Below are 56,458 nucleotides of genomic sequence, written 5' to 3'. Positions count from 1 at the left end.
CGGCCTGGCAGGCTGCCAGCTCGAACTTGGTGTTCTGGAAGTGGGCGACCGGCTTGCCGAAGACGGTGCGCTCCTGCACGTACTGCTTGGCGAACCGGACGGCGGCCTTGGCCTGCGCGTAGGCGCCGAAGGCGATGCCCCAGCGCTCGGAGGCCAGGTTGTGGCCGAGGTAGTAGAAGCCCTTGTTCTCCTCGCCGAGCAGGTCCTCGACCGGCACCTTGACGTCGACGAAGGCCAGCTCGGCGGTGTCGGAGGTCTTCAGGCCGAGCTTGTCGAGCTTGCGGCCGACGGAGTAGCCCTCGGACTTGGTGTCCACGGCGAACAGGGAGATGCCGTGGCGGCGGTCCTCGGCGGTCGGCGCGGCCGTGCGGGCGCAGACGATCACCTTGTCGGCGTGCACGCCGCCGGTGATGAAGGTCTTGGCGCCGTTGAGGACGTAGTGCGTGCCGTCCTCGGAGAGCTTGGCGGTGGACTTCATGCCCGCGAGGTCGGAGCCGGTGCCCGGCTCCGTCATCGCGATGGCCCACATCTCCTCGCCGGTGACGAACTTCGGCAGGTAGCGCTTCTTCTGCTCGTCGGTGGCGAGCATCTTGATGTACGGCAGGGCGAGCAGCACGTGCACGCCGGAGCCGCCGAAGTGGACGCCCGCGCGGGCGGTCTCCTCGTAGAGGACGGCTTCGAACTTGTGGCTGTCCAGGCCGGCGCCGCCGAACTCCTCGGGCACGTTGATGCCGAAGATGCCCAGCTCACCGAGCTTGTAGTAGAAGTCGCGCGGCGCCTGGCCGGCGGCGAACCAGTCGTCGTACACGGGTACGACCTCGGCCTCGATGAAGGCGCGAAGGGTCTCCCGGAACGCCTCGTGATCCTCGTTGAACACCGTACGGCGCACGCCGCCACCTCCACGTACCTGACATCGGCATGTCTAAGCGCTTGCTCAGATTCGAAGATACCGGCGAGTACGGCGATGAGTCCAGGGTGAGCTTGACCACGACCCCGGGTCAGTCGCGTCTCCCGTACCGGCGGAACCCGGAGGTCTTCACCATCCAGGGGCCGAAGGGAACCGAGTCCCCGAAGATGTACGGCCCCGTGTAGGCGTAACGGCCCTTGACCGGGTCGGAGTGGACCTCAACGGTGCCGGTGCGGGGGTCGACGATCATGTAATGGGCGATCCCCATGGCCGGGTAGTCGTCGAGCTTCTCGGCGAAGCCTGGATGCGGGTTCGGCGGGAGAACCTCGACCACGGCCAGCACCTGCGCCGCGTCGACGGCGAATCCCTGCTCGTCGAGGAGGGCCTCGGGCATCACGATGGCGTCCGGCCGACGCATACGGCCCATCGCCGGATACTCGATCGCAGGGCCGTTCACACAGACGCAGCCCGGATGAGTGGCGCGGACCTGCTGGTCGAGCTGGTCGCGGATGCGGCGCAGCAGACCGTGTCGGCGCAGCGACGGCCATCTCATGGCCAGCAGTGGACCGGACGGTCCGATCTCGACACTCCAGGACCCTTCGAGCCGCTCGGACCAGGCATCCAGTTCCTCGGCGATCGCGCGCATCTTCGCGTACTCCACACCCGGAGGGTAGTGAGCAGCCGGAGGCTACCGCGTCACCCCTCCCCTGCCGCCGCGAACGCCCCCCGCGCCATCCGGTGCAGCAGGGCCGCCGTCGTGCCCCGGCCGGGGAGCGTGCCGGCGCGGCCGAGGTGCGGGGTGGAGTTGAGCAGGCCGAAGACCGAGTGGACGGCGGAGCGCGCGGCCGGCTCGGTCAGCCCCGGATACACCTCGCGGACCACCTCCACCCACAGCTCCACGTACTGCCGCTGGAGCTGGCGCACCAGCTTGCGGTCGCTGTCGCGCAGCCGGTCCAGCTCGCGGTCGTGCAGGGTGATCAGCGGGCGGTCGTCCAGGGCGAAGTCGATGTGGCCCTCGATGAACGAGTCCAGGACCCGGCTCGCGGGCACCCCGTCGGCCTCCGCCAGCCGCCGCTTGGCCCCGGTGAGCAGCTGCCCGCTGATGCCGACCAGCAGCTCGGCGAGCATCGCGTCCTTGCCCGGGAAGTGCCGGTAGAGCCCGGGGCCGCTGATGCCGACCGCGGCCCCTATCTCGTCGACGCCGACGCCGTGGAAACCGCGCTCGGCGAAGAGCCGTGCGGCCTCCTTCAGGATCTGCTCACGGCGGGTGGGGGCGTCGGTTCTGGTGACCATGCAGACAATTCTAGACAGCGAGGTTAGCGGTCGTTAACCTGAAGGAAATGGTTAACGCTCATTAACAGCGGATCACAGGTTCGATCACCGGGTGAGGGGACCGCAGGATGCAGGAGGCACCGGAGCTGACGAGCGCGGCAGATCCCGCGTCGGAGGCCTGGCGGGCCAATGAACGGGCCCATCTCGCCCTCGTGGAGGAGCTGCGCGCCAAGCTGGCCGCGGCGGCCCTCGGCGGCGGCGAGAAGGCACGGGCCCGGCACACCGCGCGCGGCAAGCTGCTGCCGAGGGACAGGGTGGACACGCTGCTCGATCCGGGCTCGCCCTTCCTGGAGCTGGCCCCGCTCGCGGCCGACGGGATGTACGAGGGGCAGGCCCCGGCCGCCGGCGTGATCGCCGGGATCGGGCGGGTCAGCGGGCGCGAGTGCGTGATCGTCGCGAACGACGCCACGGTCAAGGGCGGCACGTACTACCCGATGACGGTGAAGAAGCACCTGCGGGCGCAGGAGGTGGCGCTGGAGAACCGGCTGCCGTGCCTCTACCTCGTCGACTCCGGGGGCGCCTTCCTGCCGATGCAGGACGAGGTCTTCCCCGACCGGGACCACTTCGGGCGGATCTTCTACAACCAGGCCCGGATGTCCGGCGCGGGCATCCCGCAGATCGCCGCCGTCCTCGGGTCGTGCACGGCCGGCGGGGCGTACGTCCCGGCGATGAGCGACGAGGCCGTGATCGTCCGCGGCCAGGGCACGATCTTCCTCGGCGGCCCGCCGCTGGTGAAGGCGGCCACCGGCGAGGTCGTCACGGCGGAGGAGCTGGGCGGCGGCGAGGTCCACTCCCGGATCTCCGGCGTCACCGACCACCTCGCCGAGGACGACGCGCACGCCCTCAGGACCGTCCGGAACATCGTGGCCACGCTCCCGGCCCGGCAGCCCCTCCCCTGGGAGGTCCAGCCGTCCGTGGAGCCGAAGGTGGATCCGTACGGGCTCTACGGCGCCGTCCCGGTCGACTCCCGCACCCCGTACGACGTCCGCGAGATCATCGCGCGCGTGGTCGACGGCTCCCGCTTCGCCGAGTTCAAGGCGGAGTTCGGGCAGACCCTGGTCACCGGCTTCGCCCGGATCCACGGCCACCCCGTCGGGATCGTCGCCAACAACGGCATCCTGTTCTCCGAGTCCGCCCAGAAGGGTGCCCACTTCATCGAGCTGTGCGACCAGCGCGGCATCCCGCTGGTGTTCCTGCAGAACATCTCGGGCTTCATGGTCGGCAAGGACTACGAGGCGGGCGGCATCGCCAAGCACGGCGCCAAGATGGTGACGGCGGTGGCGTGCACCCGGGTGCCCAAGCTGACCGTCGTCGTCGGCGGGTCGTACGGCGCGGGCAACTACTCGATGTGCGGCCGGGCCTACTCTCCCCGCTTCCTGTGGATGTGGCCCAACGCCAAGATCTCGGTGATGGGCGGCGAGCAGGCCGCCTCCGTCCTCGCCACGGTCAAGCGGGACCAGCTGGAGGCGCGCGGCGAGGACTGGCCGGCCGAGGACGAGGAGTCCTTCAAGGCGCCGATCCGCGCGCAGTACGAGCGCCAGGGCAACGCCTACTACGCCACGGCCCGGCTCTGGGACGACGGCGTGATCGACCCGCTGGAGACCCGTCAGGTGCTGGGCCTCGCCCTGACCGCCTGCGCCAACGCGCCACTTTCCCAAAGGGACTATACGACGCCCCAGTTCGGCGTCTTCCGGATGTGAGGAGGGGAACCGTGTTCGACACAGTGCTGGTGGCCAACCGGGGCGAGATCGCCGTACGCGTCATCCGTACGCTCCGCTCGCTGGGCGTGCGCTCGGTGGCGGTCTTCTCCGACGCCGACGCCGACGCGCGGCACGTCCGGGAGGCCGACACGGCGGTACGGATCGGCCCGGCGCCGGCCGCCGAGAGCTATCTGTCGGTGGAGCGGCTCCTTGAGGCCGCCGCCCGCACCGGCGCCCAGGCCGTCCATCCCGGGTACGGCTTCCTCGCCGAGAACGCGGCCTTCGCGCGCGCCTGCGAGGAGGCGGGGCTGGTCTTCGTCGGCCCGCCGGCGGACGCGATCGCGCTCATGGGCGACAAGATCCGCGCCAAGGAGACCGTGAAGGCGGCCGGGGTGCCGGTGGTGCCCGGCGGTCGCGACCCCGAACTGGCCGGGGCGGCCCGCGAGCTGGGGGCGCCGGTGCTGCTGAAGCCGTCCGCCGGCGGCGGCGGCAAGGGCATGCGGCTGGTGCGGGACATGTCCGTCCTGGAGGAGGAGATCGCCGCCGCCCGCCGGGAGGCCCGCGCCTCCTTCGGCGACGACACCCTGCTGGTGGAGCGGTGGATCGACCGGCCCCGGCACATCGAGATCCAGGTGCTGGCCGACGGCCACGGGAACGTGGTGCACCTCGGCGAGCGCGAGTGCTCGCTCCAGCGGCGCCACCAGAAGATCATCGAGGAGGCGCCGTCCGTCCTGCTGGACGAGCGGACGCGCGCGGCGATGGGCGAGGCGGCCGTCCAGGCGGCCCGCTCGTGCGGGTACCGGGGCGCGGGCACGGTGGAGTTCATCGTGCCGGGCAAAGACCCGTCGGCGTACTACTTCATGGAGATGAACACCCGTCTCCAGGTGGAGCACCCCGTCACCGAACTCATCACCGGGATCGACCTGGTGGAGTGGCAGCTGCGGGTGGCGGCCGGGGAACGGCTGGGCTTCGCGCAGGAGGACGTCCGGCTGACCGGGCACGCGGTCGAGGCGCGGATCTGCGCGGAGGACCCCGCGCGCGGCTTCCTCCCCTCCGGCGGCACGGTCCTGCTGCTGGACGAGCCGCAGGGTGAGGGCATCCGCACCGACTCCGGGCTCAGCGAGGGCACCGAGGTGGGCAGCCTGTACGACCCGATGCTGTCCAAGGTCATCGCGTACGGCCCCGACCGGGAGACGGCGCTGCGCAGGCTCAGGGCCGCCCTCGCCGGGACCGTCACGCTGGGCGTGCAGACCAACGCGGGGTTCCTGCGCCGGCTGCTGGCCCATCCGGCGGTGGTGTCCGGCGAGTTGGACACCGGGCTGGTGGAGCGGGTGGTGGACGAGCTGGTCCCCACGGAGGTACCGGAGGAGGTGTACGAGGCGGCGGCGGCCGTGCGTCTGGAGGCGCTGCGGCCACGTGCGCGGGGCTGGGTGGACCCCTTCTCGGTGCCGAGCGGCTGGCGCCTCGGCGGCACCCCGAAGCCGGCCGCCTTCCCGCTCCGGGTGCAGGAGCCGGTGACCCACACGCCCCGGGGCGCCCACACCGTCACCGAGGACCGGGTGGCCGTCACCCTGGACGGCGTCCGGCACACCTTCCGCCGGGCCGGTGACTGGCTCGGCCGCGACGGCGACGCCTGGCACGTCCGGGACCACGACCCGGTGGCCGCGTCGCTGAACCGCGCCGCCCACTCGGGTGCCGACTCGCTGACCGCGCCCATGCCGGGCACGGTGACCGTGGTGAAGGTGGCCGTCGGGGACGAAGTGGCCGCCGGACAGAGCCTGCTGGTGGTCGAGGCGATGAAGATGGAGCACGTCATCTCCGCCCCGCACGCGGGCACGGTCGCCGAGCTGGACGTCACGCCGGGCAGCACGGTCGCCATGGACCAGGTGCTGGCCGTCATCGCACCGCACGAGGAGGCCGAAGGATGACCGCGCCCGGACTGCCCATGGTCGTACCGACCCCGGACCTCCCCGCCCGGGTGCGGATCCACGAGGTCGGTGCGCGCGACGGGCTGCAGAACGAGAAGATGACCGTGCCGACGGAGGTCAAGGCGGACTTCATCCGCCGGCTGGCCGACGCGGGCCTGACGACGATCGAGGCGACGAGCTTCGTGCACCCCGAGTGGGTGCCCCAGCTCGCCGACGCCGAGCAGTTGTACCCGCTGGTCGGCGACCTCGACGTGGAACTCCCCGTGCTGGTGCCCAACCAGCGCGGCCTGGACCGGGCGCTGGCGCTCGGCGCCCGCCGGATCGCGGTGTTCGCCAGCGCGACCGAGTCCTTCGCGAAGGCCAACCTCAACCGGACGGTGGACGAGTCGCTGGCCGTGTTCGACCCGGTGGTGCGGCAGGCGAAGGACGCCGGCGCGCGGGTGCGCGGCTACGTCTCCATGTGCTTCGGCGACCCCTGGGAGGGCGCCGTCCCCCTCCACCAGGTGGCCCGCGTCTGCAAGGCGCTGAGGGACATGGGCTGCGACGAACTGAGCCTCGGGGACACCATCGGGGTCGCGACCCCGGGCCACGTCCACGAACTCCTCTCCCTGCTCAACGAGGAGGGCGTGCCGACGAACGTCATCGGCGTGCACTTCCACGACACCTACGGCCAGGCACTGGCCAACACCTACGCGGCACTGGAACACGGGGTCACGACGATCGACGCCTCCGCCGGAGGCCTCGGCGGCTGCCCGTACGCCAAGTCCGCGACCGGCAACCTCGCCACCGAAGACCTCGTGTGGATGCTGCAGGGCCTCGGCATCGACACCGGAGTCGACCTCGGCCGTCTCGTCGCCACCAGCGTGTGGATGGCCGCCCATCTGGGCCGACCCAGCCCGTCCCGCACCGTCCGAGCCCTGTCCCACAAGGAGCAGTGATCACGATGGACCACCGTCTCTCCCCCGAGCTGGAGGAACTCCGCCGTACGGTGGAGGAGTTCGCGCACGACGTCGTGGCGCCGAAGATCGGCGACTTCTACGAGCGGCACGAGTTCCCGTACGAGATCGTCCGCGAGATGGGCCGCATGGGCCTGTTCGGGCTGCCGTTCCCCGAGGAGTACGGCGGCATGGGCGGCGACTACCTGGCCCTCGGCATCGCCCTGGAGGAACTGGCCCGCGTCGACTCGTCGGTCGCCATCACCCTGGAGGCCGGTGTCTCGCTGGGCGCCATGCCCCTGCACCTCTTCGGCACCGAGGAGCAGAAGCGCGAGTGGCTTCCGCGCCTGTGTGCGGGCGAGATGCTGGGCGCGTTCGGCCTGACCGAGCCGGACGGCGGCTCGGATGCCGGGGCCACCCGCACCACGGCCCGCCTGGACCCGGACACGGACGAGTGGGTGATCAACGGCACGAAGTGCTTCATCACCAACTCGGGCACGGACATCACGGGTCTGGTGACGGTCACCGCGGTCACCGGCCGCAAGCCGGACGGCAGGCCGGAGATCTCGGCGATCATCGTCCCGTCCGGCACGCCGGGCTTCACGGTGGCGGCGCCCTACTCGAAGGTCGGCTGGAACGCCTCCGACACCCGCGAGCTGTCCTTCCAGGACGTCCGGGTGCCCGCCGCCAACCTCCTGGGCGAACAGGGCCGTGGCTACGCCCAGTTCCTGCGCATCCTGGACGAGGGCCGTATCGCCATCGCGGCGCTCGCGACGGGCCTGGCGCAGGGCTGTGTCGACGAGTCCGTCACGTACGCGAAGGAACGTCACGCCTTCGGCAGGCCCATCGGCGCCAACCAGGCCATCCAGTTCAAGATCGCCGACATGGAGATGAAGGCGCACACGGCCCGCCTGGCCTGGCGCGACGCCGCCAGCCGCCTGGTCTCCGGGGAACCCTTCAAGAAGGAGGCGGCCGTGGCCAAGCTGTACTCCTCCACGGTCGCCGTGGACAACGCCCGCGACGCCACCCAGATCCACGGCGGCTACGGCTTCATGAACGAGTACCCGGTGGCCCGCATGTGGCGCGACTCCAAGATCCTGGAGATCGGCGAGGGCACGAGCGAGGTCCAGCGGATGCTGATCGCCCGGGAGCTGGGCCTGGCGGGCTGAGACCCGCATGGGACCATTTCGGCCATGAGCAGCTGGAACGCGATGACCATGGCCGAGCGGGCACTGCTGCGCCGGGCCATGTCCGGGCACTTCCTGGCCGGGATGGTCCAGTACTACGGCGCCGCGCTGCGCTGGGCCGGGGACGCCGAGGCCCCGCCATCGCGCAGCTACACCGCGGACGAGGAGCGGGCACTGGTCCCGCGGCTGGCCGAGGTGGCCCTGGAGCTGGCCGGGCGAGGGCTCATCGAGGTACGCAGCACCGAGAGCGCGTGGTACCCGCAGCCCGCCGATCCGGTGCTGAGCGGTCCGGAGCTGCGGCGGGTGCTGACCGACCCGGTCCACTGGGCCGGGTCGGGCGGTTCCGGGCGCACGTTCTGGCTGTCGGCACCCGAAGCGGTCCGCGCACGCTGGCAGGCCGCCGCCTACCCGGCCCCGGAGTCGGGCGGGTTCCCGCGCCCGGAGGAGCGGACCCCGGCCGAGGAGGAGCTGCTCCTCTGCACGTTCGAGGCGAGCGGCTGGCTGACCGGCTCGTACGGCATCCTGGCGGGCCCGGAGGCGGAGTGGTCCCACGCCGAACGCGTCGCCTGGGTCGAGCCGCAGATCGCACCGCTGCTCCCCTACGTCGAGAAGGGCTGGATCGAGGTGCAGTACTTCCCCGGTACGGAGGGGGACTACACGGTCGTCCCCGCCGGCGAACTCGTGAACACCCTGGCCGACCCCGGCGTCTGGCACGAGGACGACGACTGGGGCGTCGGGGTCACCTGTGTGTTCACGGACACCGGACGGGGCGCCTGGCGCAACTGAGGCGCTCGGAAGGGCAACACCCTCTGGACATGCACTGAGGTTAGGCTAACCTGACTTCCGCATCAGTCCGGTGGGTCGCCCCGCCCTGTTCCGAAAGCAGCCGAGCCATGCCCAACGCCCGCCCGATTCCCTCGCCTTCCCGCCGTGGCCTGCTCGCCGCCGGTGGTGCTCTCGCACTCGGCGCCGCGCTCGCCGCCTGCGGGGACGACAAGGGGAAGGACACGGACTCCGGCAAGGCGGCCAAGAACGGCAAGTCCGGCCCCTGGTCCTTCAAGGACGACCGCGGCACGGCGGTGAAGCTGGACAAGGTCCCCGCGAACATCGTCGCGTTCACCGGTGTCGGTGCCGCGCTGTACGACTACGGCATCCAGGTCAAGGGCGTCTTCGGCCCGACGAAGACCACCGCCGGCAAGGCCGACGTGCAGGCCGGCGACATGGACATCAGCAAGGTGACGATCCTCGGCAACGCCTGGGGCCAGTTCAGCATCGAGAAGTACGCGTCCCTCGCGCCGGACGTGCTCATCTCGACGCTGTTCGACGACGCGGGCACCCTCTGGTACGTCCCGGACGAGTCGAAGAAGAAGATCGCCCAGCTCGCCCCCAGCGTCGGCATCTCCGTCTACGACCGCCAGCTCACCCAGCCGCTGCAGCGCATGTGGGACCTCGCCGAGTCGCTCGGCGCGGACATGACGGCGGCCAAGGTCACCGACGCCAAGAAGCGGTTCGAGGACGCCGCCGCCCGGCTGCGCGCCGCCGCCAAGGCGAAGCCCGACATCAAGGTGATGGCCGGTTCCGCGAGCGACCAGCTGTTCTACGTCTCCGGCACCAACCTCTCCGTCGACCTGGAGTACTTCAAGGCCCTCGGCGTGAACTTCGTGGAGCCGCCGGAGAGCGCGAAGAAGCAGGGCGGCGGCTGGTACGAGTCGCTCAGCTGGGAGAACGTCGACAAGTACAAGGCCGACATCATCATGCTGGACGACCGCTCCTCGGCGATCCAGCCGGCCGACATCACCAAGGCCACCTGGAAGAAGCTCCCCGCGGTCAAGGCCGGCCAGGTCATCGCCCGCTCCCCCGAGCCGATCCTGTCCTACGACAAGTGCGTGCCGCTGCTGACGACCCTGGCCGAGGCCCTGGAGAAGGCCAAGAAGGTCAGCTGACCGAGTTCCCCGACAAGCGCCCTCCGAACAAAGCCCTGAACCCCACTCTCAGGAGCCACACATGACGACGGCCGTAGCCGCCCCGTTCCGTTTCTTCTCTCTTCAGGTCGTACGGACGAGGCGGCTCGGCCCGTCTCTGGTCCGGGTCACCTTCACCGGCCCCGATCTGCACGCCTTCCACTCCCACGGACGGGACCAGTCCCTGTCGCTGTTCCTGCCGCACCCGGGGCAGAGCGAGCCCGTCGTCCCGCTGGATCTGGGCGACGGATGGTGGCAGGCCTGGCGGGAACTCCCGGACGACGTACGGGCCGTGATGCGGTCGTACACGCTCCGGTCCCTGCGCCGCGACCCCGACGAGATCGACATCGACTTCGCCCTGCACGGCGTCGAACCCGGTGCGGCCACTCCCGCCGGGCCCGCCTCCCGCTGGGCCGCGCGTTGCGCCGCCGGCGACCGGGTGCTGCTGCTCGGGCCGGCCATCGCCGACAACCGGGCGATCCGCTTCCGCCCGCCCGAGGACACCGGTCTCGTCGTGCTGTGCGGCGACGAGACGGCCGTACCCGCCGCGACCGCGATCCTCGAATCCCTCCCCGCCGGCACCCGCGTCCGCGCCTGGCTGGAGGTGCCGCACGCCGGTGACATCCAGGACGTGCGCACGGAGGCGGACGCGGAGATCACGTGGCTCGTACGGCACGACAGCTCCCCCATGGCTGTCGACGCCGTACGGGCCGCCCACCTGCCCGGCACCGAGCGGGCGTACGTGTGGATCGCGGGCGAGTCCGGTCAGGTCAAGGCGCTGCGGCGGCACTTCGTGAGTGAGCGCGGGGTGGACCGGCGGCGCGTGACCTTTGTCGGCTACTGGCGGCGGGGGATGACGGAGGAGCAGCTCCGGGCCGCGGAGTAGCGGGCCTCCCGGAGTGACGCCGGTCACCGGAGAGGTGCTCCCTGACCTTGTGTAACTTAGGTTAGGCTAACCTAAGTTAAACCCCGCACGGACCGTCCCCTCGGAGGACCCCCACATGCGCTCGCACCTGCTCAATGGCCTCACCGCGGAGCACTACCGCCGCTCCGTGACCGAAGGAGTCGAGCGGGTGGCGGCCAAACTCGCCACCACCGACCGTCCGTTCACCGGCGTCACCGTGGACGCCCTCGCCCCCGTCATCGACGCGATCGACCTCGACCGTCCGCTGGGCGACACCGGCGCCGTCCTGGACGAACTGGAGGACGTCTACCTGCGGGACGCGGTCTACTTCCACCACCCCCGCTACCTCGCCCACCTCAACTGCCCGGTCGTCATCCCGGCGGTGCTCGGCGAGGCCGTGCTCTCCGCGGTCAACTCCTCGCTGGACACCTGGGACCAGTCGGCCGGCGGCACCCTCATCGAGCGCAAGCTCATCGACTGGACGGCCGCGCGCATCGGCCTCGGCGAGAACGCCGACGGTGTCTTCACCTCGGGCGGCACGCAGTCCAACCTCCAGGCGCTGCTGCTGGCGAGGGAGGAGGCCAAGAGCGACGACCTCGCGAAACTGCGCATCCTCGCCTCCGAGGTGAGCCACTTCAGCGTCAAGAAGTCCGCGAAACTGCTGGGCCTCGGGCAGGACGCCGTGATCGCGGTGCCCGTCGGCCACGACAAGCGCATGCAGACCGTCGCCCTCGCCCACGAGCTGGAGCGCTGCGCCAAGGACGGCCTGGTCCCGATGGCCGTCGTCGCCACCGCCGGCACCACCGACTTCGGCTCCATCGATCCGCTGCCGGAGATCGCCGGGCTGTGCGCCCAGTACGGCGTCTGGATGCACGTCGACGCGGCCTACGGCTGCGGGCTGCTCGCCTCCCTGAAGTACCGGGACCGCATCGACGGCATCGAGCGCGCCGACTCCGTCACCGTCGACTACCACAAGTCCTTCTTCCAGCCGGTCAGTTCCTCCGCCGTGCTGGTCCGGGACGCGTCCACCCTGCGGCACGCCACCTACCACGCGGAGTACCTCAACCCGCGCCGCATGGTGCAGGAACGTATCCCCAATCAGGTGGACAAGTCCCTCCAGACCACCCGCCGCTTCGACGCCCTCAAGCTGTGGATGACCCTGCGCACGATGGGCGCCGACGGCATCGGGCAGCTCTTCGACGAGGTCTGCGACCTCGCGCAGGAGGGGTGGGAGCTGCTCGCCGCCGATCCCCGCTACGACGTCGTCGTCCGGCCCACCCTGTCCACCCTCGTCTTCCGCTACATCCCGGCGGCCGTCACCGACCCCGCCGAGATCGACCGGGCCAACCTCTACGCCCGCAAGGCCCTGTTCGCCTCCGGCGACGCCGTGGTCGCGGGCACGAAGGTGGCCGGCCGCCACTACCTGAAGTTCACCCTGCTCAACCCCGAGACCCGGGCGGCCGACATCGCCGCCGTCCTCGATCTGATCGCCGGCCACGCCGAGCAGTACCTGGGAGAGTCCCTTGACCGCGCGTCCTGAAGCCCACAGCACGACCTACGACTTCGTGGGGATCGGGCTCGGCCCCTTCAACCTCGGCCTCGCCTGCCTCACCGAGCCGATCGCCGGGCTGGACGGTGTCTTCCTGGAGTCCAAGCCCGACTTCGAGTGGCACGCCGGCATGTTCCTGGACGGCGCCCACCTCCAGACCCCGTTCCTGTCGGACCTGGTCACCCTCGCCGACCCGACCTCGCCGTACTCCTTCCTGAACTACCTGAAGGAGAAGGGCAGGCTGTACTCGTTCTACATCCGCGAGAACTTCTACCCGCTGCGCGTCGAGTACGACGACTACTGCCGCTGGGCCGCGAACCAGCTGAGCAGCGTCCGCTTCCGTACGACGGTGACCGAGGTGACGTACGAGGACGAGCACTACCTCGTGCACACCGACGCCGGTGACGTGTACCGCGCCCGGCACCTGGTGCTGGGCACCGGCACCCCGCCGCACATCCCCGAGGCCTGCCGGGGTCTGGGCGGCGACTTCCTCCACAACTCCCGCTACGTGCAGCACAGAAGCGAGTTGGTGAAGAAGGAGTCGATCACCCTCGTCGGCTCCGGACAGTCCGCCGCCGAGATCTACTACGACCTCCTCAGCGAGATCGACGTCCACGGCTACCGGCTGAACTGGGTGACCCGCTCCCCGCGCTTCTTCCCCCTCGAATACACCAAGCTCACGCTGGAGATGACCTCCCCGGAGTACATCGACTACTACCGCGAGCTTCCCGAGGCCACCCGCTACCGCCTCACGGCCGAGCAGAAGGGCCTGTTCAAGGGGATCGACGGCGACCTGATCAACGAGATCTTCGACCTGCTCTACCAGAAGAACCTCGGCGGCCCGGTCCCGACCCGGCTGCTCACCAACTCCTCGCTCACCGGCGCCCGGCACGAGAACGGCACGTACACCCTCTCCTTCCGCCAGGAGGAGCAGGAGAAGGACTTCGAGATCGAGTCGCAGGGCCTGGTCCTGGCGACCGGCTACCGGTACGCCGAGCCGGAGTTCCTGAGCCCCGTCAAGGACCGCCTGCGCTACGACTCGCACGGCAATTTCGACGTCGCCCGCAACTACTCCATCGACACCACCGGCCGAGGCGTCTTCCTCCAGAACGCCGGGGTGCATACCCACAGCATCACCAGCCCCGACCTGGGCATGGGCGCGTACCGCAACAGCTGCATCATCCGAGAGCTGCTCGGCACCGAGTACTACCCGGTCGAGAAGACCATCGCGTTCCAGGAGTTCGCCGTATGACCTTCACCTTCCGTCCCCTCGACCCGCTGAAGGACGCCGAGCTGCTCCACTCCTGGGTCACCCATCCGAAGGCGGCCTTCTGGATGATGCAGGACGCGAAACCGGAGGACGTCGAGCGCGCCTACATGGAGATCGCGGCGGACGAGCACCACCACGCGCTGCTCGGCCTGCGCGACGGACGCCCCGCCTTCCTCATGGAGCACTACGACCCCGCCCACCGGGAGCTGGTCGGGCTGTACGAGCCGCGGCCCGGGGACATCGGCATGCACTTCCTGACCCCGGCCACCGACACTCCCGAGCACGGGTTCACCAGGGCCGTCATCACCGCCGTGATGGCCCGTCTCTTCGAGGATCCGGCCGTGGCACGCGTCGTCGTCGAGCCGGACGTGAGCAACAAGGCCGTGCACGCCCTGAACGAGGCCGTCGGCTTCGTGGCCGAAGGGGAGATCGACAAGCCGGAGAAGCGGGCCCTGCTGAGTTTCTGCACCCGCGAGCAGTTCGAGAAGGCGGTGACCGCATGACCCTCGCCGACGCCGTGGCCCATCTGTCCCCCGAGCGCTGGGCGGCCGCCAACCGGCAGCTGCTGCGCAAGGCGCTGGCCGAGTTCGCCCACGAGCGCCTGATCACGCCCGAGGAGGACGGCGGACAGTACGTCGTCCGCAGCGACGACGGGCTCACCTCCTACCGGTTCAGCGCCGTACGCCGGGCCCTGGACCACTGGCAGATCGACCCCGACTCGATCGCCCGGCACCGCGACGGCCGCGAACTCCCGCTGGCCGCGCTGGACTTCTTCATCGAGCTGAAGGAGTCCCTGGGACTGAGCGACGAGATCCTGCCGGTCTACCTGGAGGAGATCTCCTCCACCCTCTCGGGCACCTGCTACAAGCTCACCAAGCCCCTGATCACCTCGGCCGAGCTGGCCGCGAGCGGCTTCCAGGCGATCGAGACCGGGATGACCGAGGGGCACCCGTGCTTCGTCGCGAACAACGGGCGGCTCGGGTTCGGCGTCCACGAGTACCTGTCGTACGCGCCCGAGACGGCGAGCCCGGTCCGGCTGGTGTGGCTGGCCGCGCACCGCTCCCGGGCCGCGTTCACGGCGGGCGTGGGGATCGAGTACGAGTCCTTCCTGCGGGACGAGCTGGGCGAGAGGACGGTCGAGCGGTTCCGTGCCGCCCTCACCGAGCAGGGCCTGGACCCCGCCGACTATCTGTTCATCCCGGTCCACCCCTGGCAGTGGTGGAACAAGCTCAGCGTCACGTTCGCCGCCGAGGTGGCCCGGGGTCACCTCGTCTGCCTCGGCGAGGGCGACGACGAGTACCTGGCCCAGCAGTCGATCCGGACCTTCTTCAACACCAGCAACCCGCACAAGCACTATGTGAAGACGGCCCTGTCCGTCCTCAACATGGGCTTCATGCGCGGTCTGTCGGCCGCCTACATGGAGGCGACCCCGGCCATCAACGACTGGCTGGCCCAGCTGATCGAGAGCGACCCGGTGCTGAAGTCGACCGGCCTCACGATCATCCGGGAACGGGCCGCCGTCGGCTACCGGCACCTGGAGTACGAGCAGGCCACCGACCGGTACTCGCCGTACCGCAAGATGCTGGCCGCGCTGTGGCGGGAGAGCCCGGTGCCCTCGCTGGGCGACGGCGAGTCCCTCGCGACCATGGCCTCCCTGCTGCACGTGGACCACCGGGGCGCCTCCTTCGCCGGCGCGCTGATCGAGCGGTCGGGCCTGACCCCGACGGAGTGGCTGCGGCGGTACCTGCGGGCCTACTACACCCCGCTGCTGCACAGCTTCTACGCCTACGACCTGGTGTTCATGCCGCACGGCGAGAACGTCATCCTGGTGCTGGAGGACGGCGTGGTGCGGCGGGCGGTCTACAAGGACATCGCCGAGGAGATCGCCGTCATGGACCCGGACGCGGCCCTGCCGCCCGAGGTCCGGCGGATCCGCGTCGAGGTGCCCGAGGACACGAAGCTGCTGTCCGTCTTCACGGACGTCTTCGACTGCTTCTTCCGCTTCCTCGCCGCCCACCTCGCCGCCGAGGGCGTCCTGACGGAGGACGACTTCTGGCGCACGGTCGCGGAGATCACCCGCGAGTACCAGGAGGCGAACCCCGAACTGGCCGACAGGTTCCGCCAGTACGACATGTTCGCCCCCGAGTTCGCGCTGTCCTGCCTCAACCGGCTCCAGCTGCGTGACAACAGGCAGATGGTGGACCTCGCCGATCCGTCCGGCGCACTCCAGCTGGTCGGCACCCTGAGGAACCCGATCGCCGGGTTCTGACGGCGGCACGGACGGGCGGGCACCCCGGAGTACGGTCCTTCGGGGTGCCCGCCGTCCCGCGGTCAGCGTGCCGGCCAGGGCACCTGCGGCGACCGGTAGTAGTGGATGCCGAGGGCGTCCCAGCGCGGGCCCTGCGCGGCCAGCCGCACCTTGTAGGCGTTCCAGCTGTGCGTGGCCGCCGGGGACCAGCCCAGCTCGGCCGCGCCGGCGAGCCGCGGGAACGCCATGTACTCGATGTCGGCGGACTTCTTCACGGTCTCCGACCACAGGGGCGCCTCGACGCCCCGGACCGCCGAGGCCGGAACCCCGGCGAGGTAGGCGCCCGGATTCCAGTCGTAGGACCGTTTCACCTCCACCAGGCCGGCCCACTTGGTGCCGAGTCTGGTGTCGTTCGTGTACTTCATGTCCAGGTAGACCCGGTCGGCCGGGGACAGGATCAGCTCGGTGCCGCTGCGCGCCGCCTCGGCCACCTGGGCCTTCTCCGCCGCGCTGGTGCCGTCCAGGCCCCAGTACTGGGCGAGGGCGCCCTGGGCCGGGTGGGCGCCGGTGAGCTGGTGCCAGCCGATGACCGTCTTGCCGTACCGGGCGACGACCGGCTGCACGCGGTCCATGAACGTCACGTAGTCGGCGTGGCTGGTGGAGTGCGCCTCGTCGCCGCCGATGTGCAGATAGCGGCCCGGGGTGAGGGCGGCCAGCTCCCGCACGACGTCGTCCACGAAGTCGTAGGTGACCTCCTTGGGCACGCACAGCGAGCTGAAGCCCACCTGGGTGCCGGTGTACAGCGGGGGCGCCACGCCGTCGCAGTTGAGCTGCGCGTAGGAGGCGAGGGCGGCGTTGGTGTGGCCCGGCATGTCGATCTCGGGCACGACCTCCAGGTAGCGGGAGGCGGCGTACCGGACGATCTCCCGGTAGTCGGCCTGGGTGTAGTGGCCGCCCCGGCCGCCGCCGACCTGGGTGGAGCCGCCGTAGGAGGCGAGCCGCGGCCAGGAGTCGATCGCGATGCGCCAGCCCTGGTCGTCGCTGAGGTGCAGATGCAGCTCATTGATCTTGTAGAGGGCCAGCTGGTCGATGTAGCGCTTGACCTGGGCGACGGTGAAGTAGTGCCGGGACACGTCCAGCATGGCGCCCCGGTAGGCGTATCGGGGGCGGTCCTGCACGGTGCCGCCGGCGATCTGCCAGGGGCCGCGCTGGACGGTCTTCTTCTCGACGGCCGCCGGGAGCAGCTGGCGCAGCGTCTGCACACCGTGGAAGAGCCCGGCGGGCGTGCGCGCGGTGAGGGTCACGCCGGCGGCGGTGCTGCGCAGCCGGTAGCCCTCGGCGCCGAAGTCACCGTCGGCCAGGGTGAGCCGGATGCCGCCGGTGCCGTGGTCGGTGACCGGCAGCGGGTAGCCGGTGGCGGGGCGCAGCAGGCCGGCGAGGTAGGTGCCGATGTCGCGGACCTCGGCGGAGCCGTCGACGCGGACGGCGGTCGTGCGGGTGATGCGGTAGGGCGTCCCGCCCGGCGAGACCGAGGCGGGTGCCGGGATCACGCGGCTCAGCGGGGCCGGGGCGGCGGCGCGCGCCTCGGGGGCCGCGCCGAGGGCGGAGACACCGGCCGCCGCGAGCAGCAGCAGCGAACCGAGGACGCGGGGTGTTCGGGGAGTGGTGCTGTGGTTCCGTCTCACGAGCGCTCCCTTCGGATGTGATCGACCGTCAGATCTGGTCGGGACCACTGTCCCGCAGATCGGGTGGAACAATCCCCGCATGGCGGAAATCATCCAGAAGGACGGCACCTGGGCCTTCGACGGCGACGCCGTGCGCATCACCCCGAGCCGGGACAAGAACGTGGGTCTGCTCCGCCGCGAGCTGGGCGAACTCGTCGTACCGCTGGGCGCGTTGGCGGGTGTCTCCTTCGAGCAGGGCCGGAAGTCGGGGCGGCTCAGGCTGCGGCTGCGCGACGGCGCCGACCCGCTGCTGCAGGCCACGGGCGGCCGGCTCGCCGAGGCGCAGGACCCGTACCAGCTGGCCGTGGAGTCCGACCGGTACGGCGTCGCCGAGTACGTCGCGGACGAGCTGCGCAACGCCCTGCTGCTGGACGGCGTCTCACCGGACCCGGTCGACGGGTACCTGCTGCCGGGCCCGTCGCTGCCGGTGTCCGCCTCGGCCGGGGACGGCACGGCGAGCTTCGACGGGGAGCGGGTGCGGCTGGAGTGGAACTGGAAGACGGAGGAGGCCAAGGCCTCCGCCGGGCCCCGCACGATCCCCCTGGCGGATGTGACCGGCGTGGAGTGGCAGCCGGCGGCCGGCCTGGAGAACGGGCATCTGCGGTTCCTCGTGCGCGGCGCCCCGGCCGCCGCACGCCCGAAGTACGACCCGAACGCCGTCGAGCTGTGGGGCTTCAAGAAGGACCCGCTGATGGCGCTGGTCGCGGCGGCGGTCCAGGCGCGCCTGCCGCACCCCTCGGCGACGGAGCCGGAGGCACGGAAGGACGTGCCCCGGCCGAGCGAGGAGCCGGCCGGGGACGACCATGACGTACTGCTGCGCCGGCTGCGCGAGCTGGGCGGGCTGCACCGCGACGGGGTGCTGACGGACGAGGAGTTCGTCCTGGCCAAGCAGGCGGTCCTCAAACGGCTGTGAGGACCGCCCGCTCCCGACCCGGAGGCGCCGCTGCTACTTGGCCGTGCGGGACACCGTGAAGTGGTCGATGCGGTCGCCGGTCTCGGCGATGCCCGACACCTTCAGCGTGGCCTGGCGGCCCTTCGAGGCGGGCGTGACGTCCACGCGCAGGAAGGAGTAGTTGAGGTAGCGGACCCGGGACCAGGCGACGGTCTCGTTGACCTTGCCGTCCTTGGTGTTGATGAACGAGGCCACGGAGTCGGTCTCGTGCTCGTGCCCCTCGTAGGAGTCCGGGGCGGAGAAGGCGTACAGGCTGCGGCCCGCCGCGCCCGCGGTGACGTAGACCACACCCTCGGTCTCGGGGTAGGCCGTGCCGCCGATCGGCAGCTTCTTGGTGACCTTGTCGCCCTTGATGACGTCGGTGCGCTCGTACTGGTGGTTGTGGCCGTTGATGACCAGGTCCACCGTGTACTTCTCGAACAGCGGCACCCACTCCTGGCGCACGCCCCCTTCCGAGGCGTGCGCGGTGGAGGTGCAGTAGGCGCAGTGATGGAAGAAGACCACGATGAAGTCGACGTCCTTCGACGCCCGGTACCTCTTCAGCTGGCCTTCCAGCCATTTCGTCTGAGTTCCGCCGGATATGCCCAGGTTCGCCGGAATCTCGAAGGAGACGTCGTTGGCGTCGAGCGAGATGACCGCCGTGTTGCCGTAGACGAAGGAGTAGACGCCCGGCAGGTTCTTCTTGTCGGGGCCGTTGTCCGGGAGGTTCCAGCGGGCTTCCTCGCCGCCGTAGCCGTTGGGCGCGTACCAGGCCTCCATGTCGTGGTTGCCGTAGGCCGGCATCCACGGGACCTGCTTGGCGACCGACTCGGTCTGGTACAGGAACTGGTCCCAGGTGCGCGAGTCGAAGCCGGTGTCCGTGGTCTTGCCCGCGCCGGACGGGTCGCCGTAGGCGATGTCACCGGCGTGCAGGTGGAAGGCCGGGTTCTGGCCCAGGATCAGGGCGTTGTTGGCCAGGCCGTGGTAGCCGACGCCCTCGTCGCCGAAGGCGGTGAAGGTGAACGGCGCCTTGTGGGCCGGGGCGGTGGTGAAGGTGCCCACGGTGCCCAGCAGGTGCGGCTCGGCGGGGTCGAAGCCCTGGTGGCCGACGCCGTAGTAGTAGGTCCTGCCGGGGCGCAGGTGGGTCAGCTCGGCATGCAGGTAGTACTGGGTGTGGTCGCCGCTCGCGCCGACACCGGCCGGGGTGTAGAGGGTGCGGACCTCGGCCTCGATCTTCCGCGAGAGGTCCCAGGGGTGGGCGCCGATGCGGATGAACGGCTTCTTCACCGCGACCGGGACCTGCCAGGAGACGGTGACCTCGGTGCGCGGGTCGTTGCCCCAGGCCAGGTGGCGGCCGAACGGGGCGACGAGGGCGCCGTCGACCGACTCGGCGGCGGAGGCGGTCCGCTGGGTCGGCACGGCGGCCCGGGCGGTGGCGCCGGGCACGAAGGCGCCGCCCGTGACGGCGCCCAGCGTGACGGCACCGCCCCTGATCATGGTGCGCCGCGAGAACCTGGCGCGCAGGTACTCATGCTGCTCGGCCATGCTCATGCGCTCGGCCAGCTTCTCGGGTACTCCCATACGAGGTATGTCCATGGCGTCTGAAACTCGTGCGTTCGGGCAACGCGACGCAAGACGCAGGATGGACAGATCGCGAACAGAGCGCCATAAGAGTTTCAACAGCCCTCTGCCCGAAATCGGGCACGATTCTTGCGAAAAGAGCGCCGGTACCCCAGGATCTACCGGGTGCACGACGAACTTGTTGATCATCTGACGCGGTCCACGGCCCTGAGCCGGGGCGAGGCGCTGCGGGTGATCCAGGACGTGCTCGCCTACTTCGACGAGACGACACGGGACTTCGTCCGTCGCCGCCACCGCGAGCTGCAGGCCCAGGGCCTGATGAACGCGGAGATCTTCGAACGGATCGAGGCGGACCTGAAATACCGGGCGGTGGCGCCGCCGGAGCTGACGCTCAGGCAGCTGCGCCGCATGGTCTACGGCTGAGACGCCAGACTGAGAGATACCTGTATATGTGCGGAATTGTCGGATACATCGGGAAGCGTGACGTGGCGCCCCTCCTCCTGGAGGGTCTGCAGCGCCTGGAGTACCGCGGCTACGACTCCGCGGGCATCGTCGTCACCTCCCCGAAGACGCCCGGCCTGAAGATGGTCAAGGCCAAGGGCCGGGTGCGCGACCTGGAGGCCAAGGTCCCGGCGCGCTTCAAGGGCACCACCGGTATCGCCCACACCCGCTGGGCCACCCACGGCGCCCCCTCCGACCTGAACGCCCACCCGCACATGTCGGCCGACCAGAAGGTCGCGGTCGTCCACAACGGCATCATCGACAACGCCGCCGACCTGCGCCGCAAGCTGGAGGCCGACGGCGTCGAGTTCCTCTCCGAGACCGACACCGAGGTCCTCGTCCACCTCATCGCCCGCTCCCAGGCCGAGAAGCTGGAGGACAAGGTCCGCGAGACCCTGCGGGTGGTCGAGGGCACCTACGGCATCGCCGTGATGCACGCCGACTTCTCCGACCGCATCGTGGTGGCCCGCAACGGCTCCCCCGTCGTCCTCGGCATCGGCGAGAAGGAGATGTTCGTCGCATCGGACATCGCCGCCCTGGTCGCCCACACCCGGCAGATAGTGACGCTGGACGACGGCGAGATGGCCACCCTCAAGGCCGACGACTTCCGGACGTACACCACCGAGGGCACCCGCACCTCGGCCGAGCCGACCACCGTGGAGTGGGAGGCGGCGTCGTACGACATGGGCGGCCATGACACGTACATGCACAAGGAGATCCACGAGCAGGCCGACGCCGTGGACCGCGTGCTGCGCGGACGCATCGACGACCGGTTCTCCACCGTGCACCTCGGCGGCCTCAACCTGGACGCCCGCGAGGCCCGGCAGATCCGCCGCGTGAAGATCCTGGGCTGCGGCACCTCGTACCACGCGGGCATGATCGGCGCCCAGATGATCGAGGAGCTGGCCCGCATCCCCGCCGACGCCGAGCCGGCCTCCGAGTTCCGCTACCGCAACGCGGTGGTCGACCCCGACACCCTGTACATCGCGGTCTCCCAGTCCGGTGAGACGTACGACGTGCTGGCCGCCGTCCAGGAGCTGAAGCGCAAGGGCGCCCGGGTCCTCGGCGTGGTCAACGTGGTGGGCTCGGCGATCGCCCGCGAGGCGGACGGCGGCATCTACGTGCACGCCGGTCCCGAGGTCTGCGTGGTCTCCACCAAGTGCTTCACCAACACCACGGTCGCCTTCGCCCTCCTCGCCCTGCACCTCGGCCGCACCCGTGACCTCTCGGTCCGTGACGGCAAGCGGATCATCGAGGGCCTGCGCAAGCTGCCCGAGCAGATCACCGAGATCCTCAAGCAGGAGGAGGAGATCAAGCAGCTCGCGGACCAGTACGCCGACGCCCGCTCGATGCTCTTCATCGGCCGCGTCCGGGGCTACCCGGTGGCCCGCGAGGCCTCCCTGAAGCTCAAGGAGGTCTCCTACATCCACGCCGAGGCCTACCCCGCCTCCGAGCTGAAGCACGGCCCGCTGGCCCTCATCGAGCCGGCCCTGCCCACGGTCGCGATCGTCCCCGACGACGACCTGCTGGAGAAGAACCGCGCGGCCCTGGAGGAGATCAAGGCCCGCGAGGGCAAGATCCTGGCGGTGGCCCACCGGCACCAGGAGAAGGCGGACCAGACGATCCTCGTCCCGAAGAACGAGGACGAACTGGACCCGATCCTGATGGGCATCCCGCTCCAGCTCCTGGCCTACCACACGGCAAAGGCCCTGGGCCGGGACATAGACAAGCCGAGGAACCTCGCGAAGTCCGTGACGGTGGAATAAGCGCCCCGAAGGGACAGAACGGACCCCCACATGTGCCACCAAACATGTGGGGGTCCTTCCCATGCCGCTGAAGGTCAGCCGGTGGCCGTCACCCCCCGGCCGGCGGCACGCCGAGGAAGCACCGTCGGCCAGTGCGCGACCGCCGCCGTCGCCGCGTACCACGCCACCGCGCCGGAGGCCACGGCCGCCCAGCCGCCGACCTTCGCGAGAGCGGAACTGTCGGCGAAGGCCGCGACGGCCAGCACCAGCATCGCCAGGAACAGCAGCCCGTGCGTGAGCCGGCCGAGGGTGTCCCCGCCGGCGAGGGTCAGGGTGAGCGCCACGAGGGCGAAGAGGAGCAGGAAGAGCCCGGCCGCGTCGGCGGACCCGTGATCCGCCACGGCCCAGGTGAACCAGAGGGCGCCGAGAGCGACGTACCCCGCACCGGAGGCGCTGTCACGGAGGGCCAGCAGGCCTATGAGGAAGAGGGCGACCCCGCCCACGTAGTGGGCCACGGTCACGGCGTCGGCGGCACCCACGCCGTCGATGACACCGGTCGTACCGAGCCCGAATGCCAACAGGGTGATCGCCAGGGCCAGTCGGCCGACCACCGTAGTGCTCACGCTTCCCGCAGAGACGTCGTTGTCCACGGCGGGCTCCCTTCATGCATGTGCTGTTGCGCGGTGACCGGTATATGCCCTTCACAAAGGCACGAACACCTACTACGCGCGAGTAGCTCACATGTGCACAAAGGGAGTTGACGAGGTGTGAGGTGCTTACGGGATGACGATCACGGGCCGCTGCGCCCGCTTGGCGAGCCGGCCCGCGACGGAGCCGAAGATCCGGCCGACGATGCCGTGCGTGGAGCCGACGACGATCGCGTCCGCCTCGTACTCCCGCCCCACCTCTTCGAGTTCATGGCAGATGTCACCGCCCCGCTCGACCAGGATCCACGGCACCTCGGCCAGATAGTCCGCACACGCCAGCTCGAGCCCCAGGACCTCCGTGCGGTGGTCCGGCACGTCGACGAAGACGGGCGGCTCGCAGCCGGCCCACACGGTCGTGGGCAGCCGGTTGGCGACATGGACGATGATCAGGCCGGAGTGGGAGCGGTGGGCCATGCCGATCGCATAGGCGAGGGCGCGCTCGCTGGAGGTGGAGCCGTCGAAGCCGACGACGACTCCGTGCCGGAAGGCGGGGTCGCAGGAAGGGCGTGACTCGTCCGCCGCCAGGGGATCGGCCGCCGTGGGATCGGCGACCGGCCGCTTGCGGTCCGCGGGTTCGAAGAATTCGTGACCGGCCATGACTGTCTCGGCGTTGTGATCCTTGATCGGGTGGGGGGACGACAGTGTGCGGCGGAGCTGTGTCCGGGAAACATCTTCCCAAGCCCATACCCCCAAGGGTACGGCGGCACGCCTCCTGAGCCCAGATCCCGCGCACGCTCCGTGAGCGGTCCCCCGATGTCCGTAGGGGTTCACCGGAGCATGCACGAGCCGCGCCCGTAACGCAATGGTTGCTGCCCCGTACAGGCGGTTTGCACAGGGTTCACAGATGTGCGGCCGGTGACCGACCGGTCGGACGGACGTTGAACCCCGGTGAGCCACCGCCACAGGGAGTACGAGATGCCCGCACCCCGGTCTTCCAGCGAGCCGCGCTCCGCGCCGGACAGCGCGAGCGACGTGATCCGCTGGGCCGCCTTCAGCTGCGTCCTCGTCCCCGTGGTCCTCGTCTGGTACGGCACCTCGCTGGCCGGCGCCACGGGCGCCGCGCTGGGTCTCGCCGCCGTCACGGCCGTCTGCCGGGTGCTGCTGCGCCGCTCCGAGCGCTGCGCCCGGCGTTGCGCCACGCAAAGAGGCGGACGTCACACCCGGCGACGGACACCGGTCGACTGACCTGTTTCCGCGCCTCCGAACGCTGCTTTTCAGCCAACTTCTGGATATCGACCAGGAGGGGTCCGAACCACCCTCCAACCCCCGTTCCACCTGCACGGAAAGGGTCTACGGGCCGCTGCGCACCCTACGCGGTTTGGCCACTGCGACAAGGCGCACTTCCCTGCACGCCTCGCGAGTGCAACGCTTCGTGATCGAATGCTTCACGCCAAGTTGTCATGTCGACAATGTGCCGCGTGGGGAACTGGACACCGCGCCATCGCGGGAGCCAGTAGATTTCGATCTTGACTGTCTTACGGCGGGGGACTCGTGCAGGACCGAGGGGAAACGTGCAGGAGCGACACAACCGAGGAGCCGCGACCACCGAGGGGGGCTTAGCAGTATGAGCCACGACTCCACTGCCGCGCAGGAGGCCGCGACCCGGAAACTCTCCGGGCGACGGCGCAAGGAGATCGTCGCGGTGCTGCTGTTCAGCGGCGGCCCCATCTTCGAGAGTTCCATTCCGCTGTCGGTGTTCGGGATCGACCGCCAGGACGCCGGCGTGCCGCGCTACCGCCTGTTGGTGTGTGCCGGCGAGGAAGGCCCACTGCGGACCACAGGAGGCCTGGAACTCACCGCACCGCATGGGCTGGAGGCGATCTCACGCGCCGGGACGGTCGTCGTACCGGCCTGGCGTTCGATCACCTCGCCGCCGCCGGAGGAAGCACTCGACGCGCTGCGCCGGGCACACGAGGAAGGCGCCCGCATCGTCGGGCTGTGCACAGGTGCCTTCGTGCTCGCGGCGGCCGGACTGCTGGACGGCCGCCCGGCGACCACCCACTGGATGTACGCACCGACGCTGGCCAAGCGCTATCCGTCGGTGCACGTCGATCCACGGGAGCTGTTCGTCGACGACGGTGACGTACTGACGTCGGCGGGCACGGCGGCCGGGATCGATCTCTGTCTCCACATCGTGCGGACGGACCACGGCAACGAGGCGGCCGGCGCGCTCGCCCGGCGCCTGGTGGTCCCGCCACGCCGGTCGGGAGGCCAGGAGCGCTATCTCGATCGGTCTTTACCCGAGGAGATCGGCGCCGACCCGCTCGCCGAGGTCGTCGCCTGGGCGCTGGAACACCTCCACGAGCAGTTCGACGTGGAGACCCTGGCGGCACGCGCCTACATGAGCCGCCGTACGTTCGACCGCCGGTTCCGCTCGCTGACCGGAAGCGCCCCGCTGCAGTGGCTCATCACACAGCGGGTGCTCCAGGCCCAGCGGCTGCTGGAGACGTCGGACTACTCGGTGGACGAGGTGGCGGGCCGGTGCGGGTTCCGCTCGCCGGTCGCGCTGCGCGGGCACTTCCGCCGCCAGCTCGGCTCGTCCCCCGCCGCCTACCGGGCCGCCTACCGGGCCCGCCGTCCACAGGGCGACAAGCCGGGTGAGGCGGAGCCGGCGATGACGTCGCCCGGCCAGCAGGGCGCACCCGCGGGCCTCGGCGGCCCCGGCCCGGTGGGGGGCCCGCCCCCCGCCCTGCTGCACGAGCACCGGGACGGCGGGGTACCGATGCAGGCCCGCCGCCAGGCGGCCGGCGCGGTGGGACTGCTGCCGGGACCGCGCAGCGGCAGCTGAGCGCGAGAGAGGGGGCGAGCACACGCTCGCCCCCTCTTCCTCCGGTCCGGGCGGCGAGGCCGGCACCGGCACAGGGGGACCCAAAAGCACAGGTCCGCTTTAGGGTGGTCGCATGAACGATCGCATGGTGTGGATCGACTGCGAGATGACTGGCCTCTCGCTGTCCGACGACGCTCTCATCGAGGTGGCCGCCCTCGTCACCGACTCCGAGCTGAACGTACTCGGCGAGGGGGTGGACATCGTCATCCGCCCGCCGGCCCAGGCCCTGGAGACGATGCCGGAAGTGGTGCGTCAGATGCACACCGCGTCCGGGCTGCTCGCCGAGCTGGACGGCGGCACGACCCTGAAGGACGCCGAGGAGCAGGTACTGGCGTATGTGAAGGAGTACGTGAAGGAGCCCGGCAAGGCCCCGCTGTGCGGCAACTCCGTCGGCACCGACCGCGGCTTCCTCCTCCGTGACATGCCGACCCTGGAGGACTGGCTCCACTACCGGATCGTCGACGTCTCCTCGATCAAGGAGCTGGCCCGCCGCTGGTACCCGCGGGCGTACTTCAACAGCCCGGAGAAGAACGGCAACCACCGGGCCCTCGCCGACATCCGCGAGTCGATCGCCGAGCTGCGCTACTACCGCGAGGCCGTGTTCGTGCCGCAGCCCGGCCCGGACTCCGAGACCGCGAAGGCGATCGCCGCCAAGCACGTCCTGCCCGCGCAGTAGCCGCCCGCGCGGGCTCCCCCGGAGCCCGCTCCGCGGCCCGCGCGAAAACATGTGCGCGAGCACCCCTTCGGACCCTGTAGACTTCTTCTCGGCCGGTCGGGGAAACGACAAGTTCCACCACCGGTCATGGTGGGTGTAGCTCAGCTGGTAGAGCACCTGGTTGTGGTCCAGGATGCCGCGGGTTCGAGTCCCGTCACTCACCCTGTGTGATCAGCCGGTGACTCCGTCGCAAGACGGGTCACCGGCTGATTCGTTTTCCGGGCCCGCCCCGGTGCGGGCCCGGCCGGTGGCCGGCGTCAGGACGACGCCCGCACCACCAGTTCCGTCCGCAGGACCGCCTGACGGCGGTCCAGCCCACGGGCCGCGGCCGGGCGGCGGTCGGCGATCTCCGTGAGGAGCAGGTCGATCATCGCGCGGCCCATCTCCTCGATGGGCTGGCGCACGCTGCTGAGCGGCGGGTCCATGTGGCGGGCGATGGCCGAGTCGTCGTAGCCGACCAGGGCCACGTCCTCCGGGATGCGGCGGCCCGCCTCGCGCAGCACCTGCCGGGCGCCGGACGCCATCACGTCCGAGCCGGCGAAGACCGCGTCCAGGTCGGGATGGCGGTCGAGCAGGACCTTCATCGCACGCCGGCCGCCCTCCTCGGTGAAGTCCCCGGGCTCGATCAGGAGGTCGTCCACCGGGTGGCCCGCGTCGCGCAGGGCATCGCGGTAGCCGGCGACACGGCGCTGGGCGCCGTAGACGTCCAGGCGGCCGGTGATGTGCGCGATCCGGTGGCGGCCCCGGCCCAGCAGGTGCTCCACCGCCGAGCGGGCACCGCCGTAGTTGTCCGAGTCCACCGAGGTGAGCGACTCGGCCACCGAGCGCGGGCCGCTGATCACCGCCGGGATCTCCAGCTGGGCCAGGAGGTCGGGCAGCGGGTCGTCGGCGTGGACGGAGACCAGGAGGACGCCGTCGACGCGGTGGGCCGCCAGGTACTGGGCAAGGCGCTGCCGCTCCCGGTCGCTGCCCGCGAAGATCAGCAGCAGCTGCATCTCGGTGTCGGAGAGCGCGGCGCCGACACCCCGCAGCATGTCCGAGAAGTACGGCTCCGCGAAGAAGCGGGTCTCCGGCTCGGGGACGACCAGGGCGATGGCGTCGGTGCGGTTGGCGGCCAGGGCGCGGGCCGCCGTGTTGGGGACGTAGCCGAGTTCGGCGACGGCCGCCTCCACGGCGGCGCGGGTGGCGTCGCTGACCCGGGGCGAGCCGTTGATCACCCGGGAGACCGTGCCCCGTCCGACCCCGGCCCGGGCGGCGACCTCTTCGAGCGTGGGCCGGCCCCCGCTGCGGCCCCGCCCTCCGTGGCTTGCCATGGGCTCCGCCTTTCTCGCCGTGTCCTGTTCTGGCTGGAATCTAACAGTCCTGGCCAGCGTGCCGAGCGGTACCGGGGGCGCCCGAAGGGCAGTTAACAGGCAGATAACTGAACGCTGTTGCCGCTGTCCGCTCCCTTGACACCCCGGCGGGAACCGACGACTCTTCAACTCATCACTTGTGGGAGCGCTCCCACAGTACCTGACACCTACACATCCCGCACGTTCCCCGCCCGAGCCGCAGCGAGTACGAACGGGCCCGATTTCCATGCAGTTGGCCGGGGGGTCGGCACGTCAGGCAACAGGAGGACGCAATGCGCACGAGCATCCGCCGGTCCCAGCGGTTGATGGCCCTCACGGCCGTCGCCGCGCTGGCCACGGGCTTGCTGGCCGGCTGCGCCGACGACTCGGACGACTCGTCGGGCAGCACGGGCGGCGACGGCAATGGCGGCAAGGGCGGTATCACGCTGACCATCGGGACCTTCGGCGTCTTCGGCTACAAGCAGGCCGGCCTCTACGACGAGTACATGAAGCTCCACAAGGACATCAACATCAAGGAGAACGTCACCACCCGTACCGACGTGTACTGGCCGAAGGTGCTCACCCGCCTCCAGGCCGGCTCCGGCACCGACGACATCCAGGCCATCGAGGTCGGCAACATCACCGAGGCCGTGCAGACCCAGGGGAACAAGTTCGTCGACCTCGGCAAGGACGTCGACAAGTCCCAGTGGCTGGACTGGAAGAACGCCCAGGCCACCACCAAGGACGGCAAGCTCATAGGGCTCGGCACCGATGTCGGGCCGATGGCGATCTGCTACCGCAAGGATTTGTTCCAGAAGGCCGGCCTGGAGACGGACCGGACCAAGCTCGCCGCCCAGTGGAAGGGCGACTGGGCGAAGTACGTCGACCTGGGCAAGCAGTACATGAAGAAGGCGCCCGGCGGCACCAAGTTCGTGGACTCCGCGTCCTCCGTCTACAACGCGGCCCTCGGCGGCGCCGACACCCGGTACTACGACAAGGACGGCAACGTCGTCTGGGACAAGTCCGACGGCGTGAAGAAGGCCTGGGACGCGGCGATGACGGTCGCCACCAGCGACATGTCGGCCAAGCTGAAGCAGTTCGACAAGCCGTGGGACCAGGGCTTCGCCAACGGCACCTTCGCGACCGTGGCCTGCCCGGCCTGGATGATCGGCTACATCGAGCAGAAGTCCGGTGACGCCGGCAAGGGCAAGTGGGACGTGGCGGCGGCCCCGACCGCGGCCAACTGGGGCGGCTCCTTCCTCGGCGTGCCGACGGCGGGCAAGCACCAGAAGGAGGCCGTCGAGCTGGCGAAGTGGCTGACCGCGCCGGAGCAGCAGGCGAAGGTCTTCGCCAAGCAGGCCAGCTTCCCGTCGACCCCGTCGGCGTACGCGGGCCTGAAGCCGGCCGCGGACACCACGACGTACTTCTCGAACGCGCCGATCACGCAGATCTTCGCCGACTCGGCGAAGACGATCCCGGTCCAGTACTTCGGCGTCAAGGACCAGCCGATCAACACCGCGCTCACCGACATCGGCATCCTCCAGGTCGAGCAGAAGGGCAAGTCGCCCGAGCAGGGCTGGGACGCCGCGAAGAACGAGATCAAGGACGTGCTCGGCCAGTGAGCAGCTCCAAGCAGGCTCTCGCGCACACCGCGTCGAGCGCCGAGGCCGCGCCCGGCACCCCGCCGGGCGCGGCCCGGGGCGCTCGCGGTCGCGGCGGGCCGGCGGGCGCCGACTCCTGGCGCAGCCGGCTGTACCGCTGGGACATGAAGGCGTCGCCGTACGCATTCGTCGCCCCCTTCTTCATCCTCTTCGGGGCCTTCTCCCTGGTGCCGCTGCTCTACACGGCCTGGTACTCGCTGCACGACGTGCAGCTGTCGGCCCTCGACCACCAGGCCTGGGCGGGCCTGGACAACTACGAGAAGCTGTTGTCCTCGGACTTCTTCTGGAACGCCCTGCGGAACACCCTCTCCATCGGCATCATCTCGACCGTGCCGCAGCTGCTGGCCGCGCTCGGGCTCGCGCACCTGCTGAACTACAAGCTGCGCGGCTCGACCGTGTGGCGGGTCGTGATGCTGACCCCGTACGCCACCTCGGTGGCCGCGGCGACCCTGGTGTTCACGCTGCTGTACTCGTGGGACGGCGGCATGGTCAACTGGATCCTGCACTTCTTCGGGGTGGATCCGGTCAACTGGCGTGAGTCCGACTGGGGTTCGCAGTTCGCGGTGTCGTCCATCGTGATCTGGCGGTGGACGGGCTACAACGCGCTGATCTACCTCGCCGCCATGCAGGCGATCCCGAGCGATCTGTACGAGTCGGCGGCGATCGACGGCGCCAACCGCTGGCAGCAGTTCCGGCACGTCACGGTCCCGCAGCTGCGCCCGACGATCCTGTTCACCGTCGTGGTCTCCACCATCGGCGCCACCCAGCTCTTCGGTGAGCCGCTGCTGTTCGGCGGGGTCAGCGGGTCCAAGGGCGGCTCGGAGCACCAGTACCAGACGCTCGGTCTGTACATGTACGACCAGGGCTGGATCATCGGCAACCTCGGCAAGGCGTCCGCGATCGCCTGGTCGATGTTCCTGATCCTGCTGATCATCGCCGCGGTCAATCTGCTGCTCACCCGACGGCTGAGGAAGTCCCAATGACGACGAGTGAACTGACGCTGCCCCGGAAGTCCGGCCGGCGCCGCGGTCGTACGGGCGCGGGCAAGCAGCTGCACGCGGGCCCGGTGACGTACGTCGTGCTGACCGTGTTCGCGCTGGTCTCGCTGGCGCCGCTGGTGTGGACGGCGATCGCGGCCTCCCGCACCGACCGGCGCCTGGCCGAGACCCCGCCGCCGCTGTGGTTCGGCGGCAACCTGTTCAAGAACCTGGAGTCGGCCTGGGACCAGGCGGGGCTCGGCACCGCGATGTTCAACTCGCTGATCGTGGCGGGCACGATCACGGTGAGCACGGTGCTGTTCTCCACGCTGGCCGGCTTCGCCTTCGCCAAGCTGCGGTTCCGGTTCTCGGGCCTGCTGTTGCTGCTGACCATCGGCACGATGATGATCCCGCCGCAGCTGGCCGTCGTACCGCTGTACCTGTGGATGTCCGACCTGGGCTGGTCGAACCAGCTGCAGACGGTGATCCTGCCGAGCCTGGTGACCGCGTTCGGTACGTTCTTCATGCGGCAGTACCTGGTGCAGGCGTTGCCGACCGAGCTGATCGAGGCGGCCCGGGTGGACGGGGCGAGCAGTCTGCGGGTCGTCTGGCACGTCGTCTTCCCGGCCGCCCGCCCGGCGATGGCCGTGCTCGGCCTGCTGACGTTCGTGTTCGCCTGGAACGACTTCCTGTGGCCGATCATCGCCCTGAACCAGCAGAACCCGACCGTGCAGGTGGCTCTGAACTCGCTCGGCACCGGGTACGTCCCGGACCAGGCGGTGATCATGGCGGGCGCGCTGCTCGGCACGCTGCCGCTGCTGGTCGCCTTCCTGCTGTTCGGCAAGCAGATCGTGGGCGGGATCATGCAGGGCGCGATCAAGGGCTGATCCGCCCGCTCCTCTCCGGGGGCCGGGTCACCGCCGTCCCGGCCCCTTCTCCCCCATCCCACTCATCCGTCGGCTCTTCCGACCCTTCATGGGAGCGCTTCCATGCCTGACTCCGTGCCTGGTTCCACTCCGTCCGTGACGTTTCCTCCCGCCTTCCTCTGGGGCGCCGCGACCTCGGCGTACCAGATCGAGGGGGCGGTGCGGGAGGACGGCCGTACCCCCTCCATCTGGGACACCTTCAGCCATACGCCGGGCCGGACGGCCGGCGGCGAGACCGGGGACACCGCGGTCGACCACTACCACCGCTACCGCGACGACGTGGCGCTGATGGCCGAGCTGGGCCTGACCGCGTACCGCTTCTCCGTCTCCTGGTCCCGGGTGCAGCCGACCGGCCGGGGACCGGCGGTCCAGCGGGGCCTGGACTTCTACCGCCGGCTGGTCGACGAGCTGCTGGCGCACGGCATCAAGCCCGCGCTCACCCTCTACCACTGGGATCTGCCCCAGGAACTGGAGGACGCGGGCGGCTGGCCGGAGCGGGACACCGCGCTCCGGTTCGCCGAGTACGCGCAGCTGGTCGGCCAGGCGCTGGGCGACCGGGTGGAGCAGTGGATCACCCTGAACGAGCCCTGGTGCAGCGCCTTCCTGGGCTACGGCTCCGGGGTGCACGCCCCCGGCCGCACCGACCCGGCGGCCGCCCTGCGCGCCGCCCACCATCTCAACCTGGCGCACGGCCTGGGCGCGGCGGCCCTGCGCTCGGTGATGCCGGCCCGCAACCAGATCGCGATCAGCCTCAACTCGTCCGTCGTACGGCCCCTTTCCCAGGACCCGGCGGACCTGGCCGCGGCCCGGCGGATCGACGACCTCGCCAACGGCGTCTTCCACGGCCCGATGCTGCACGGCGCGTACCCGTCGTCGCTGTTCGACGCCACGCGCTCGGTGACCGACTGGTCGTACGTCCTGGACGGCGACGTCCGTACGATCAACGCCCCGCTGGACGCCCTGGGCCTGAACTACTACACGCCGACCCTCGTCTCGGCCGCGTCCGGCGAGCTCAAGGGCCCGCGGGCGGACGGCCACGGCGCCAGCGACCACTCCCCCTGGCCCGGCTCCGACGACGTCCTCTTCCACCAGACCCCCGGCGAGCGCACGGAGATGGGCTGGACCATCGACCCGACGGGCCTGTACGACCTGCTCCTGCGCTACACGCGCGAGGCGCCGGGACTGCCGCTGTACGTGACGGAGAACGGCGCGGCCTACGACGACAAGCCCGACCCCGACGGCCGCGTCCACGACCCCGAGCGCATCGCCTACCTGCACGGCCACCTCTCGGCGGTCCGCCGCGCCCTCACCGACGGCGCCGACGTCCGCGGGTACTACCTGTGGTCCCTGATGGACAACTTCGAGTGGGCCTACGGCTACGGCAAGCGGTTCGGCGCGGTGTACGTGGACTACACGACACTGGAGCGGACGCCGAAGTCGAGCGCGCGGTGGTACGGGGAGGTGGCACGGACGGGGGTGCTGGGGGCGGTGGAGCGGACGGGCTGACCGATACGGCCCCGCGCCCCTCGCGGGCGCGGGGGATCAGCGGCGCACGATGCGCTGCACCTTTCCGGTGGCCAGGTCCTTCGCCGAGACGTGCACCGTGTTGTCCGCATCGATCTCGAAGGTGACCTCGATCTGCGGGACGCCTCGTGGCGCCGGCGGCAGGCCGGTCAGCTCGAACATGCCGACCCTCTCGTTGCGCTCGGTCAGCTCGTGCTCGCCCCGGAAGACCTGGATCTGGAGGGACGTCTGATTGTCCTCGGCCGTGGTGAAGATCTCCGAGTGCTTCGTGGGGATCGGTGTGTTCCGCTCGATCAGCCTGGTCATGACGCCACCCTTGGTCTCGATGCCGAGGGACTGGGGGGTCACACCGGGCAGCACGACGTCTTCGCCCGGGCGATGGATGACATCGGCCTGGAGCGCGGCGCCGAGGGCGACGGCCTCCTCCGGGTTCACGCCCGTGACGGGTTCCCTGCCGCCGGTCAGCTCCTTGACGAGCCGGGCGACAGCGGGCATCCGGGTGGAGCCACCGACGAGGACGACCTGGTCGATGGCGTCGAGGGAGATGCCGGCGTCCTTGATGACGTGGCGCAACGGCGGCCCGCAGCGCTCCAGCAGGTCGGCCGTCAGCCGCTGGAACCGGCTGCGGACGATCAGGTCGTCCAGGTGCAGCGGGCCCTCGGCGGACGCGGTGATGTAGGGCAGGCTGACCGCGGCCTCGCGGGCGAAGGACAGCTCGATCTTCGCCTTCTCCGCGGCCCCGCGCAGACGCTGCAACGCCACGGCGTCCTTGCCGAGATCCACGCCGTGGGTCTCCTTGAACCGCTCGATCAGGTGGCGGACGATGCGCTCGTCCCACTCCTGGCCGCCCAGCAGAGAGTCACCGCTGGTGGCCTTCACCTCGATGACGCCGTCGCCGATCTCCAGCAAGGAGACGTCCAAGGTGCCGCCCCCGAAGTCGAAGACGAGGACGGTCCGGTCGTCCGCGCCGAGGGGATGGGCGAGCGCGGCCGCGGTGGGCTCGTTCATGATGCGCAGGACGTTCAGTCCGGCTGATTCGGCGGCCTCCGTCATCGCCCACCGCTCGGCATCGTTGAAGTGGGCGGGGACGGCGATGACGGCACCGGTCACCCGCTCTCCCAGGTACGCCTCCGCGTCCCGCTTCAGCTTCTGCAGGATGAACGCGGCGATCCGCTGGGGGCCGAACCTCTGGCCGTCGACCTCGAACGTCCAGCTGGTGCCCAGGTGACGCTTCACGGCACGGGCCGACCGGCTCACGTTGGTGACCGCCTGGTGTGCGGCGGCCTCACCGACGAGCACCTCGCCACCCGTGGTGACGGCGACGACGGACGGCGTGGCCCGCGCGCCCTCGGCGTTCTTGATGACGGTGAGGACACCGTCCTTCAGAACGCCGACGACGCAGTTGGTGGTCCCGAAGTCGATGCCCACGGCCCGGCCGCCGGCCGAGGACGCCCGCTCCCGTCCCAAGCGCTGCGCCCAGTAGGCCGCGCTGGCCTCCGCGCTGCGCACATTCGAGGAGTCGGCGCCGTAGTACTGCGCGAGAACCCGGCTGATCTCCGCGTACCGCCGTGCCGCGGCCCCCGGGTCTCCCCTGTGTCCGAGCTGCTCCGCCTCGTCGACGAGCAGCCGGCTCCCGCTGTCGGTCGCCTCCCGAAGACCCCCGCCGGACGTCGGCGGCCGGTAGCCCCGATTGTGCGCCAGCACCAGGTCCTCGACCGTGTCCGTTCCCTGCCGGCGCGGCTCCGGCAGGCCCCGGCCGCGCAGCCCGCGATAGAGGGAGCGGTAGACGTGATCCAGCGTCAACTGCTCCGGCGCCCGTGGATCGCCCTCCCTGAGCAGCCTCAGCAGCTCTCCGGTAAAGGCGGTGTTCCGCTCCCCGGCCGGGGCCAGCGCGGTCACCCCGCTCGCGGTGGCGGTGAGGGTGTACGAGCCGGTGATCTGGGTCTGGTCCATCACCACGTCGTCGGGTGCCATGACGTCGATGGCGCGTCCCGAGAAGCAGCAGTCGAGGATGACGACGCGGTTGCGCGCGGGGCTGTCGCCGACGGCCTCCTTCACGCCGTCGTACGGCATGGCCGTGTAGCGCAGCAGGTCCCGCTGGGTCCGGGAGAGCCCGAGATAGAGGTTGCCGCGGCTGTCGAGCAGGCCGTGGCCGGCGTAGTAGACGAGGAGGAGGTCCTCGGCCTGCGGGGCGATGCGGTTGAGCCGGCGGCCCAGCTCCGAGGCCGTGGCCGGGTTCCTGATGACCTCGCAGGACTCCGGGGTGAGCCAGCCGTGCACCGGGGCGCTCAGGGCGGCGGCCAGATCGGTGAGGTTGTGCAGGACCGAGGGCAGGTCGGGGAGGGAGGCGTCGTCCTCGTAGAACGCCGTGCCGATGAGCACGACCCGGGAGGTCGCGCTGTCAGGCCGTCTCATCGGGGTTCCCGCTCCGCTGCTCCTCCCGTCGCAGGAAGCCCGCCAGTTCCGCCACCAAGGCGTCGGAGGTGGTGGCGCGCTGGACGCTGACCTCGAAGGTCTCGCCGCTCGCCCGGACCACCTTCAGGGTCACGTCACGGGTCCGGTGCTTGACCCATTCGACGGCCGCCCGGGCCAGCACGGTGACCGCCCCTCCGGAGGAGAGGGCGATCACCAGGGCCTCGGGCAGCCCGCCCATGTGACCGCTCTCGATGTCGCCGTGCTCCATCCGGACGCGGCCGCGCAGCTCCCGCTCGTGCCGGAACCACTCGGCCAGCTCGCCCAGGTGTGCCGCCGCCGCACCCGCGTCGGAGCCGTCGATCAGCAGTCTGTACTCCACCCTCGTCCCCCGTGCGAAGAGTCGCGTCGACCGCACTGTACGAGAGGATCATCCGCTGTTGAGGGGAAAGCGTAAAGACGGACGACAAGGGCGGATCAGTTGAAGGCGCCGAACGCCTTCGCGAACGCGTACCTGTCCTGGGCGATCGAGCTGCAGGTGGCGTCGGCGGTGGGCTTGGTGCCGCCGTCGCACTGCTTGTCGCGGGTCGCGGACCACATGGAGAGGCCGCCGAGGCCCTTGGACTTGGCGAAGTTCACCAGCTGGGTGGCGTCGTCGACCTTGAAGACCTCGGAGGAGACGTCGTTGACGCCGATCATCGGGGTGACGGCGACGGTCTTCCAGGCGGCGGGGTCGGACAGCCCCAGCACGCTCTTGACCTGCGCCTGGGTGGCCGTCGCGGCCTGCTCGGCGTAGGTGCCCATGTCGCCGTTGTACGAGGCGCCGTAGTCCATCGCCATGATGTTGACGGTGTTGATCTTCACGCCGTTGGACTTGGCGTCGGCGAGGAGGTTCACGCCGTCCTGGGTGAGGCCCTCGGGCATCACCGGGAGGGTGAAGGAGACGTCCAGGTCCGGGTGCTGGGCCTGGAGCTTGGCGATGGCCTGGGCGCGGCGGGTGTTGGCGGCCGTGTTCGGCAGCGCGCCGCCTTCGACGTCGAAGTCGACCTTGGTCAGCTTGAACGCGTCGACGGCCTTGCCGTAGGCCGCCGCCAGCGCGTCCGCGGAGGAGCAGGTGGTGGCCAGCTCGGAGCCGGAGGCGCCGCCGAAGGAGACCCGGACGTCACCGCCCTTGGCGCGCAGCGAGCCGATCTGCGCGGCCACGCCGTCGCCGGTGAGGTCGGTGACCCCGCCCCACTTGGGGGTGCAGCCGCCGCCGTCGGTGAGGAAGGCGAGGTTGTAGTTCTTCACGCCGGTCGCGTCGGCGGCGCCGAGCAGGTCGAAGGCCGGGTAGAGGCTGGTGTCGACGTAGGGGGCGAAGCCGGCGGAGGCGGTGGTGCCGCCGCCGGTGCCGGTGGTCTGGGACGGGGTGGGAGTGGGGGTGGCCGTCCTGGTCGGGGTGGGGGTGGGGGTGGGGGTCGACTTGGTGGCGGTCGGCGTCGGCGACTGGGGCTCGGTCGGCCGGCCGCTCGGCTCGGGGGTCGCGCCGCCGTCCGCGGAACACTGGGCGTCGTCGATACGACAGCCCGTCGGGTCGCCGCTGCCGCTCACCACGAAGCCGACGGTCACCGACTTGCCGGGGGCGACGCCGTCGGTGTCCCACTTGGCCGGCTTGACGGTGACGTGCTGGCCGCTGACGCTCGACTCGCCGTTCCAGAGGGAGCTGAGCCTGGCGCCCGCCGGGAGGTCGAACTCCAGGGTCCAGGTCTTCTCGGTCCGGCCGCTGTTGTTGGTGACGACGTACTGGGCGGTGTAGCCGGTCGACCAGTCGCTGGTCCTGGTGTACGCGGCGTTCACACCGGCCGCGTTGGCCGTGCCGGTGAGCAGGACCGCGCCGCCGCCGGCCACGGCCGCGGCCACCAGGCCGCCTATCGCCTTGTTCCTGCCACTGATCCTGCGCCGGTGCGTGCTCATGCGCGTGCCTGCCTTCACTGCTCACGGGGGTGGGGTGCGGCAGCACGCTAGCGACCGGGAAGTGGACAAATGGCTTGTTCCGGCCGTCGGTTGAAGACCTTAGGGTTCGCTTAAGGAAGGGATCGGGGACGGTTAAAGGTCGAGACCAATTTGCCGGGCCGGCGTCTCCGTGCGGCCCCCCGCTGTCTGCGCCCCACCGGCCCCCGCGCGTTCAGCTGGATCCAGATCCGCACCTCGGTGCCGCCCAGCACCGAGCCGCCGATGCGGACGTCCCCGCCGGTGGACTCGGCGAGCCGGCGGACGATGTCCAGGCCGAGGCCGGTCGAGCCGGTGTGCCCCGAGCCCCGGCCGCGGGCCATCGCCGCCTCCGGGTCGGGTATGCCGGGGCCCGCGTCGGAGACGAGCACGATCACCGCGTCCTCGGCGTTGTGCACGTCGACCGCGAAGGCGGTGCCCTCGGCGGTGTGCCGGAAGACATTGCCGAGCAGGGCGTCGAGCGCGGCGGCCAGGTCGGCGCGGGCCACGGGTATGCGCACCGGCCGGTCCACACCGGCCACCCGCCACTTGCGGCCCTCGTCCTCGGCGAGCGCGGACCAGAACTCCATGCGCTCGCGGACCACCTCGGCCGCGTCGCAGCCGGCACCGGGTCCGGCGGCGGCCGTCTGCGGCTTGGCCTCCCGGGCCGTCCGGATGATGGTGTCGACCTCGCGCTCCAGCTGGGCGACGGCGGCCCGGGTCTGCTCGGCGGCCGGTCCGGCGCCGAGCGAGGCCGCGTTGAGGCGGAGGACGGTGAGCGGGGTGCGCAGCCGGTGCGACAGGTCGGCCGCCAGCTCCCGTTCGCCGGCGAGGAGTTGCACCACCTGGTCGGCCATGGAGTTGAACGCGACCGCCGCGAGGCGGAGTTCGGTCGGGCCCTCCTCCCGCACCCGGGCGCCCAGCTTGCCCTCGCCCAGCTCGTGCGCGCCCTCGACCAGCCGCCGGGCCGGGCGCACCATGCGCACCCCGAGCCGGTCGGCGACCGCGACCGAGCCGACGATCAGCGCGAGACCGACGGCCGCGAGCACCGCCCAGGCCGTGCCGACGCCGTTGGTCACCTCGGACTCGGGGACGTACACCTCGACCACCGCGATGGCGCCGGAGCCGAGCGCGACCGGCTGGAGCAGGGTGGAGCCGCCGGGCACGGCGGTGGTGGAAGCCCGGCCGAGTCTTCGCACGGCCCGGATGTCGCGGCCGGCGGCGCGCTGCCGGCCGAGGTCGAGCGCGGCCCGGCCGCCGTCGGCGGGCAGATGGACGGCCATGCCGGAGTCGGCGCCGGCCGAGGCCACCACCCGCTCCAGCTCGTCCCGGTCGGTGGTGATGGACAGCGCGGGCGCGACCGCGGCTGCCTCCCGCTCGGCATTGGAGAAGGCGCGGTCGCGGGCCATCTCCTTGACGACCAGGCCGAGCGGCACGGCGAAGGCGACCACGACCATCGTGGTGACCGCCAGGCAGACCCTGACCAGCGCCCACCTCATCGCGGGTCCCCGTCCGCAGAGGGTTCGGCGGGGGGTTCGAGCTTCACCCCGACGCCCCGGAGCGTGTGCAGATAGCGCGGCCGGGCGGCCGTCTCCCCCAGCTTGCGGCGCAGCCAGGACAGATGGACGTCGATGGTCTGGTCGTCGCCGTAGGACTGCTGCCAGACCTCGGCGAGGAGTTCCTTGCGCGCGACGACGACCCCGGGCCGGCCGGCCAGGAAGGCAAGGAGGTCGAACTCGCGGCGGGTGAGGTCGAGCCGGACGCCGTCCAGCTCGGCCTGGCGGCGCAGCGGGTCGACGGTCAGGCCGCCGACGCGGAGCACGGGCGAGGGCGGGGCCTCCGCGCCGCCGGAGCGGGCGCGGCGCAGCACGGCCGCCATCCGGGCGGAGAGGTGCTCGACGGAGAACGGCTTGGTCAGATAGTCGTCGGCGCCGGCGTTCAGCAGCCGGACGACCTCCGTCTCGTCGTCCCGGGCGGTGGCGATGATGACGGGCACGTCGGTGATGCCGCGGAGCATCTTCAGGGCCTCGGAGCCGTCCAGGTCGGGCAGTCCGAGGTCCAGGATGACCACGTCGAAGCGGAAATGGGCGACCTCGCGCAGCGCCTCCAGTGCCGTACCGACGCTGCGCACGGTGTGTGCGGCGTCGGTCAGATGCCGGATGAGCGCGGAGCGTACGAACTGGTCGTCCTCGACCACGAGCACACTTGCCATGCGCCGCACCGTACGCCATGCCGGCAACACCGGGCGGGGGCCTGTGGATAACTCGGGGCATGTGCACACCGCCGTCCCGCTGGGGCAGTATGGCCCGCGATGCGCAGAGGACTCGTACACGTACTGGCGTGGCTGCTCGCGACGGGAGCGGCGGTCACGCTGTCGTGGTGGGGTGTGCACACGGTGATGGCGGGGACGGCGTACGACCCGCCGCGCGCCCTGCCGGTCACGGCGGCCGACGCGGACGCCCGGGACGTGACGTCCGCGTCCCGGGCGCCTTCCGCGGCCCCGACCCCGTCGGGCACCGCCCGGCCGCCGGCGCCGTCGCCGACGCGCACCCCGGCCCGCTCGCGGCCCTCGTCCCCCACCGCCTCCGCCTCAGCCACCGCGTCCGGCCGGGTCAAGTCGTACGACACCGACGGCGGCCGGGCGGTGTTCGACCTGGGCCCGGCCGACGCGACGCTCGTCTCGGCGACCCCGGGGACCGGCTGGTCGATGCAGGTGTGGAAGACGGAGAGCTGGATCCGGGTGGAGTTCAGCCGGGGCGCGGACCGGGTGTCGGTGTTCTGCACCTGGCACGACGGCCCGCCGCGGGTGGAGGTCGGAACCTACTGAGCCGGGGTCACTGGGCACAGACGACGTAGACGGTGCCGCTGGCGGCGGCGCCGTTGGCCCGCTGGCGGATGTCGCCCTTCCATCCGATCGGCTGGCCGGCTCCGTTCTGGACCGGCTCGGTGCGCGAGACGTACATGCTGTCCGGCAGGTCGACGCCGACGCCGCCGCCGGTGGCGATGTAGCCGGACGGACAGTAGATCGTGCTGGAGCCGGTGGTGAAGTACTGCGACCGGACGGTGGGGTTGGAGACCGCGGCGTCGGCCGACGACGAGGTGAACGTGTTGAACGCGACCAGGGCGAGAAGGACCGCGGCGACCGCGCCCAGGGTGTAGGCGGTCCGTCGGACAGCAGCACTCATGACCGTTTCCTTTCGGTACCTACCGAAGTGATGGGTCACCAGATCAGCATCAGCCGCAAAGCGACACGCGAAACCCTCCTGAAATGACGCGAGTTGCGCGAAGGCAGACCACTTATGACCGATCCTGATCCGTCGGGCAACTGGTCCCGCCCGGGCCGCGGGGCCCTAGCGAAACACCGAGGGCGGAGGGGCGGGGGAGGCCACCGCGGCATCGTCCGTCACCGGCACCGCGCCGCCGGCGAAGTCGGTGAGATGCCTGCCGTGTTCGACCCGGCCGGGGTGCGGGTCGGAGGCGGCACGGCGGGTGAGTTCGGCGAGCGGCAGCGGGAGGTCGGAGGCGACCAGGATCGCGTTGCCGAAGCGCTTGCCGCGCAGCACGGCCGCGTCGGCGATCAGCGCGAGTTCGCCGAACCGGGCGGCGGCGGTGGCGATCTGGCCCCGAAGGTGGGCGAGCGGCGGGCCGTCGGCGAGGTTGGCCGCGTAGACACCGGAGGGCTTCAGGGCGCGGCGGACCTCGTCCAGGAACTCGGTGGAGGTGAGGTGGGCGGGGGTGCGGGCGCCGCTGAACACATCGGCGACGACCAGGTCGGCCCAGCCGTCCGGTACTTTGGCCAGGCCCGCGCGGGCGTCCACCGCGCGCACCCGGATCCGCGCTCCCGGGTCCAGGGGCAGCTCGCGGCGGACCAGTTGGACCAGGCTCGCGTCCCGTTCGACGACCTGCTGGGTGGAGCGGGGCCGGGTCGCGGCGACGTACCGGGCGAGGGTGAACGCGCCGCCGCCGAGGTGGACGGCGTGCACGGGCCTGCCGGGCGGGGCGACGAGGTCGATGACATGACCGAGGCGGCGCTGGTACTCGAAGGAGAGGTACGCCGGATCGTCCAGGTCGACGTGCGACTGGGGCGCCCCGTCGATCAGCAGCGTCCAGGCCCGGCCGCGGTCCGGGTCGGGGACGAGCTGCGCGAGCCCGCCGTCGACCGGCTCCTCGACGACCGCGGCGGCCGGCCTGCGGCGGGTGCTCCTGGATCTGCCCATCCGTCCATTTTCGCAGCTGCCGCGGGTGCGCGCGTCACGAGCGGCCGCCTGCCACGGGCGGGCGTCAGCGGCAGCTGTCGGCCGCCGCGATCAGCCGGGCCGCCTCCCCGAGGGCCCGGCGCAGCACCGCCGGATCGGTGGCGAGGTCGGCCTCGCCGGGCGGCAGCAGCCAGTCGGACCCCTCCACCGGCGGCTCGGGGTTCAGCCGCAGTCCGTGGCCGTCCGTCCCGGTGCAGGTGCTGCCGGGTACGTCCCAGCCGGCGGCCGTGCCCGCCGGCACCAGGAAGCCGAGGGTGTCGCAGCCGTCGTCGTGCAGCACGGGCCCCACCGCGTCCGCGGCTCCCCGCCGCAGGATGTCGACCGCCTCCAGCCCCTGCCGGGCCGGTACCGTCACGAGGTCGCATGCCGGGTCACCCGCGACGGACGCGGACGACGACGGCGACGTACAAGGATCGTTGCTCTGGCTGGTCTCCATGCCGGCCTCCACCACACAGCCCTGTTGCGGTCCATGGAGTCCAACGCGTCAGTCCGTCAACGGCTACGGCACAAGTGCGCCGCAAAGGATGGCACTTCATGGCAGATCTTGGATGAGATATCCGGTTTGTAGCCAAACACCGCGTGGCGGGTCCTTCACAGCAGGTACGTTCATGCCCGCCGGAACCAGGGCGTCACACGGGCAACTCGTGCGAAATCGCCCCGGCCCCGGCATGGTTCGACGGTTCGCACGAGAGGACCCGGCCATGGCGTCGTCAACGGTGACCTCGTCACAGCCCGAACGGCCACCGCGGCCGAACCTCGCCTTCCGGCAGCTGCGCGGCCGGCGCTCACCGGCCGAGTTCGCGGCACTGGTGCGGCGGGCCGCCCGCGAGATCGGTGAGCGGGTGTGCTGTGACGCGCGTTATATCGGCAGGGTCGAGGCGGGCGAGATCCGCTGCCCCAACTACGCGTACGAACGGGTGTTCCTGCACATGTTCCCCGGCCGCACGCTCACCGACCTCGGCTTCGCGCCGCGCTCGTCCGTCCGCGGGCGCGCGGCGCGTACGGCCGTGGATGCGCCGGAGGAGGGGCTCGCCCCCGAGGCGGCGCCCGGTGAGTCACGCGGAACCTTCGAGCCGTATGACTCGCAGGACCCCCCTGAGAAAGACCCCCGGAACCACGAGGAGAGCGACGTGCTGCGTCGCGCATTCATGACCGGCGGAGGCGCCACGGTGGCCGCCGCCACACTGGCCCCGCTGGGGCTCACCACCGGTGCCGCGGCGGCGGGACGCCCGCTGCGGCACGCCGGATCCCCCGAGGCGACGGCGCTGGAGGAGGCCGTCCGTCGCATCCGCCTGCTCGACGACCGGCACGGCGCGGACGGCCTCTACCGGCGCGCGGCGGCCCCGCTGCGGGCGGCGTACGCGCTGCTCGACGCCGGCGCGACCCGGCAGACCACCGCCGACCGGCTGCACGCGGGCGCCGGGGAACTCGCCATCTCCGTCGGCTGGCTGGCCCACGACTCCGGCCGCTTCGACGACGCGCGCTCGCACTACGCGGAGGCGCTGGCCACCGCCCGGATGACCGGGGACCCGGGCCTTGAGGCGCACGCCTTCTGCAACACCGCGTTCCTCGCCCGGGACGCGGGCCGCCCCCGGGAGGCGGTCCGGGCCGCGCAGGCCGCGCAGCGCGCCGCCCAGCCGCTCGGCTCCGCCCGGCTGATGTCCCTGCTGGCGCTGCGCGAGGCGGGCGGCTGGGCGGGGCTCGCCGACCGCACCGGCTGCGAGCAGGCGCTGGCCCGCGCGCACGCCCTCTTCGAGCGGGGCCGCTCGGACGCCGACCCCGAGTGGATGAGCTTCTACGGCGAGGCCGAGCTGGAGGGTCTGGAGGCGCAGTGCTGGTCCACGCTGGGCGACTGGCGGCGGGCGTCCCGGCACGCGCGGCGGGCGGCGCATCTGCAGGATCCGCACTTCACGCGCAACATCGCGCTCTACACCGCGGAGCTGGCCGACGACCTCGCCCGCGAGGGTCGTCCCGACGAGGCGGCGGCGGCGGGGTTGCGGGTGCTGTCGCTCTTGGACCAGGTCCAGTCCTCCCGCATCCAGACGATGCTCGCGGGTACGGCACGCGTGCTGCTGCCGCACCGGCGGGCTTCGGGGGTGTCGGACTTCCTGGACCGCCATGCGTCGTTGCCCCGGCGGGTGTAGGGACGGTTCGGGGCGGGGGGGCTCCGAAGTCGTCGGTACGCGGGCCGGTGGGGGCTGATCGCGCAGTTCCCCGCGCCGGCGGCAGCCCGTCAAACGGCCAGGTGACCCGTGTCGTTCCAGCTCTCGATCGCCGGTTCGCCGTAGGCCCAGCCCAGGACGGACAGCGAGGTCGGATTCAGGCGTATCCGGGCCGCGAAGTCCAGCGGCAGCCCCAGCCACCGCGCGCCGATGGACCGCAGGATGTGCCCATGGGCGAAGACCAGCACATCACGGTCGGCCGAGCGCGCCCAGGACACCACCTCGTCCGCGCGCGCGGTGACCTCGGCACGGGTCTCGCCCTCCGGGACGCCGTCCCGCCAGATCAGCCAGCCCGGCCGGACCGCGTGGATCTCGGCCGGGGTCATCCCCTCGTAGGCGCCGTAGTCCCACTCCATGAGCGTGTCCCACGCCGTGGCACGGTCGCCGAAGCCGGCCAGTTCGCACGTCTCACGCGCGCGTGACAGCGGGCTGGTCCGCACCTCCACGCCCGCCAGCCCGTCCAGCGGAGCGCGGTGCAGCCGCTCGCCGAGCAGCTTGGCCCCGCGCCGGCCCTCCTCCAGCAGCGGCACATCGGTCCTGCCGGTGTGCTTGCCGGACAGCGACCAAGCCGTCTGTCCGTGCCGGGCCAGCAGGATGCGCGGTGCCATGAGTGACCTCTCCGGAAGCGTGACGCCCCACGGACCCGCACGGGCGCCACGGACGACACAGGGATGAACAACGGGTGGATTCGGTCCCTCCATCATCCCGCACCCCCTGCCGAGGCAACCCGCCGGGCGCTCTCGGCGTCTTCGAGGTCTGAACGCCGCGCCGGGTCATGACCGGAGTGCCCCTCATGGGCGACGTAGGGACACCGTAAAGTGGCACGGTCGCCCGCCAGGGCGCACACACGGCAGAAGGGGGAGGGCGATCGGATGGCGCAGACCGAGACACCGGGCACCGAGGGGGCCCCACGATCCCGGCTGCGCTGGTGGACCGAGCTGCCGCTGATCCTGCTGGTCTACGGCTGCTACTCGGCCGGCCGGCTCCTCGCGCGCGGTGACGTCACCAGCGCCGTCGACCACGGCCTGGCCATCCTGCGTATCGAGAAGGCCCTGTACCTCAACGCCGAGAACCCGCTGAACCGGCTGTTCACGCGGGAGGCGTGGCTCGGGGTGCCGGCCGACTTCTGGTACGCCTCGCTGCACTACCTGGTCACGCCCGCCGTCCTGATCTGGCTGTTCCGCGCGCGTGCCCGGCACTACCGCGCGGCCCGCACCTGGCTGATGACGTCCACGTTCATGGGGCTGATCGGCTTCACCCTGCTGCCGACCTGCCCGCCCCGGCTGCTCTCCGCCGGCCACGGCTTCGTGGACACGATGGCGCAGTACAGCTCGTACGGCTGGTGGGGCGGCGAGGCCAGTGCCCCGCGCGGCATGGGCGGCATGACCAACCAGTACGCGGCGATGCCGAGCCTGCACGTGGGCTGGGCGCTCTGGTGCGGTGTCATGATCTGGCGGTACGGCGGCACCCGCCTGGCGAAGGTCTTCGGTGTCGCCTACCCGCTGCTGACCGCGATCGTGGTCATGGGCACCGCCAACCACTACTTCCTGGACGCGGTCGCGGGCGCCGCCGTGATGGGCGTCGGCCTGCTGCTGGCCCCGCGCGTCATGCGGGTCCTGGACCTGGTCCGGGCCCGGCTGTTCCGCCGTGGCACACCGGTCACGGAAGGCACCGGTTCCCCGATTGTCAGTGCCGGATGCCAGACTTCGGCGGGTGAGCGAATTCCACGGCAGCGCGCGTCACAGTTCGACCCCGCGGCCGGACCGGACGCCTCCCCCACCGACGCGGGAGACGGGGCTCCGGCACCGGCTCGCTGAGCTGCGCGGTCCGGACGTACCGGCCAAGGCCCTGGACGCGCGCGCCCTCGCGGCGCTCGCGGCCAACCCCGGGTGCGCCCGGCGGGCGGTCCTGGACGGCGCCGGGGTGGACAAGGCCCGGCTGGCGACCGCGCTGGGCGCGCCGTCCGGCTTCGGGCAGTCCCAGTTCGCGCTGACCCGGGGCAACGCGTTCGAGGCGCGGGTGAAGGCGGACGGCGGCGCGGAGCTGCTGCGGCTGGTGCACGCCCGGCTCGACCCGGCCGCCGAACCGCCCGCCGCGGCGGCCGTACCCGACCTGACCGCGCACGGCCCCGAGGGTCGTACGGCCCGTACGGCGCTGGCGCTGCGCGAGGCCACCGGGTCCGGCGGCTGGACCCTGCTGGACCATCCGATGCTCGCCCTGGACGTGGCGGGTTCGCTCGCCTTCCTGGAGCCGGACGCGGTGGTGGTGCACCCGGACGGCAGCTGGTCCGTGGTGGAGATCAAGTCCTTCCCGATGGTGGACGGTTCCGCGGACCCGGCGAAGGTGGGCGCGGCGGCCCGTCAGGCGGCGGTGTACGTGCTCGCTCTGGAGGAGGTCGCCGCCCGTCTCCACCCCGTCCCGCGCGTGCACCACCGGGTGCTGCTGGTCTGCCCGAAGGACTTCTCCAACCTGCCCGCGGGCTCCGCCGTGGACGTCCGCAAGCAGCGTGCGGTCACCGCGCGCCAGCTCGCCCGGCTCACCCGTATCGAGGAGATCGCCGGCGCGCTGCCCGAGGGCACGTGCTTCGCGCCCGACCGGCCCGCCGAGGAGCTGACGGCGGCCGTGGAGGCGGTGCCGGCGACGTACGCGCCGGAGTGCCTGTCCGCCTGCGAACTGGCCTTCCACTGCCGGGACCGCGCCCGCGCGGCCGGCGCGGTCACCCGCCTCGGCCGGCCCCTGCGGGCCGAACTGGGCGGCCTGACCACCGTCGCGGATGTCCTCGCGGCGGCCCGCGGCGAGACCGGTGACCCGGACGACCCGGCGGTGGCCGCGCTGCGCCGGGCGGCGGCCCTGCGCGCGGAAGCCCTCCAGGCGGCCCGGGAGGCGGTCCCGTGTCCCTGATCACCACCCTCGCCCGGCTGGAAGCCGTCGACAGCGGCAGGGCGCAGCCGACCGCGACCGTCCGGCACCGGCATCTGTCCGAGCACCCGCTGGTGTTCGTGCCGCTCACCACGGCCGGCGAGACCGGCGCCCCGCTCGGCGCGCTGGTCGGCACCGACCGGGACGCGCCCCGGCTGCTGGTCGTGCCGCAGCCCCGCGACCGCGATCTGCGCTTCACGTTCCTCGCCGACCTGGCCGACGTCGTCCTGCCGTACATCGACTCCTACGCGGAGTCCGTGGAGGCGGCCGAGCGCACCGAGACCGACCCGGAGACCGGCAAGCGGGTCAAGGTGGAGGCCGAGCTGTGCGCGGACGCGCCCCAGCTGATCCTGCCGAGCCGCACGGGCCTGGACTTCGTACGGCTGCTGGGCCGTTCGATGCGGTTCCGGCGCACCGCCGAGCAGGATCCGGAGGCGCCCTACCCGGCGCCGCCCCGGGTGCCGCTGCTCGGCCGCTGGCTGACCCACTACGGCGAGCGGGCCCGGGTGCCCGGTTCCTCGCTGCTGCTCGCCCTGACCGACGTGCTGTCCCGGCACTGGGCGACCGGCCAGTCCGGCCTGGAGGACGAGCACCTGGGCGCGCTGCTCGCCTGGATCGACCCCCCTCAGGGCCTGACCGGCGCCGAGGCCGCCCGCCGGGCCGAACTCGCCAGGGACGCCGACGGCCAGCTGCTGTGCCCGCCGGCCGGCCCAGCCACCGACCCGGCGTTCGACAACAAGCTGCTGGCCCCGGCGATCGAGCGCTACGACCGCGCGCGTACGGCCCTGGCCGCCGCCGAGGACCCGCTGGAGGCCGACGACCGGCTGGCCGCGCTCACCGCGGCCGAGCGGGACGTCCGCGACCTGGTCGAGAGCCGTACCCGGCCCACCTGGGACGCGGTGTGGCGGGGCCTGGACCTGCTGCGGGCGCTGCCGGCGGGCGCGCACGTGGACGGCCGCTGGACCCGGGACCGCTGGTCCTTCACCGGGCACCGGGACCGGGTGCTGGCCGGCGAGCCCCCGCAGCCGCGCCGGGACGACGCGGTGACGGCGGCGAACAAGCTGGCCACGCGCGAGCGTGAGCAGGCCCGGCTGGAGGCGCAGGAGGCGCTGGACGATCCGCTGGTGATGGCGGGGCGGCGGCTGGCCGGCGAGGCGTTCGCGGGCGAGGTGACCGAGGTCGTGATGGCGTACAGCGAGGGCAAGCGGCCGAGCCCGCGCCCGCTGGTGACGGTCCGTACGGAGGACGGGCCGCATCTGGCGGAGCGCGCGAAGGTGTACCGCTCGCTGGGCGGCAAGCCCCAGTCGGCGGAGTTCGTCGGTCAGGAAGCCGACGGTGTGCTGGTCCTCCGCATCCTGGACAGGATGGGCCGCGGCAAGGAGCCCGAGCCCGGGTCCGTGCCGGAGAAGGGCGACCGGGTCTGCTTCACGCTGTTCGAGCACGAGCAGCGCGGTGGCGCGAAGCTGCCCGACGCGGAGGAGACCCCGTGGACGCACGGCGGGCCGCCGGGCGAGCCCGCGCCGGAGGCCCCCGACACCGTGACCGAGGAGGACGTGCTGTGACGACCGTCGACTTCGATCCCGGAGCCGCGGCCGCCCGCGCCACCGACGCGATCCTCCACGACACGCTGCACGGCACCGAGCGGGGCGTGGTGGTGGACTCGCCGCCGGGCGCCGGCAAGTCGACGCTGGTGGTCCGCGCGGCCCTCGAACTCGCCGACGCGGGACGCCCGCTGATGGTGGTGGCTCAGACGAACGCCCAGGTCGACGACCTGGTCCTGCGCCTCGCCGAGAAGAACCCGGACCTGCCTGTCGGCCGGCTGCACAGCAGCGACGCCGACGCGTACGACAAGGCGCTGGACGCCCTGCCGCAGGTCCGCACCTCGGCGAAGGCGACCGAGCTGAACGGCCTCCCGGTGGTCCTCTCCACGGCCGCGAAGTGGGCGCATGTGAAGGTCGACGAGCCGTGGCGGCACGCGATCGTGGACGAGGCGTACCAGATGCGCTCGGACTCCCTGCTCGCCGTGGCGGGCCTGTTCGAGCGGGCGCTGTTCGTGGGCGACCCCGGCCAGCTGGACCCGTTCGCGATCGTCGGCAGCGAGCAGTGGGCGGGCCTGTCGTACGACCCCTCGGCCTCCGCGGTCACCACCCTGCTGGCCCACAACCCGGACCTCCCCCAGCACCGCCTCCCGGTCTCCTGGCGCCTGCCGGCCTCGGCGGCCCCGCTGGTCTCGAACGCGTTCTACCCGTACACGCCGTTCCGCAGCGGCACGGACCACGGCGACCGCCACCTGACCTTCGCGGTCCCCTCCGACGGCTCCGGTCCCGACCGGGTGATCGACGAGGCCGCGGAGTCCGGCTGGGGCCTGCTGGAACTGCCCGCCCGGCACACCCCGCGCACGGACCCGGAGGCGGTCCGGGCGGTGGCCACGGTGGTCCGCCGCCTCCTGGACCGAGGCGGCGCGGCCGTGTCGGAGCGCGCACCGGACCGGCCCGCCCCTGTCACCGCCGACCGCATCGCCGTGGGCACGGCCCACCGCGACCAGGCGGCGGCGGTCCGCGCGGCCCTGGCCGACCTGGGCGTCCCGGACGTCACGGTCGACACGGCGAACCGCCTCCAGGGCCGCGAGTACGACATCACGGTCGTCCTGCACCCTCTCTCCGGCCGCCCCGACGCCACCGCCTTCCACCTGGAGACCGGCCGCCTGTGCGTCCTGGCCTCCCGGCACCGCCACGCCTGCATCGTGATCTGCCGCGCCGGCGTCTCCGACCTCCTGGACGACTACCCCTCCACGGAACCGGTCCAGCTGGGCACGCTGGTGAAGTTTCCGGATGGTTGGGAGGCGAACCACGCGGTGCTGGCCCGTCTCGCGGAACACCGGGTGAGCTGGCGGCCGTGAGCGGGCCCACGCCGACCGGACCACACCACTGGGTCCCACGCCACCCCTCCGCCGGACGGAGTCCGGCACGCCGCCGGAGGCGGCCGATGGACACAGCCCGGACGGCTGGGAGGCGAACCACGCCGTACTGGCCCACCTCGCGGAACACTGGGTGAGCTGGCGGCCGTGAGTCGTGCGGGGCGCCCGGAATAAGCGGAGACCTTCTCCTGTTAGTGCGCGGAGGACCGTTCACGTTCGTAACAGGAGGCCACACCGTGTCGGCAGACGAGGCAGACGAGATCCGGGGCACCACGCGCGGAACCGCCCCCGCCCCTCTCTCCGTACTGGACCTGGTGACCGTCGGCGCGGGCAGTACCGCCGGCGACGCGCTGCGCACCAGCGTCGCGCTCGCCCGGCTCGCGGAGTCCCGCGGCTTCCACCGGTACTGGGTCGCCGAGCATCACTCCATGCCCGGCGTGGCCTCCTCCTCGCCCGCCGTGATCCTCGCCCACCTCGCCGCCCACACCGAGCGGATCCGGCTCGGGTCGGGCGGCGTGATGCTGCCCAACCACGCCCCGCTCGTCATCGCCGAGCAGTTCGGGACGCTGGAGGCGATGGCTCCGGGGCGGATCGACCTGGGCCTCGGCCGGGCGCCGGGCACCGACGGGGCCACCGCCGCGGCCCTGCGCCGTACCGACACGCTCAACGAGGGCGCCGACGACTTCCCGCAGCAGCTCACGGAGCTGACCCGGTTCCTGGACGACAGCTTCCCCGACGGGCACCCGTACGGCCGTATCCACGCGATCCCCGGCCCCGTCCAGGGGACCGCCGCCGGCGGGGTCCAGTCCCCGCACCGCCCGCCGATCTGGCTGCTCGGCTCCTCCGGCTTCAGCGCCCGGCTGGCCGGCATGCTCGGACTGCCGTTCGCCTTCGCGCACCACTTCTCCGCGCAGAACACCATCCCGGCCCTGGACCTGTACCGGCAGACCTTCCGGCCGTCGGCGGTCCTGGCCGAGCCGTACGCCCTCATCGGCGTCTCCGCGATCGCCACGGACGACGAGCGGGAGGCCCGCCGGCAGGCCCGGGCGGTGGCGCTGAACATGCTCCGGCTGCGCACCGGCCGCCCCGGCCTGTTCCCCGACCCGGAGGAGGTCGAGAAGTACGAGTTCAGCCCCATGGAGGAGGAGTTCGTCACCTCCTGGACGGCGAACCTGGTGCACGGCACGGCCGACCAGGTCCGCTCCGGCCTGGACGACCTGCACAAGCGCACCGGTGCGGACGAGCTGATGCTCACCTCGCACGCGCACCGCGGCGAACTGCGGCTGCGTTCCTTTGAGCTGATCGCGGACGCCTACGGGTTGCCGACCGCGTAGGTCTGCTCCCCCAGCAGCTCGGAGATACGATCCGGCGACACCGGGCGGGAGTAGAGCCAGCCCTGTCCGGTGTCGCAGCCGATCCGGCGCAGCCGGACGGCCTGGGCCGAGGTCTCCACGCACTCCGCGGTGACCGTCAGACCGAGCCGGTGGGCGAGCTGGATCATCGCCTCCACGATGACCTCGTCGGCCGGGTTGGGGGCGATCGCCTTCTTGTCGCCCTCGTACTGGAAGCCGCGCACGAAGGAGCCGTCCAGCTTCAGGACCGACACCGGCAGGCGGCTGAGGTAGGCGAGGTTGGAGTAGCCGGTGCCGAAGTCGTCGATGGCGATGCGCACCCCCATGTCGCTGAGCGCCTGGAGCGCCTGGAGGGGCCGGCCGGCCGAGCCCATCACCGCCGACTCGGTCAGCTCCAGCTGGAGCAGGTGCGGGGCGAGCCCGGTCTCGGCGAGGATCTCCGCCACGTCGGCCACCAGGTCGGAGTCCCACACCTGGCGTACGGCCACGTTCACGCTGACGAAGATGGGCGGTTCGCCGGGGTGGTCCAGCTGCCAGCGGCGGGCCTGCCGGCAGGCGGTGGCGAGCGCCCAGCGGCCGAGCTGCACGATCGAGCCGTCCTCCTCGGCCAATCCGATGAACCGATTCGGCGTCAGTGTGCCGAACTGAGGATGATTCCAGCGGATCAACGCCTCGACCCCGCTGAGCCGTCCGTCCTCCATGCCGACCAACGGCTGGTATTCGAGCGCGAATTCGCCGCGGTCGATGGCCGGGCGCAGAGTGGACGACAGGGCCTGACGGGTCATCCGGTGGGCGTTGCGCTCGGGGTCGAACAGCGTCCAGCGGGCCTTGCCGTCGGCCTTCGCCCAGTACAAGGTCGTGTCGGCCGCCTGCATCAGACCTGTGGCCGTCGTACCGGCCGCGTGCCGTTCGACGACGCCGATGGACGCGGTCAACGACAGCCGCTGACCGGCCAGGTCGAAGGGTTCCTCCAGCGCCTTCAGCGCGGACTCGGCGAGATCGGCGAGCTGTTCGGTGCCGGTGGAGTCCTCCACCAGCAGCGCGAACTCGTCGCCGCCGAGCCGGGCCACCAGGGGCGTCGCGGCGCGGGCGTACCCGGTCTCGTCGGCGACCAGGGTCAGGCGTTCGGCCACGGCCGCGAGGAGCCGGTCGCCGAAGCGGTGGCCGAGGGTGTCGTTGACGGCCTTGAAGCCGTCGAGGTCGAGGTAGCACAGGCCGATCCGGCCGGTGCCGCTCTGCTCGTACGACTCCGCCTCCAGCGCGGCCGTCAGCCGCTCGAAGAACAGCGTGCGGTTGGGCAGCCGGGTCACCGGGTCGTGCATCTGCAAGTGCCGCAGCCGCGCCTGGAGTTCACGGCGGGCGCTGATGTCGGCGACCGACATCAGCACGCCGGGCTCCTCGCTGGTCAGGGGCGCGACGGTGATCTGCACCCACACCGAGTGCCCCTCGGGGTGCTTCAGCCGGCGGGTGCAGCGCAGGCGGGCCTGCCGGCCGCGCAGCACCTCGCGGTAGGCGTGCCAGCTGCGGGCGTCCGAGGCGAGGTCCACCAGGTCGGCGGCGACCCGCCCGGGGAGTGTGTCCGGATCGGTGCCGAGGACTTCGCCGAGTGCGGTGTTGGCGCTGACGACGAGTCCGTCGGGGGCCACGACCGCCATGGCGAGCGGGGCGGTCGCGAAGACACGGTGGTAGGTGGTCTGGTGACTGTCTGTGACGGCTGACCGGTCGAGGTCTGCCGCGGGCGTCGGCCCTTCGGACGTTCCGCTCACCGCTCGCTCCCGCAGTGCACTCGATCGCTGTCCGTGCCGGAAAGTGTGCCGATCATAGAGGCTGGCCCCGGGCCCTTCCAGCCACTCTCCAGTGTCCAGGACTGACCACAGGTTCTGACAGATCGTTTCTGCCCGCACCTGGACGGGTTATTGGGCCCGCCGACCAGTTGTGACGTTCCGTGAGTGTTACGGGGTGTCGAGCGCCGTGGTGCGCCGGCGCCCAATGGGGGCGCGCTCACCCTTCTGGTGCAGATAAACAGGCCAAAACGCATCGAATACCAGCAATCTGGGTGCGGTCCCGCGAACCGCATCCGGAGGTCATGTCCGTGCCCAAGCTGCGCAGCACCGCCGCCGTGTTCACCACGATGTCGGCGCTCGCCGCGACCTCGATCCTCACCGGCCCGTCGGTCGCCGAGCCCTTCTCGACGGCCCCCTGCGCCCTGCAGCGCACCGACGCCCATCACTCGGAAGGCGTGGACACCTGGAACCCCGACTACACCCGCCCGACCGGCACGCTCGACGCCGCGCTGGTCTTCCTCTCCTTCCCGGACGCCACCCCGCGCACCACCCCGGCCGAGCTGACGGCCGACCACTTCCCGGCCACCAGCCGCTTCTACGAGCAGTCCTCGTACGGCAGGTTCACCCTGCGCCCGCACCCGCTGGAGCACTGGCTGCGCATGCCGCGCCCGTCCACGGCGTACGCCATGCGGCGGGACTGGAGCACCGAGGACCGGGCCGCCTATCTGCGGGATGCGTTCGCCGTGGCGGACAAGGAGGTCGACTTCTCGCGCTATCCGGTGGTGTACCTCGTCGCCGACCCGGACGCGCCCGGTGTCGACTCGGACGCCACGAAGGTCGTCAACCTCGACACACCCCTGCACGTGGACGGCACGGACGTCCGCCGGGTCGTCACCGTGTTCGAGCACCATCCCCCGGACCGTCTCGTCCTCGCCCATGAGACCGGCCATGTGTTCGACCTGCCCGACCTGTACCACCGGCCGGTCGACGGCAAGGGCGACTGGGACACGTACGTCGGCGACTGGGACCTGATGGGCAGCCAGTTCGGGCTGTCCCCGGACCTGTTCGGCTGGCACAAGTGGCGGCTCGGCTGGCTGGATCCGCGCCAGGTGGTGTGCGTGCGCGGGGCCACACCGTCCCGTCTCACCCTGGAGCCCCTCGCCGCCGGGCCGGGCGTCACGGTGCGGGGCGCGGGCGGCGCCCCCGCCTTCGGCCTCGGCCACGGCGTCAAACTGGCCGTCGTGCGCACCGGCGCGGACAGCGCCCTCGCCTTCGAGGCGCGCGGCACGGCCGGCAACGACCGCGCGTCCTGCCGGCAGGGGATCCTGGTCTACCGCGTGCACGGCGGCGCCGAGTCCGGGGGCGGCCCGGTCCAGGTCGTGGACGCCCACCCGCGCACCGAGGCCTGCTGGGAGGACTCGGTCTACCCACCCCTGGCCGACGCCCCGGTCGCCCTCGGCGAGAGCTTCACCGTGCCCGGCGAGGGCGTGAAGATCGAGGCGGAGGGAAGAACGGCGTCGGGGGCGTGGACGGTGAAGATCACGCCGGGGGTGCGGGACTGAACGCACAGGAGTCGTTTACAGCCGCATGTATACGAAACGGCGGGCTCGATTCTTTCGAACCGAACCCGCCGTTTCTTTCGCGTGCGCCGCCAGGGACTCGAACCCCGGACCCGCTGATTAAGAGTCAGCTGCTCTAACCAACTGAGCTAGCGGCGCCTGCTGACGTCGTAGACCTTAGCATCCTGGTCGGGGGGAGGAGAAATCGATATCCGTACGGCGGCCCGGGCGGCTCGTACGGCGGCCCACAGCACGACCTCGGGGCCGGGCAGCCAGGGGTGCCGGGCGTCGGGGGCGACCAGCCAGCGGGCCGCGCCGGAGGCGTCGCCGCAGGTCAGCGGCGGGACGGTCACGGCGTCGCCGGTGCCGTGGCACAGCAGCGGCGGTACCTCCTGCGCCCGCTGGGACCCCCACTCCTCCCAGGCCAGCAGCGAGGGCAGCCGCTGGGCCGTGCCCGGGGCGGTGAACAGCAGCATCCGGCCCCGGAACACCGCGACCGGACCCGAGCCCGCCCCCTCGTCCCACAGCCGGTCCAGCATGCGGCGCCCGAAGATCGCCGGGGCGCTCACCACGTCGAAGACGGTGCCGCAGGGCAGGACGACCGGGGCGTCCGGGCGCTCGTCCCACAGGGCCCGGGTGCTCCGGGGACACGTTCCCGCCGAGGCGAGCCAGGCGACGCCGTCGGTGCTGACACGGGTGACGTTCGGTGCGCTGCTCATGCCACCTACATGTACAGGCGGTGAGCGGAGCGTTCTCCTGAGTTGCCGAAAGCCGGGACAGCGGCGGGCGGGGAGGAGTATCTTGCCCGCCTGGCATATGCCGCCGGGCCGCTGCGGCGAAAGCCGGCCAGTGCGGCGGAGGCCGCCGCTACAGCGGCTCGGCGGGCGTCAGCGCGTCGCCCTCGCCCCGCATCAGGCCCCGCCCGAACTCGACCATCTTCTTCGCGTAGTCCTCGGTCCACTCCGCCTGCTCGCCGATGTCCGCCGGGGTCAGCCGGTCGAACCGGCGCGGGTCGGCGAGCTGGGCCGCCGCGATGGCCTGGAACTCCATGGCCCGGTCGGCAGCCGCGCGGAACGCCTGGGTCAGCTCCGTCGCCCGGGCCAGCAGCGCCCGCGGATCCTCGATCGACTCCAGGTCGAAGAAGTGCTCGGGATCGGAGGCCGCCTCCGCGGGCTCGAAGATCAGGGGCGCGGGGCGTAGCCGCGGTTCGTTACGACGCGGCGTGGGCTCCGCCATGTCTTGTCTCCTCGCTCGTACGGTTCACCGGCACCGCCTTCAGGTGGGCCACCGTCCATTGTCCCGCGCCCGCGCAAGAGGCCCCGACGACCGCCGCTCGAAGACCCCAGGAGTCACACCTGCACCAGCGGCTCCCGGGTGAACAAGATGCCCAGTGCCGGGGCGTTCACCCGGCGGTCGGCGAGCCTCAGGCCCTCCCAGACCGTGACCTGGTTGGCGGTGAGGACCGGCTTGGACAGGGACTTCTCCAGGAGGCCGAGGTACGCGGCCGTGTGCAGTGCCGTGTCCGGGAGCAGCACCGCCTCCGCGTCGGCGGAGTCCGCGGCGCGCGCCAGCGTGAGCACGTCCTCCTCGCCCCACGTGCCGACCTCCGCCGCCGTGATGATCCCCGAGGAGCGTGTGCCGGTCACCTCCAGGCCGCCGGCCCGCAGGAAGTCCGCGAACAGTCGGGCGACGTCCTCCGGGTAGGTCGCGCCGACGGCGACCCGGCGCAGGCCCAGCTCCCGGGCCGCGTGGACGAAGGCGAAGGAGGTGGAGGAGGCGGGCATGCCGGCCAGCCGGGCGAGGGTGCGGACCTGCTCCTGGGCGCCCTCCCAGCCGTACACGAAGCTGCCGCTGGTGCAGGCCCACACCACCGTCTCGGCGCCGGCCAGGCGCAGGCCCTCCACGCCCGCGGCGAGCCGTTCGGCGGAGCCCATCTCGCGCAGGGCGTCCACCCGGTGCGCGTCCTCGCCGATGTCGGTGTGGAACAGGTCCACCCGG

49 protein-coding genes, 2 tRNA genes and 2 pseudogenes (2 of these 53 cut by a window edge) are annotated in these 56,458 nt (G+C 71.6%); 30 read left to right on the top strand and 23 right to left on the bottom strand.

What is annotated here, in order from left to right; all coding sequences use genetic code 11:
• The 3 genes from ABZ937_RS10240 to ABZ937_RS10230 form a co-directional block, all read right to left on the bottom strand.
• Positions 1-889: the 5' portion of an acyl-CoA dehydrogenase family protein gene (locus ABZ937_RS10240; RefSeq protein WP_361688457.1), read on the bottom strand. 269 nt of this gene lie to the left of the window's left edge; 889 of the gene's 1,158 nt are visible here — the first part of the coding sequence; the start codon lies at positions 887-889; its stop codon lies off the left edge, out of view.
• Between the two features lie 109 nt (positions 890-998).
• On the bottom strand, positions 999-1,568 hold the full coding sequence (locus tag ABZ937_RS10235; RefSeq protein WP_361688454.1) for a Uma2 family endonuclease: 570 nt from the start codon (positions 1,566-1,568) through the stop codon (positions 999-1,001).
• A 35-nt stretch (positions 1,569-1,603) separates the two neighbouring features.
• A complete protein-coding gene (locus ABZ937_RS10230) occupies positions 1,604-2,200 on the bottom strand; it encodes a TetR/AcrR family transcriptional regulator (protein WP_361688451.1) in 597 nt (198 codons plus the stop codon).
• Between the two features lie 107 nt (positions 2,201-2,307).
• Here ABZ937_RS10230 and ABZ937_RS10225 point away from each other — a divergent pair, with 107 nt between their 5' ends.
• From ABZ937_RS10225 to ABZ937_RS10175, 11 genes are all read left to right on the top strand, one after another.
• The gene (locus ABZ937_RS10225) at positions 2,308-3,939 is read left to right on the top strand and encodes a carboxyl transferase domain-containing protein (RefSeq protein WP_361688448.1); all 1,632 of its coding nucleotides are present in this window, start codon (positions 2,308-2,310) and stop codon (positions 3,937-3,939) included.
• A gap of 11 nt (positions 3,940-3,950) precedes the next feature.
• Positions 3,951-5,867, top strand: coding sequence for a biotin carboxylase N-terminal domain-containing protein (locus ABZ937_RS10220; RefSeq protein ID WP_361688445.1), 1,917 nt, complete (start codon positions 3,951-3,953; stop codon positions 5,865-5,867).
• The gene (locus tag ABZ937_RS10215) at positions 5,864-6,805 is read left to right on the top strand and encodes a hydroxymethylglutaryl-CoA lyase (protein WP_361688442.1); all 942 of its coding nucleotides are present in this window, start codon (positions 5,864-5,866) and stop codon (positions 6,803-6,805) included. Before ABZ937_RS10220 ends, ABZ937_RS10215 begins: the two co-directional genes overlap by 4 nt.
• Before the next feature lie 5 nt (positions 6,806-6,810).
• Positions 6,811-7,971, top strand: coding sequence for an acyl-CoA dehydrogenase family protein (locus tag ABZ937_RS10210; protein ID WP_361688439.1), 1,161 nt, complete (start codon positions 6,811-6,813; stop codon positions 7,969-7,971).
• A gap of 24 nt (positions 7,972-7,995) precedes the next feature.
• Positions 7,996-8,775 carry a hypothetical protein gene (locus ABZ937_RS10205; protein WP_361688436.1) on the top strand — a complete coding sequence of 260 codons (780 nt, stop codon included), beginning with the start codon at positions 7,996-7,998 and terminating at the stop codon, positions 8,773-8,775.
• Between the two features lie 107 nt (positions 8,776-8,882).
• The gene (locus ABZ937_RS10200; RefSeq protein WP_361688433.1) at positions 8,883-9,932 is read left to right on the top strand and encodes an ABC transporter substrate-binding protein; all 1,050 of its coding nucleotides are present in this window, start codon (positions 8,883-8,885) and stop codon (positions 9,930-9,932) included.
• Positions 9,933-9,993: 61 nt separating this feature from the next.
• Positions 9,994-10,836, top strand: a complete 843-nt coding sequence (locus ABZ937_RS10195) for a siderophore-interacting protein (RefSeq protein ID WP_361688431.1) — start codon at positions 9,994-9,996, stop codon at positions 10,834-10,836.
• A 115-nt stretch (positions 10,837-10,951) separates the two neighbouring features.
• Positions 10,952-12,394, top strand: coding sequence for a lysine decarboxylase DesA (gene desA, locus ABZ937_RS10190; protein ID WP_361688428.1), 1,443 nt, complete (start codon positions 10,952-10,954; stop codon positions 12,392-12,394).
• On the top strand, positions 12,378-13,655 hold the full coding sequence (locus tag ABZ937_RS10185; RefSeq protein ID WP_361688425.1) for a SidA/IucD/PvdA family monooxygenase: 1,278 nt from the start codon (positions 12,378-12,380) through the stop codon (positions 13,653-13,655). Before desA ends, ABZ937_RS10185 begins: the two co-directional genes overlap by 17 nt.
• Positions 13,652-14,176 (top strand): GNAT family N-acetyltransferase, encoded by a 525-nt coding sequence (locus tag ABZ937_RS10180; RefSeq protein ID WP_361688422.1) that lies wholly within the window; start codon positions 13,652-13,654, stop codon positions 14,174-14,176. Before ABZ937_RS10185 ends, ABZ937_RS10180 begins: the two co-directional genes overlap by 4 nt.
• Positions 14,173-15,942 carry an IucA/IucC family siderophore biosynthesis protein gene (locus ABZ937_RS10175; RefSeq protein ID WP_361688419.1) on the top strand — a complete coding sequence of 590 codons (1,770 nt, stop codon included), beginning with the start codon at positions 14,173-14,175 and terminating at the stop codon, positions 15,940-15,942. Before ABZ937_RS10180 ends, ABZ937_RS10175 begins: the two co-directional genes overlap by 4 nt.
• Before the next feature lie 62 nt (positions 15,943-16,004).
• On the opposite strand, the gene ABZ937_RS10170 is transcribed toward ABZ937_RS10175, so the two are convergent.
• The gene (locus ABZ937_RS10170) at positions 16,005-17,606 is read right to left on the bottom strand and encodes a beta-N-acetylhexosaminidase (protein WP_361688416.1); all 1,602 of its coding nucleotides are present in this window, start codon (positions 17,604-17,606) and stop codon (positions 16,005-16,007) included.
• Between the two features lie 79 nt (positions 17,607-17,685).
• On the opposite strand from ABZ937_RS10170, the gene ABZ937_RS10165 reads away from it, so the two are divergent.
• Positions 17,686-18,558 (top strand): DUF4429 domain-containing protein, encoded by an 873-nt coding sequence (locus ABZ937_RS10165; protein ID WP_361688414.1) that lies wholly within the window; start codon positions 17,686-17,688, stop codon positions 18,556-18,558.
• 33 nt (positions 18,559-18,591) lie between these two features.
• On the opposite strand, the gene ABZ937_RS10160 is transcribed toward ABZ937_RS10165, so the two are convergent.
• Positions 18,592-20,157 (bottom strand): metallophosphoesterase family protein, encoded by a 1,566-nt coding sequence (locus ABZ937_RS10160; protein ID WP_361688411.1) that lies wholly within the window; start codon positions 20,155-20,157, stop codon positions 18,592-18,594.
• 165 nt (positions 20,158-20,322) lie between these two features.
• Here ABZ937_RS10160 and ABZ937_RS10155 point away from each other — a divergent pair, with 165 nt between their 5' ends.
• Both ABZ937_RS10155 and glmS read left to right on the top strand, forming a co-directional pair.
• Complete coding sequence (locus ABZ937_RS10155; protein WP_361688408.1) at positions 20,323-20,580, top strand: hypothetical protein; 258 nt, start codon at positions 20,323-20,325, stop codon at positions 20,578-20,580.
• A gap of 26 nt (positions 20,581-20,606) precedes the next feature.
• Complete coding sequence (gene glmS, locus ABZ937_RS10150; protein WP_361688405.1) at positions 20,607-22,424, top strand: glutamine--fructose-6-phosphate transaminase (isomerizing); 1,818 nt, start codon at positions 20,607-20,609, stop codon at positions 22,422-22,424.
• A 74-nt stretch (positions 22,425-22,498) separates the two neighbouring features.
• Here the strand turns inward: glmS and ABZ937_RS10145 are convergent, their stop codons facing one another.
• Both ABZ937_RS10145 and ABZ937_RS10140 read right to left on the bottom strand, forming a co-directional pair.
• The gene (locus tag ABZ937_RS10145; RefSeq protein ID WP_361688402.1) at positions 22,499-23,053 is read right to left on the bottom strand and encodes a hypothetical protein; all 555 of its coding nucleotides are present in this window, start codon (positions 23,051-23,053) and stop codon (positions 22,499-22,501) included.
• A gap of 126 nt (positions 23,054-23,179) precedes the next feature.
• On the bottom strand, positions 23,180-23,707 hold the full coding sequence (locus ABZ937_RS10140; RefSeq protein WP_361688398.1) for a universal stress protein: 528 nt from the start codon (positions 23,705-23,707) through the stop codon (positions 23,180-23,182).
• A 318-nt stretch (positions 23,708-24,025) separates the two neighbouring features.
• Between ABZ937_RS10140 and ABZ937_RS10135 the strand changes: the two genes are divergently transcribed.
• From ABZ937_RS10135 to ABZ937_RS10120, 4 genes are all read left to right on the top strand, one after another.
• The gene (locus ABZ937_RS10135) at positions 24,026-24,295 is read left to right on the top strand and encodes a hypothetical protein (protein ID WP_361688395.1); all 270 of its coding nucleotides are present in this window, start codon (positions 24,026-24,028) and stop codon (positions 24,293-24,295) included.
• 379 nt (positions 24,296-24,674) lie between these two features.
• On the top strand, positions 24,675-25,898 hold the full coding sequence (locus ABZ937_RS10130) for a helix-turn-helix domain-containing protein (RefSeq protein WP_361688392.1): 1,224 nt from the start codon (positions 24,675-24,677) through the stop codon (positions 25,896-25,898).
• 112 nt (positions 25,899-26,010) lie between these two features.
• Entirely contained in the window at positions 26,011-26,613 is a 603-nt protein-coding gene (orn, locus tag ABZ937_RS10125) for an oligoribonuclease (RefSeq protein ID WP_361688389.1), read from the top strand.
• 129 nt (positions 26,614-26,742) lie between these two features.
• Positions 26,743-26,815: transfer RNA gene (locus ABZ937_RS10120), tRNA-His, on the top strand.
• 94 nt (positions 26,816-26,909) lie between these two features.
• On the opposite strand, the gene ABZ937_RS10115 is transcribed toward ABZ937_RS10120, so the two are convergent.
• Complete coding sequence (locus tag ABZ937_RS10115) at positions 26,910-27,965, bottom strand: LacI family DNA-binding transcriptional regulator (RefSeq protein WP_361688386.1); 1,056 nt, start codon at positions 27,963-27,965, stop codon at positions 26,910-26,912.
• Between the two features lie 311 nt (positions 27,966-28,276).
• Between ABZ937_RS10115 and ABZ937_RS10110 the strand changes: the two genes are divergently transcribed.
• From ABZ937_RS10110 to ABZ937_RS10095, 4 genes are all read left to right on the top strand, one after another.
• Positions 28,277-29,605: an ABC transporter substrate-binding protein gene (locus ABZ937_RS10110; protein WP_361688383.1), complete on the top strand. Its 1,329-nt coding sequence runs from the start codon at positions 28,277-28,279 to the stop codon at positions 29,603-29,605.
• Positions 29,602-30,627: a sugar ABC transporter permease gene (locus ABZ937_RS10105; RefSeq protein ID WP_361688380.1), complete on the top strand. Its 1,026-nt coding sequence runs from the start codon at positions 29,602-29,604 to the stop codon at positions 30,625-30,627. The genes ABZ937_RS10110 and ABZ937_RS10105 overlap by 4 nt, the downstream gene beginning before the upstream one ends.
• Positions 30,624-31,508, top strand: a complete 885-nt coding sequence (locus tag ABZ937_RS10100) for a carbohydrate ABC transporter permease (protein ID WP_361688377.1) — start codon at positions 30,624-30,626, stop codon at positions 31,506-31,508. The genes ABZ937_RS10105 and ABZ937_RS10100 overlap by 4 nt, the downstream gene beginning before the upstream one ends.
• Positions 31,509-31,610: 102 nt before the next feature.
• Positions 31,611-33,053, top strand: a complete 1,443-nt coding sequence (locus tag ABZ937_RS10095) for a GH1 family beta-glucosidase (protein WP_361688374.1) — start codon at positions 31,611-31,613, stop codon at positions 33,051-33,053.
• A 48-nt stretch (positions 33,054-33,101) separates the two neighbouring features.
• Here ABZ937_RS10095 and dnaK read toward each other — a convergent pair.
• The 6 genes and pseudogenes from dnaK to ABZ937_RS10065 all read right to left on the bottom strand — a co-directional run.
• Positions 33,102-34,538 (bottom strand): annotated as a pseudogene (dnaK, locus tag ABZ937_RS10090) (molecular chaperone DnaK); the annotation flags it as partial.
• Positions 34,539-34,823: 285 nt separating this feature from the next.
• Positions 34,824-35,486 (bottom strand): annotated as a pseudogene (locus ABZ937_RS10085) (caspase family protein); the annotation flags it as partial.
• Positions 35,473-35,865, bottom strand: coding sequence for a hypothetical protein (locus ABZ937_RS10080; RefSeq protein ID WP_361688371.1), 393 nt, complete (start codon positions 35,863-35,865; stop codon positions 35,473-35,475). The pseudogene ABZ937_RS10085 and the gene ABZ937_RS10080, both read right to left, overlap by 14 nt.
• 95 nt (positions 35,866-35,960) lie before the next feature.
• The gene (locus ABZ937_RS10075) at positions 35,961-37,436 is read right to left on the bottom strand and encodes a cellulose binding domain-containing protein (RefSeq protein ID WP_361688369.1); all 1,476 of its coding nucleotides are present in this window, start codon (positions 37,434-37,436) and stop codon (positions 35,961-35,963) included.
• Positions 37,437-37,546: 110 nt separating this feature from the next.
• Complete coding sequence (locus ABZ937_RS10070) at positions 37,547-38,950, bottom strand: HAMP domain-containing sensor histidine kinase (protein WP_361688367.1); 1,404 nt, start codon at positions 38,948-38,950, stop codon at positions 37,547-37,549.
• Complete coding sequence (locus ABZ937_RS10065; RefSeq protein ID WP_361688364.1) at positions 38,947-39,663, bottom strand: response regulator transcription factor; 717 nt, start codon at positions 39,661-39,663, stop codon at positions 38,947-38,949. The genes ABZ937_RS10070 and ABZ937_RS10065 overlap by 4 nt, the downstream gene beginning before the upstream one ends.
• A gap of 99 nt (positions 39,664-39,762) precedes the next feature.
• Between ABZ937_RS10065 and ABZ937_RS10060 the strand changes: the two genes are divergently transcribed.
• Positions 39,763-40,278, top strand: a complete 516-nt coding sequence (locus ABZ937_RS10060; protein ID WP_361688361.1) for a hypothetical protein — start codon at positions 39,763-39,765, stop codon at positions 40,276-40,278.
• 7 nt (positions 40,279-40,285) lie between these two features.
• Here the strand turns inward: ABZ937_RS10060 and ABZ937_RS10055 are convergent, their stop codons facing one another.
• The 3 genes from ABZ937_RS10055 to ABZ937_RS10045 all read right to left on the bottom strand — a co-directional run bounded on the left by ABZ937_RS10055 (position 40,286) and on the right by ABZ937_RS10045 (position 42,143).
• Entirely contained in the window at positions 40,286-40,636 is a 351-nt protein-coding gene (locus tag ABZ937_RS10055) for a hypothetical protein (protein ID WP_361688358.1), read from the bottom strand.
• Positions 40,637-40,801: 165 nt separating this feature from the next.
• Positions 40,802-41,668 (bottom strand): fused MFS/spermidine synthase, encoded by an 867-nt coding sequence (locus tag ABZ937_RS10050; protein ID WP_361688355.1) that lies wholly within the window; start codon positions 41,666-41,668, stop codon positions 40,802-40,804.
• Between the two features lie 64 nt (positions 41,669-41,732).
• Positions 41,733-42,143: a hypothetical protein gene (locus ABZ937_RS10045; protein WP_361688352.1), complete on the bottom strand. Its 411-nt coding sequence runs from the start codon at positions 42,141-42,143 to the stop codon at positions 41,733-41,735.
• 265 nt (positions 42,144-42,408) lie between these two features.
• On the opposite strand from ABZ937_RS10045, the gene ABZ937_RS10040 reads away from it, so the two are divergent.
• Positions 42,409-43,851 (top strand): hypothetical protein, encoded by a 1,443-nt coding sequence (locus tag ABZ937_RS10040; RefSeq protein WP_361688349.1) that lies wholly within the window; start codon positions 42,409-42,411, stop codon positions 43,849-43,851.
• A gap of 89 nt (positions 43,852-43,940) precedes the next feature.
• Here ABZ937_RS10040 and ABZ937_RS10035 read toward each other — a convergent pair whose 3' ends face one another.
• Entirely contained in the window at positions 43,941-44,537 is a 597-nt protein-coding gene (locus ABZ937_RS10035) for a histidine phosphatase family protein (protein ID WP_361688346.1), read from the bottom strand.
• Positions 44,538-44,801: 264 nt separating this feature from the next.
• On the opposite strand from ABZ937_RS10035, the gene ABZ937_RS10030 reads away from it, so the two are divergent.
• From ABZ937_RS10030 to ABZ937_RS10010, 5 genes are all read left to right on the top strand, one after another.
• Positions 44,802-45,746, top strand: a complete 945-nt coding sequence (locus ABZ937_RS10030; RefSeq protein WP_361688343.1) for a phosphatase PAP2 family protein — start codon at positions 44,802-44,804, stop codon at positions 45,744-45,746.
• Position 45,747: 1 nt separating this feature from the next.
• The gene (locus ABZ937_RS10025) at positions 45,748-46,830 is read left to right on the top strand and encodes a hypothetical protein (RefSeq protein ID WP_361688604.1); all 1,083 of its coding nucleotides are present in this window, start codon (positions 45,748-45,750) and stop codon (positions 46,828-46,830) included.
• Complete coding sequence (locus ABZ937_RS10020) at positions 46,821-48,410, top strand: hypothetical protein (RefSeq protein WP_361688340.1); 1,590 nt, start codon at positions 46,821-46,823, stop codon at positions 48,408-48,410. The genes ABZ937_RS10025 and ABZ937_RS10020 overlap by 10 nt, the downstream gene beginning before the upstream one ends.
• Positions 48,407-49,747 (top strand): AAA family ATPase, encoded by a 1,341-nt coding sequence (locus tag ABZ937_RS10015; protein ID WP_361688337.1) that lies wholly within the window; start codon positions 48,407-48,409, stop codon positions 49,745-49,747. The genes ABZ937_RS10020 and ABZ937_RS10015 overlap by 4 nt, the downstream gene beginning before the upstream one ends.
• 254 nt (positions 49,748-50,001) lie before the next feature.
• The gene (locus ABZ937_RS10010) at positions 50,002-51,099 is read left to right on the top strand and encodes an LLM class flavin-dependent oxidoreductase (protein WP_361688334.1); all 1,098 of its coding nucleotides are present in this window, start codon (positions 50,002-50,004) and stop codon (positions 51,097-51,099) included.
• Here the strand turns inward: ABZ937_RS10010 and ABZ937_RS10005 are convergent.
• Positions 51,078-52,883 carry an EAL domain-containing protein gene (locus ABZ937_RS10005; RefSeq protein WP_361688331.1) on the bottom strand — a complete coding sequence of 602 codons (1,806 nt, stop codon included), beginning with the start codon at positions 52,881-52,883 and terminating at the stop codon, positions 51,078-51,080. The two genes, ABZ937_RS10010 and ABZ937_RS10005, sit on opposite strands and share 22 nt — an antisense overlap.
• A gap of 320 nt (positions 52,884-53,203) precedes the next feature.
• Here ABZ937_RS10005 and ABZ937_RS10000 point away from each other — a divergent pair, with 320 nt between their 5' ends.
• Positions 53,204-54,463 (top strand): M6 family metalloprotease domain-containing protein, encoded by a 1,260-nt coding sequence (locus tag ABZ937_RS10000; RefSeq protein WP_361688328.1) that lies wholly within the window; start codon positions 53,204-53,206, stop codon positions 54,461-54,463.
• An 82-nt stretch (positions 54,464-54,545) separates the two neighbouring features.
• Here ABZ937_RS10000 and ABZ937_RS09995 read toward each other — a convergent pair.
• From ABZ937_RS09995 to ABZ937_RS09980, 4 genes are all read right to left on the bottom strand, one after another.
• A tRNA-Lys gene (locus tag ABZ937_RS09995) sits at positions 54,546-54,619 on the bottom strand.
• A complete protein-coding gene (locus tag ABZ937_RS09990; protein WP_361688325.1) occupies positions 54,610-55,179 on the bottom strand; it encodes a bifunctional DNA primase/polymerase in 570 nt (189 codons plus the stop codon). The genes ABZ937_RS09995 and ABZ937_RS09990 overlap by 10 nt, the downstream gene beginning before the upstream one ends.
• Positions 55,180-55,327: 148 nt before the next feature.
• On the bottom strand, positions 55,328-55,696 hold the full coding sequence (locus ABZ937_RS09985; protein WP_361688322.1) for a hypothetical protein: 369 nt from the start codon (positions 55,694-55,696) through the stop codon (positions 55,328-55,330).
• Positions 55,697-55,809: 113 nt separating this feature from the next.
• Positions 55,810-56,458: the 3' portion of a decarboxylase gene (locus tag ABZ937_RS09980; protein ID WP_361688319.1), read on the bottom strand. The gene runs 83 nt beyond the window's last position; 649 of the gene's 732 nt are visible here — the last part of the coding sequence; its start codon lies off the right edge, out of view; its stop codon occupies positions 55,810-55,812.

The sequence above is a fragment of the Streptomyces sp. NPDC046727 genome (genome assembly GCF_040645635.1).
In the GTDB taxonomy this organism is placed as follows: domain Bacteria; phylum Actinomycetota; class Actinomycetes; order Streptomycetales; family Streptomycetaceae; genus Streptomyces.
This window is presented reverse-complemented; position numbering and strand designations above follow the sequence as displayed.

What these genes read in the sequence shown, in the direction of transcription:
- ABZ937_RS10230 (WP_361688451.1), bottom strand. Translation starts at nt 2,200, where the DNA reads ATGGTCACCAGAACCGACGCCCCCACCCGCCGTGAGCAGATCCTGAAG.
- ABZ937_RS10225 (WP_361688448.1), top strand. Translation starts at nt 2,308, where the DNA reads ATGCAGGAGGCACCGGAGCTGACGAGCGCGGCAGATCCCGCGTCGGAG.
- ABZ937_RS10215 (WP_361688442.1), top strand. Translation starts at nt 5,864, where the DNA reads ATGACCGCGCCCGGACTGCCCATGGTCGTACCGACCCCGGACCTCCCC.
- ABZ937_RS10210 (WP_361688439.1), top strand. Translation starts at nt 6,811, where the DNA reads ATGGACCACCGTCTCTCCCCCGAGCTGGAGGAACTCCGCCGTACGGTG.
- ABZ937_RS10205 (WP_361688436.1), top strand. Translation starts at nt 7,996, where the DNA reads ATGAGCAGCTGGAACGCGATGACCATGGCCGAGCGGGCACTGCTGCGC.
- ABZ937_RS10200 (WP_361688433.1), top strand. Translation starts at nt 8,883, where the DNA reads ATGCCCAACGCCCGCCCGATTCCCTCGCCTTCCCGCCGTGGCCTGCTC.
- ABZ937_RS10195 (WP_361688431.1), top strand. Translation starts at nt 9,994, where the DNA reads ATGACGACGGCCGTAGCCGCCCCGTTCCGTTTCTTCTCTCTTCAGGTC.
- desA (WP_361688428.1), top strand. Translation starts at nt 10,952, where the DNA reads ATGCGCTCGCACCTGCTCAATGGCCTCACCGCGGAGCACTACCGCCGC.
- ABZ937_RS10180 (WP_361688422.1), top strand. Translation starts at nt 13,652, where the DNA reads ATGACCTTCACCTTCCGTCCCCTCGACCCGCTGAAGGACGCCGAGCTG.
- ABZ937_RS10175 (WP_361688419.1), top strand. Translation starts at nt 14,173, where the DNA reads ATGACCCTCGCCGACGCCGTGGCCCATCTGTCCCCCGAGCGCTGGGCG.
- ABZ937_RS10165 (WP_361688414.1), top strand. Translation starts at nt 17,686, where the DNA reads ATGGCGGAAATCATCCAGAAGGACGGCACCTGGGCCTTCGACGGCGAC.
- ABZ937_RS10160 (WP_361688411.1), bottom strand. Translation starts at nt 20,157, where the DNA reads ATGGGAGTACCCGAGAAGCTGGCCGAGCGCATGAGCATGGCCGAGCAG.
- glmS (WP_361688405.1), top strand. Translation starts at nt 20,607, where the DNA reads ATGTGCGGAATTGTCGGATACATCGGGAAGCGTGACGTGGCGCCCCTC.
- ABZ937_RS10140 (WP_361688398.1), bottom strand. Translation starts at nt 23,707, where the DNA reads ATGGCCGGTCACGAATTCTTCGAACCCGCGGACCGCAAGCGGCCGGTC.
- ABZ937_RS10135 (WP_361688395.1), top strand. Translation starts at nt 24,026, where the DNA reads ATGCCCGCACCCCGGTCTTCCAGCGAGCCGCGCTCCGCGCCGGACAGC.
- ABZ937_RS10130 (WP_361688392.1), top strand. Translation starts at nt 24,675, where the DNA reads ATGAGCCACGACTCCACTGCCGCGCAGGAGGCCGCGACCCGGAAACTC.
- orn (WP_361688389.1), top strand. Translation starts at nt 26,011, where the DNA reads ATGAACGATCGCATGGTGTGGATCGACTGCGAGATGACTGGCCTCTCG.
- ABZ937_RS10115 (WP_361688386.1), bottom strand. Translation starts at nt 27,965, where the DNA reads ATGGCAAGCCACGGAGGGCGGGGCCGCAGCGGGGGCCGGCCCACGCTC.
- ABZ937_RS10110 (WP_361688383.1), top strand. Translation starts at nt 28,277, where the DNA reads ATGCGCACGAGCATCCGCCGGTCCCAGCGGTTGATGGCCCTCACGGCC.
- ABZ937_RS10100 (WP_361688377.1), top strand. Translation starts at nt 30,624, where the DNA reads ATGACGACGAGTGAACTGACGCTGCCCCGGAAGTCCGGCCGGCGCCGC.
- ABZ937_RS10095 (WP_361688374.1), top strand. Translation starts at nt 31,611, where the DNA reads ATGCCTGACTCCGTGCCTGGTTCCACTCCGTCCGTGACGTTTCCTCCC.
- ABZ937_RS10075 (WP_361688369.1), bottom strand. Translation starts at nt 37,436, where the DNA reads ATGAGCACGCACCGGCGCAGGATCAGTGGCAGGAACAAGGCGATAGGC.
- ABZ937_RS10070 (WP_361688367.1), bottom strand. Translation starts at nt 38,950, where the DNA reads ATGAGGTGGGCGCTGGTCAGGGTCTGCCTGGCGGTCACCACGATGGTC.
- ABZ937_RS10065 (WP_361688364.1), bottom strand. Translation starts at nt 39,663, where the DNA reads ATGGCAAGTGTGCTCGTGGTCGAGGACGACCAGTTCGTACGCTCCGCG.
- ABZ937_RS10060 (WP_361688361.1), top strand. Translation starts at nt 39,763, where the DNA reads ATGCGCAGAGGACTCGTACACGTACTGGCGTGGCTGCTCGCGACGGGA.
- ABZ937_RS10055 (WP_361688358.1), bottom strand. Translation starts at nt 40,636, where the DNA reads ATGAGTGCTGCTGTCCGACGGACCGCCTACACCCTGGGCGCGGTCGCC.
- ABZ937_RS10050 (WP_361688355.1), bottom strand. Translation starts at nt 41,668, where the DNA reads ATGGGCAGATCCAGGAGCACCCGCCGCAGGCCGGCCGCCGCGGTCGTC.
- ABZ937_RS10045 (WP_361688352.1), bottom strand. Translation starts at nt 42,143, where the DNA reads ATGGAGACCAGCCAGAGCAACGATCCTTGTACGTCGCCGTCGTCGTCC.
- ABZ937_RS10040 (WP_361688349.1), top strand. Translation starts at nt 42,409, where the DNA reads ATGGCGTCGTCAACGGTGACCTCGTCACAGCCCGAACGGCCACCGCGG.
- ABZ937_RS10035 (WP_361688346.1), bottom strand. Translation starts at nt 44,537, where the DNA reads ATGGCACCGCGCATCCTGCTGGCCCGGCACGGACAGACGGCTTGGTCG.
- ABZ937_RS10030 (WP_361688343.1), top strand. Translation starts at nt 44,802, where the DNA reads ATGGCGCAGACCGAGACACCGGGCACCGAGGGGGCCCCACGATCCCGG.
- ABZ937_RS10000 (WP_361688328.1), top strand. Translation starts at nt 53,204, where the DNA reads ATGTCCGTGCCCAAGCTGCGCAGCACCGCCGCCGTGTTCACCACGATG.
- ABZ937_RS09990 (WP_361688325.1), bottom strand. Translation starts at nt 55,179, where the DNA reads ATGAGCAGCGCACCGAACGTCACCCGTGTCAGCACCGACGGCGTCGCC.
- ABZ937_RS09985 (WP_361688322.1), bottom strand. Translation starts at nt 55,696, where the DNA reads ATGGCGGAGCCCACGCCGCGTCGTAACGAACCGCGGCTACGCCCCGCG.